General features: G+C 68.3%; 52 protein-coding genes and 1 tRNA gene (2 of these 53 running past the window's edge). 20 read left to right on the top strand and 33 right to left on the bottom strand.

The features are described 5' to 3' along the window. The 4 genes in view from AB0J16_RS03595 to AB0J16_RS03610 are tightly spaced (at most 11 nt apart) and all read right to left on the bottom strand, a layout consistent with a single transcriptional unit that may run on beyond the window. Nucleotides 1-1,041, bottom strand: partial view of an AAA family ATPase gene (locus tag AB0J16_RS03595; RefSeq protein ID WP_358534283.1) — the 5' portion only. Its footprint begins 72 nt before the window's first position; the window shows 1,041 of its 1,113 coding nt (coding positions 1-1,041); the start codon lies at nucleotides 1,039-1,041; the stop codon falls past the left edge of the window. Between the two features lie 11 nt (nucleotides 1,042-1,052). Next, a complete protein-coding gene (locus AB0J16_RS03600; RefSeq protein WP_358534285.1) occupies nucleotides 1,053-2,405 on the bottom strand; it encodes a VWA domain-containing protein in 1,353 nt (450 codons plus the stop codon). After that, the gene (locus AB0J16_RS03605) at nucleotides 2,402-3,796 is read right to left on the bottom strand and encodes a hypothetical protein (RefSeq protein ID WP_358534287.1); all 1,395 of its coding nucleotides are present in this window, start codon (nucleotides 3,794-3,796) and stop codon (nucleotides 2,402-2,404) included. Before AB0J16_RS03605 ends, AB0J16_RS03600 begins: the two co-directional genes overlap by 4 nt. After that, a complete protein-coding gene (locus AB0J16_RS03610) occupies nucleotides 3,796-4,317 on the bottom strand; it encodes a hypothetical protein (RefSeq protein WP_358534289.1) in 522 nt (173 codons plus the stop codon). Before AB0J16_RS03610 ends, AB0J16_RS03605 begins: the two co-directional genes overlap by 1 nt. Before the next feature lie 253 nt (nucleotides 4,318-4,570). Between AB0J16_RS03610 and AB0J16_RS03615 the strand changes: the two genes are divergently transcribed. Beyond that, complete coding sequence (locus AB0J16_RS03615) at nucleotides 4,571-5,884, top strand: MATE family efflux transporter (protein WP_358534291.1); 1,314 nt, start codon at nucleotides 4,571-4,573, stop codon at nucleotides 5,882-5,884. 64 nt (nucleotides 5,885-5,948) lie between these two features. On the opposite strand, the gene AB0J16_RS03620 is transcribed toward AB0J16_RS03615, so the two are convergent. Beyond that, on the bottom strand, nucleotides 5,949-8,342 hold the full coding sequence (locus AB0J16_RS03620) for an excinuclease ABC subunit UvrA (RefSeq protein WP_358534293.1): 2,394 nt from the start codon (nucleotides 8,340-8,342) through the stop codon (nucleotides 5,949-5,951). A gap of 252 nt (nucleotides 8,343-8,594) precedes the next feature. Here AB0J16_RS03620 and AB0J16_RS03625 point away from each other — a divergent pair, with 252 nt between their 5' ends. The 6 genes from AB0J16_RS03625 to AB0J16_RS03650 all read left to right on the top strand — a co-directional run bounded on the left by AB0J16_RS03625 (nucleotide 8,595) and on the right by AB0J16_RS03650 (nucleotide 14,456). Next, complete coding sequence (locus AB0J16_RS03625) at nucleotides 8,595-9,593, top strand: sporulation protein (protein ID WP_358534295.1); 999 nt, start codon at nucleotides 8,595-8,597, stop codon at nucleotides 9,591-9,593. A gap of 151 nt (nucleotides 9,594-9,744) precedes the next feature. Beyond that, a complete protein-coding gene (locus AB0J16_RS03630; protein WP_358534297.1) occupies nucleotides 9,745-10,884 on the top strand; it encodes a serine hydrolase domain-containing protein in 1,140 nt (379 codons plus the stop codon). A gap of 961 nt (nucleotides 10,885-11,845) precedes the next feature. Further along, a complete protein-coding gene (locus AB0J16_RS03635) occupies nucleotides 11,846-12,229 on the top strand; it encodes a group 1 truncated hemoglobin (protein WP_358534299.1) in 384 nt (127 codons plus the stop codon). Nucleotides 12,230-12,286: 57 nt separating this feature from the next. After that, a complete protein-coding gene (locus tag AB0J16_RS03640) occupies nucleotides 12,287-13,351 on the top strand; it encodes a globin domain-containing protein (protein ID WP_358534301.1) in 1,065 nt (354 codons plus the stop codon). Beyond that, a complete protein-coding gene (locus AB0J16_RS03645; protein WP_358534303.1) occupies nucleotides 13,348-14,037 on the top strand; it encodes a DivIVA domain-containing protein in 690 nt (229 codons plus the stop codon). Before AB0J16_RS03640 ends, AB0J16_RS03645 begins: the two co-directional genes overlap by 4 nt. A 272-nt stretch (nucleotides 14,038-14,309) precedes the next feature. Beyond that, the gene (locus AB0J16_RS03650; protein ID WP_357938195.1) at nucleotides 14,310-14,456 is read left to right on the top strand and encodes a hypothetical protein; all 147 of its coding nucleotides are present in this window, start codon (nucleotides 14,310-14,312) and stop codon (nucleotides 14,454-14,456) included. Nucleotides 14,457-14,515: 59 nt separating this feature from the next. On the opposite strand, the gene AB0J16_RS03655 is transcribed toward AB0J16_RS03650, so the two are convergent. Then, nucleotides 14,516-15,394, bottom strand: a complete 879-nt coding sequence (locus tag AB0J16_RS03655; RefSeq protein ID WP_358534305.1) for an NAD(P)-binding domain-containing protein — start codon at nucleotides 15,392-15,394, stop codon at nucleotides 14,516-14,518. Nucleotides 15,395-15,444: 50 nt separating this feature from the next. On the opposite strand from AB0J16_RS03655, the gene AB0J16_RS03660 reads away from it, so the two are divergent. Beyond that, a complete protein-coding gene (locus AB0J16_RS03660) occupies nucleotides 15,445-15,852 on the top strand; it encodes a MerR family transcriptional regulator (RefSeq protein ID WP_358534307.1) in 408 nt (135 codons plus the stop codon). On the opposite strand, the gene AB0J16_RS03665 is transcribed toward AB0J16_RS03660, so the two are convergent. Next, on the bottom strand, nucleotides 15,800-16,036 hold the full coding sequence (locus AB0J16_RS03665; protein WP_358534309.1) for a hypothetical protein: 237 nt from the start codon (nucleotides 16,034-16,036) through the stop codon (nucleotides 15,800-15,802). The two genes, AB0J16_RS03660 and AB0J16_RS03665, sit on opposite strands and share 53 nt — an antisense overlap. A gap of 151 nt (nucleotides 16,037-16,187) precedes the next feature. On the opposite strand from AB0J16_RS03665, the gene AB0J16_RS03670 reads away from it, so the two are divergent. Further along, entirely contained in the window at nucleotides 16,188-17,318 is a 1,131-nt protein-coding gene (locus AB0J16_RS03670; protein WP_358534312.1) for a M20 family metallopeptidase, read from the top strand. A gap of 5 nt (nucleotides 17,319-17,323) precedes the next feature. Here the strand turns inward: AB0J16_RS03670 and AB0J16_RS03675 are convergent, their stop codons facing one another. From AB0J16_RS03675 to AB0J16_RS03690, 4 genes are all read right to left on the bottom strand, one after another. Next, a complete protein-coding gene (locus AB0J16_RS03675) occupies nucleotides 17,324-18,487 on the bottom strand; it encodes an ATP-binding protein (RefSeq protein ID WP_358534314.1) in 1,164 nt (387 codons plus the stop codon). 9 nt (nucleotides 18,488-18,496) lie between these two features. Then, nucleotides 18,497-19,147: a response regulator transcription factor gene (locus AB0J16_RS03680; RefSeq protein ID WP_358534316.1), complete on the bottom strand. Its 651-nt coding sequence runs from the start codon at nucleotides 19,145-19,147 to the stop codon at nucleotides 18,497-18,499. Nucleotides 19,148-19,198: 51 nt separating this feature from the next. After that, nucleotides 19,199-20,794 carry a carboxylesterase family protein gene (locus AB0J16_RS03685; RefSeq protein ID WP_358534318.1) on the bottom strand — a complete coding sequence of 532 codons (1,596 nt, stop codon included), beginning with the start codon at nucleotides 20,792-20,794 and terminating at the stop codon, nucleotides 19,199-19,201. A gap of 115 nt (nucleotides 20,795-20,909) precedes the next feature. After that, complete coding sequence (locus AB0J16_RS03690) at nucleotides 20,910-21,095, bottom strand: alpha/beta hydrolase (protein ID WP_358534320.1); 186 nt, start codon at nucleotides 21,093-21,095, stop codon at nucleotides 20,910-20,912. A gap of 152 nt (nucleotides 21,096-21,247) precedes the next feature. Here AB0J16_RS03690 and AB0J16_RS03695 point away from each other — a divergent pair, with 152 nt between their 5' ends. Beyond that, a complete protein-coding gene (locus AB0J16_RS03695) occupies nucleotides 21,248-22,150 on the top strand; it encodes a hypothetical protein (protein WP_358534322.1) in 903 nt (300 codons plus the stop codon). 23 nt (nucleotides 22,151-22,173) lie between these two features. Here the strand turns inward: AB0J16_RS03695 and AB0J16_RS03700 are convergent, their stop codons facing one another. Further along, nucleotides 22,174-23,556, bottom strand: a complete 1,383-nt coding sequence (locus tag AB0J16_RS03700) for a pyridoxal-dependent decarboxylase (RefSeq protein ID WP_358534324.1) — start codon at nucleotides 23,554-23,556, stop codon at nucleotides 22,174-22,176. A gap of 90 nt (nucleotides 23,557-23,646) precedes the next feature. Here AB0J16_RS03700 and AB0J16_RS03705 point away from each other — a divergent pair, with 90 nt between their 5' ends. After that, complete coding sequence (locus AB0J16_RS03705) at nucleotides 23,647-25,026, top strand: PLP-dependent aminotransferase family protein (protein ID WP_358534326.1); 1,380 nt, start codon at nucleotides 23,647-23,649, stop codon at nucleotides 25,024-25,026. A 121-nt stretch (nucleotides 25,027-25,147) separates the two neighbouring features. Here AB0J16_RS03705 and AB0J16_RS03710 read toward each other — a convergent pair. From AB0J16_RS03710 to dnaA, 9 genes are all read right to left on the bottom strand, one after another. After that, nucleotides 25,148-25,221, bottom strand: a tRNA-Ile gene (locus AB0J16_RS03710). 167 nt (nucleotides 25,222-25,388) lie between these two features. Further along, entirely contained in the window at nucleotides 25,389-26,045 is a 657-nt protein-coding gene (locus AB0J16_RS03715; RefSeq protein ID WP_358534328.1) for a DUF3566 domain-containing protein, read from the bottom strand. Between the two features lie 3 nt (nucleotides 26,046-26,048). Then, on the bottom strand, nucleotides 26,049-28,556 hold the full coding sequence (gene gyrA / locus AB0J16_RS03720; RefSeq protein WP_358534330.1) for a DNA gyrase subunit A: 2,508 nt from the start codon (nucleotides 28,554-28,556) through the stop codon (nucleotides 26,049-26,051). Nucleotides 28,557-28,590: 34 nt separating this feature from the next. Further along, nucleotides 28,591-30,534: a DNA topoisomerase (ATP-hydrolyzing) subunit B gene (gene gyrB / locus AB0J16_RS03725; RefSeq protein ID WP_358534332.1), complete on the bottom strand. Its 1,944-nt coding sequence runs from the start codon at nucleotides 30,532-30,534 to the stop codon at nucleotides 28,591-28,593. 341 nt (nucleotides 30,535-30,875) lie between these two features. Next, entirely contained in the window at nucleotides 30,876-31,424 is a 549-nt protein-coding gene (locus AB0J16_RS03730; RefSeq protein ID WP_358534334.1) for a DUF721 domain-containing protein, read from the bottom strand. Next, nucleotides 31,414-32,646, bottom strand: coding sequence for a DNA replication/repair protein RecF (recF, locus tag AB0J16_RS03735; protein ID WP_358534336.1), 1,233 nt, complete (start codon nucleotides 32,644-32,646; stop codon nucleotides 31,414-31,416). The genes AB0J16_RS03730 and recF overlap by 11 nt, the downstream gene beginning before the upstream one ends. Before the next feature lie 86 nt (nucleotides 32,647-32,732). Continuing rightward, the gene (gene gnd, locus AB0J16_RS03740) at nucleotides 32,733-33,671 is read right to left on the bottom strand and encodes a phosphogluconate dehydrogenase (NAD(+)-dependent, decarboxylating) (protein ID WP_358534338.1); all 939 of its coding nucleotides are present in this window, start codon (nucleotides 33,669-33,671) and stop codon (nucleotides 32,733-32,735) included. A gap of 48 nt (nucleotides 33,672-33,719) precedes the next feature. Continuing rightward, the gene (dnaN, locus tag AB0J16_RS03745) at nucleotides 33,720-34,859 is read right to left on the bottom strand and encodes a DNA polymerase III subunit beta (RefSeq protein ID WP_358534824.1); all 1,140 of its coding nucleotides are present in this window, start codon (nucleotides 34,857-34,859) and stop codon (nucleotides 33,720-33,722) included. A gap of 522 nt (nucleotides 34,860-35,381) precedes the next feature. Then, nucleotides 35,382-36,953 (bottom strand): chromosomal replication initiator protein DnaA, encoded by a 1,572-nt coding sequence (dnaA, locus tag AB0J16_RS03750; protein WP_358534340.1) that lies wholly within the window; start codon nucleotides 36,951-36,953, stop codon nucleotides 35,382-35,384. Between the two features lie 573 nt (nucleotides 36,954-37,526). On the opposite strand from dnaA, the gene rpmH reads away from it, so the two are divergent. The 8 genes from rpmH to AB0J16_RS03790 all read left to right on the top strand — a co-directional run bounded on the left by rpmH (nucleotide 37,527) and on the right by AB0J16_RS03790 (nucleotide 43,586). Beyond that, a complete protein-coding gene (gene rpmH, locus AB0J16_RS03755; protein WP_093172456.1) occupies nucleotides 37,527-37,664 on the top strand; it encodes a 50S ribosomal protein L34 in 138 nt (45 codons plus the stop codon). Nucleotides 37,665-37,723: 59 nt separating this feature from the next. After that, complete coding sequence (gene rnpA / locus AB0J16_RS03760) at nucleotides 37,724-38,089, top strand: ribonuclease P protein component (RefSeq protein ID WP_358534342.1); 366 nt, start codon at nucleotides 37,724-37,726, stop codon at nucleotides 38,087-38,089. Nucleotides 38,090-38,106: 17 nt separating this feature from the next. Continuing rightward, on the top strand, nucleotides 38,107-38,364 hold the full coding sequence (yidD, locus tag AB0J16_RS03765; RefSeq protein ID WP_357655404.1) for a membrane protein insertion efficiency factor YidD: 258 nt from the start codon (nucleotides 38,107-38,109) through the stop codon (nucleotides 38,362-38,364). Nucleotides 38,365-38,368: 4 nt separating this feature from the next. Beyond that, entirely contained in the window at nucleotides 38,369-39,325 is a 957-nt protein-coding gene (gene yidC / locus AB0J16_RS03770) for a membrane protein insertase YidC (protein WP_358534344.1), read from the top strand. 20 nt (nucleotides 39,326-39,345) lie between these two features. Next, nucleotides 39,346-39,834, top strand: a complete 489-nt coding sequence (locus AB0J16_RS03775; protein WP_357939728.1) for a R3H domain-containing nucleic acid-binding protein — start codon at nucleotides 39,346-39,348, stop codon at nucleotides 39,832-39,834. Between the two features lie 325 nt (nucleotides 39,835-40,159). Beyond that, complete coding sequence (rsmG, locus tag AB0J16_RS03780; protein ID WP_358534826.1) at nucleotides 40,160-40,819, top strand: 16S rRNA (guanine(527)-N(7))-methyltransferase RsmG; 660 nt, start codon at nucleotides 40,160-40,162, stop codon at nucleotides 40,817-40,819. Between the two features lie 137 nt (nucleotides 40,820-40,956). Continuing rightward, nucleotides 40,957-41,892: a ParA family protein gene (locus AB0J16_RS03785; RefSeq protein ID WP_357938162.1), complete on the top strand. Its 936-nt coding sequence runs from the start codon at nucleotides 40,957-40,959 to the stop codon at nucleotides 41,890-41,892. Between the two features lie 731 nt (nucleotides 41,893-42,623). Next, nucleotides 42,624-43,586 (top strand): ParB/RepB/Spo0J family partition protein, encoded by a 963-nt coding sequence (locus AB0J16_RS03790; protein ID WP_358534346.1) that lies wholly within the window; start codon nucleotides 42,624-42,626, stop codon nucleotides 43,584-43,586. 1,401 nt (nucleotides 43,587-44,987) lie between these two features. Here AB0J16_RS03790 and AB0J16_RS03795 read toward each other — a convergent pair. From AB0J16_RS03795 to AB0J16_RS03820, 6 genes are all read right to left on the bottom strand, one after another. Beyond that, the gene (locus tag AB0J16_RS03795; protein ID WP_358534348.1) at nucleotides 44,988-45,326 is read right to left on the bottom strand and encodes a hypothetical protein; all 339 of its coding nucleotides are present in this window, start codon (nucleotides 45,324-45,326) and stop codon (nucleotides 44,988-44,990) included. 307 nt (nucleotides 45,327-45,633) lie between these two features. Next, nucleotides 45,634-45,867 (bottom strand): sigma factor-like helix-turn-helix DNA-binding protein, encoded by a 234-nt coding sequence (locus AB0J16_RS03800; RefSeq protein ID WP_358534350.1) that lies wholly within the window; start codon nucleotides 45,865-45,867, stop codon nucleotides 45,634-45,636. Nucleotides 45,868-45,901: 34 nt separating this feature from the next. After that, complete coding sequence (locus AB0J16_RS03805) at nucleotides 45,902-46,183, bottom strand: sigma factor (protein WP_358534352.1); 282 nt, start codon at nucleotides 46,181-46,183, stop codon at nucleotides 45,902-45,904. Nucleotides 46,184-47,541: 1,358 nt separating this feature from the next. Beyond that, nucleotides 47,542-48,597 carry an aminotransferase class V-fold PLP-dependent enzyme gene (locus AB0J16_RS03810; RefSeq protein WP_358534354.1) on the bottom strand — a complete coding sequence of 352 codons (1,056 nt, stop codon included), beginning with the start codon at nucleotides 48,595-48,597 and terminating at the stop codon, nucleotides 47,542-47,544. Nucleotides 48,598-49,296: 699 nt separating this feature from the next. Next, entirely contained in the window at nucleotides 49,297-50,253 is a 957-nt protein-coding gene (locus AB0J16_RS03815; protein ID WP_358534356.1) for a D-alanine--D-alanine ligase, read from the bottom strand. A gap of 184 nt (nucleotides 50,254-50,437) precedes the next feature. After that, entirely contained in the window at nucleotides 50,438-51,670 is a 1,233-nt protein-coding gene (locus tag AB0J16_RS03820; protein ID WP_357939724.1) for a PLP-dependent aminotransferase family protein, read from the bottom strand. A gap of 268 nt (nucleotides 51,671-51,938) precedes the next feature. On the opposite strand from AB0J16_RS03820, the gene AB0J16_RS03825 reads away from it, so the two are divergent. Beyond that, a complete protein-coding gene (locus tag AB0J16_RS03825) occupies nucleotides 51,939-52,556 on the top strand; it encodes a GNAT family N-acetyltransferase (protein ID WP_358534358.1) in 618 nt (205 codons plus the stop codon). A 91-nt stretch (nucleotides 52,557-52,647) separates the two neighbouring features. Here AB0J16_RS03825 and trxA read toward each other — a convergent pair whose 3' ends face one another. The 6 genes from trxA to murJ all read right to left on the bottom strand — a co-directional run. Beyond that, the gene (trxA, locus tag AB0J16_RS03830; protein ID WP_225300927.1) at nucleotides 52,648-52,962 is read right to left on the bottom strand and encodes a thioredoxin; all 315 of its coding nucleotides are present in this window, start codon (nucleotides 52,960-52,962) and stop codon (nucleotides 52,648-52,650) included. A 10-nt stretch (nucleotides 52,963-52,972) separates the two neighbouring features. Continuing rightward, nucleotides 52,973-53,905, bottom strand: coding sequence for a thioredoxin-disulfide reductase (trxB, locus tag AB0J16_RS03835; RefSeq protein ID WP_358534828.1), 933 nt, complete (start codon nucleotides 53,903-53,905; stop codon nucleotides 52,973-52,975). Nucleotides 53,906-54,052: 147 nt separating this feature from the next. Then, nucleotides 54,053-54,937 carry a zf-HC2 domain-containing protein gene (locus tag AB0J16_RS03840; RefSeq protein ID WP_358534360.1) on the bottom strand — a complete coding sequence of 295 codons (885 nt, stop codon included), beginning with the start codon at nucleotides 54,935-54,937 and terminating at the stop codon, nucleotides 54,053-54,055. Further along, nucleotides 54,927-55,562 (bottom strand): RNA polymerase sigma factor SigM, encoded by a 636-nt coding sequence (gene sigM / locus AB0J16_RS03845; protein WP_358534362.1) that lies wholly within the window; start codon nucleotides 55,560-55,562, stop codon nucleotides 54,927-54,929. The genes AB0J16_RS03840 and sigM overlap by 11 nt, the downstream gene beginning before the upstream one ends. Nucleotides 55,563-55,578: 16 nt before the next feature. Continuing rightward, a complete protein-coding gene (locus tag AB0J16_RS03850) occupies nucleotides 55,579-57,093 on the bottom strand; it encodes a protein kinase family protein (protein WP_358534364.1) in 1,515 nt (504 codons plus the stop codon). A 166-nt stretch (nucleotides 57,094-57,259) separates the two neighbouring features. After that, on the bottom strand, nucleotides 57,260-57,671 hold the 3' portion of the coding sequence (gene murJ, locus AB0J16_RS03855; RefSeq protein WP_358534366.1) for a murein biosynthesis integral membrane protein MurJ. It continues 1,202 nt past the right edge of the window; 412 of the gene's 1,614 nt are visible here — the last part of the coding sequence; its start codon lies off the right edge, out of view — the gene reads right to left on this strand; its stop codon occupies nucleotides 57,260-57,262.

Consider the following 57,671-nt stretch of genomic DNA (forward strand, 5'->3'; position numbering starts at 1 on the left):
GCGGGGTTCGACGATGCCGTGCCAGTACTTGTTCAGGATGGCCAGGTCCTCCGGTTGACGGCGGGCCAGCGAGCCCACCAGCGAGCCACCGAGCGTCTCTGCCCGCAACTGGCGGTCCCCGAAGAACTGGCTGTGCAGGATGGCGTCCTCGAGCACGCCGATCTGCTCGGCCGTGGACAGGGCCGACTCGAGCTTGTCGTCGTCGCTCTTGGCCGAGGCCGCCGCGCTCCGCAGGTCGGCGAAGCTCTGCAGCAGGATGTCGAGCAGCGTGGGCGGCACGTCCAGCTCGATGCGGTGCCGGCGCAGCAGCTCCGTGGTACGGAACCGGACGATCTCCGCCTCGCTGGTCTTGCTGGTCACCACGGGGATGCGGACGAAGTTGAAGCGCCGCTTCAGCGCCGACGACAGGTCGTTGACGCCCCGGTCCCGGCTGTTGGCCGTGGCGATGATCGAGAATCCGGGCTGGGCGAAGACGATGTTGTCGTCGTCGAGCTCGGGGATGGAGACGTACTTCTCGGACAGGATGGAGATCAGGGCGTCCTGGACGTCGCTGGTCGACCTGGTCAGCTCCTCGAAGCGGCCGATCACGCCCCGCTCCATCGCCGTCATGATGGGCGAGGGGATCATCGACTGGCGGGACTGCCCCTTGGCGATCACCATGGAGACGTTCCAGGAGTACTTGATGTGGTCTTCCGTGGTACCGGCCGTGCCCTGGACGACCAGGGTGGAGTTGCGGCTGATCGCCGCCGAGAGCAGCTCGGCGAGCCAGCTCTTGCCGGTGCCCGGGTCGCCGATGAGCAGCAGGCCGCGGTCGGAGGCCAGCGTCACGATGCTGCGCTCGACGAAGCTGCGGTCACCGAACCACTTCTGCGGGATCTCGCGGTCGAGCCCGTCCGAGCGCTCGGAGCCGAGCACGAACAGGCGGACCATCCGGGGGCTGAGCCGCCACGAGAACGGCTTGGGGCCGTCGTCAATGGACTCCAGCCAGTCGAGCTCTTCGGCGTACTTGACCTCGGCGGGGGCACGCAGTGTCTCAGTCATTCGCGGGTCTCCTAGGTGAGGAAGTTCTTGAGCTCGAGCACGAGTTTGCGGATGTGGCCGGAGATCACGGGGGTGCCCAGGTCCTTCAGCTTTTCGCGGAACCACTGGTCCACGCTGGCGTACCCCGAGCTGTTCACGGAGCCGACCGGGATGAACTTGACCCCCGAACGATGCAGGGACGTGAAGTCGTCGATCAGCGACCGGTTGTCGTAGAAGTCGGAGATCCAGACCATCACGGTGTTGCGCGGGTCGACGATCTTCGGCCGGGCCAGGGCCATCGCGACCGTACCGTCCGTGCCGCCGCCGAGAGTCGTCCGCAGCAGCACCTCGAACGGGTCCTTCACCCACGGCGTCAGGTCGAGCGCGCGGGTGTCGTAGGCGACCAGGTGCACGTCCACCTTGGGCAGCCCGGCGAAGATCGACGCCAGGATGGTGCAGTTGACCATCGAGTCGACCATCGACCCCGACTGGTCCACCACCACGATCAGCCGGGCCGGAGTCGTCCGCCTGGCCGTGTGCCGGTAGAACAACCGGTCCACGTACAGCCGCTCGTCCTCCGGGCTCCAGTTGGTGAGGTTCTTCCAGATCGTCCGCTCGATGTCGAGGTTGCGGAACACCCGCTTCGGCGGCACCGACTTGTCGATCTTGCCGACGCTGGTCTTCTCGACCTGCGTACGGAGCACCTCGGCGACCTCGTCGACGAACCTGCGGATCAGCGCCTTGGCGTTGGCCAGGGCGACTCCGGAGAGGTTGTCCTTGTCGCGCAGCAGCTGCTCGATGAGCGACATGCTGGGATTGAGCTGGGCGGCCAGGGAGGAGTTGGACAGCACCTCGCGCAGGCGCATGCGGCGGACCAGGTCGCCTTCCAGGTTGGCCAGGGCCTTGTTCAGCTCGGCGTCGTCGATTCCGCGACCGCCGCCGGTGCCCAGCCCCCGGCCTTGGCCGGATCCCTCGCCCTGCTCTCCTTGGCCTTGCCCGGCGCCGCCTCCCCGGCACGCTTTCTTGAACCACCCGGCGTCCTTCTGCCAGGCGGCGAGTTGGGAGGCCGAGACGTCGCCCGTCCCAGTGGCGAAGACGTTGAGCAGGAGCTTGGAGATCAGTGCGGCCCTGCGCACCTGCTCACCGGAGTCCTCGGCGTCCTCGGCGTGGTCGAGCAGGCCGTCGAACTCGGCGGCCAGGTCGGGGAAGCGCTGCACGAGGTTGTCCACCGACACCGAAGGGTCGAGCAGGGCGGCCGGCAGGCCGAGGTCGTCCACGACGGCCACGCTGGCCGACTCCAGGGCCGCCTGCTCCTCGGTGTTGAACACCCGGGCCAGCAGGCGCCAGTAGAGCACCTGCCGCCTGTTCTCGTTGTTGGCAGTCATTTGCGCAGCAGCCGTCCCGCCCGCTCGCGCAGCACGGCCACCGCGTCGCCGTTCCTGGCCTCGGCCTTGGCGATCTTGGGGTCGGTCGCGCCCTGCGCCCAGTCGCCGTTGTGCGCGGTGACCGGCAGCTTCTTGACCGTCCCCTGGACGGCGAGCGGCTGGAGCAGCCATCGGCCGGCGTCCCAGCGGAGCAGCCCGATGCACGACTCGGAGCCGCGCACGATCGCGGGCGTGAGCGGGCCGCATGACGGCAGCCGGTCGATGTCCACGGTGATCGTCTTGCCGTCGAAGTCGAACACCATCGGATCACCCTTGGGCACGGAGTAGCCCTCGACCAGCACCGGCTCGGCGAGGCGCACCGGGTGGCGCTCCAGCGGCGGCACGGCCGGGGCGAGCGCGCTCCCGAGCTGGAGCCTCGCCGTGGTGAACGGGTCCGCCGGCTTCCCCACCGTGGCCCGGTCGTCGTGCCACACCAGGTCGCCGCCGCCGAGCAGCGGCATGTCCTTGATGTCCAGGCTGCGGTGCTTCGCCAGCGCGTTGAGCAGCACCGGGGCCCCGGACAGCAGCCGCCACACGGCCGTGCCGACGATCGTGTCCACCTTCGTGGCGGCGACGCTCGTACGCACCAGACGGCACTGACCGCCGTCGGCGGGCTCCAGGATCGCGTGGACCTGCGCCTGCACGGCGGTGGCGTGCTCGTGCACGTCCACGCCGAGCACCAGCAGCCGCCCGGACACCGGCTCGCCGGCGCCCGCGGGCAGGCCGCCCGCCTGCGTGAGCATCAGCGCCCGCGCCCACAGGTCGGCCCAGCGCCGGGCGGGTACGACCTCCATCGTCGCGACCGGGCACGACGCGCGCAGCTCGGCGGCCAGGCCGTCGATCAGCACGGCCGGCCGGCGCAGTCGCGGCTCGGCCAGCAGCGCCTCCATCGTCTGGCTCACGGCCGAGACGAGGTCGTGGTCGACGCCTCGCCAGCCGGTGATTGCCAGCTCGTTGAGCCAGGACCGGCACCCGCTGAGCAGGTTGTCGGTCGTACCGGCCGCCGGCGGCTCCGCCCAGGAGTCCCGCTCCCGGCCCAGTGCCGCGTCGAGGCGGCCCAGCAGGGCGTCGTGCACCGCGCCCAGCAGCGCGGTACGCCCACCGGCCAGCGCCGTGACGTTCTCCTCCGAGACCGAGCCCGCGGCGACCTTGGCCGCCGCCTCCCCCACCCTATCGCCGAGCGGCGTGGCCGCCACCGCGCCGGCCAGGTCGGTCAGTGCCGAGGCGCGCTCCTCGCCGAGCCGGGCCAAGCCGTTCGTCAGGGCCTCGTCGAAGCCCGTCACCAGGTCGAGCGCCTCGCCGACACCGGGCAGGGGCTGGTCGACCATTTCCGCCAGCTGCACACTCAGCATCAGCCCACCGCCCCGGTGGACGGGAACCAGTGCAGCTCGGCGATGGGCTCGGTGGTCATGGGCAACTCCAGGTAGGCCAGGTGGCGCAGGAACCGGCTGAACACCTCGGCCCCCTGCGTACGCTCGACACCGCCGTTCAGGTGGTAAGACAGCCTCTCCCCCTCGGCGAGCTCCACCCGCAGGTAGCCGGCGACCCGGTCCTGGCCGTACTGCAGCACCGCCTCGTCGACCAGTGATCGCAGGTGCTTGCACATGTCGCCGTACAAACCGCCGCACGGCCGGTTGTTGTTGGTGCTGCAGTTGTAGCTATGGGTCCCGGCGGTGACCGACGAGACGTACACCCGGCTGATGTCCGAGCCGCTCGACACGACTCCCTGCAACCGCCCGTCGGCCATCTCGACGAAGGGCACCTTCGCCAGCTTGCGCGGTCTGACGGGCGAGACCACCCGTGCCACGCTGTGTTGCTCCCACGCCTGTTGCTCCGACGCCTGTTGCTCCCACGCGGTTCTGTCCGCGGTCACGCCTTTCGACCTCCAGCCCAGCGGCTCGCGGACGCCTGCCGGTGCGGCGGCACCTGTGCGAACGGCCGATCAGTGATCGCGTAATTTACCCCATTCGCGGGGAAGCGCGGGCGCGTTTCGATCACCTCCGAGAGCACGCCCGACCTTGGCTTCGACTACCGAAGTAAGAGGCATTGCCGCTAGGTGCTCCTTACAGTTAAAGTCGGCCGTCAGGAGCGAAAGCTGGCTGAGCGCCTTACCAGAGGAGCGCATAGTGGAGCATGTCGACCGGGCCGGGTCTCCCCTGCGCCAGCTGCTCAAGCTCGCGGTGCCCGCGCTCGGCGTCCTGGCCGCCGAGCCGCTCTACCTGCTCGTCGACACCGCCGTGGTCGGCCATCTCGGCGCGGTGCCGCTCGCCGGGCTCTCGATCGGCGCGATCGTGCTGGCGCAGATCGCCACCCAGATGCGGTTCCTGTCCTTCGGTACGACCGCCCGCGCGGCCCGGCTGCACGGCGCCGGCCGCCGTACCGATGCCGTGATCGAGGGCGTGGAGGCGACCTGGCTCGGCGCGATCGTGGGGCTGGTGCTGATCGTGGCCGGGCAACTCCTCGCCGCGCCGATCGCCGGCCTGCTCGCCGGTGACGACCGGGTCGCCGCCGCCGCGGTGAGCTGGCTGCGGATCGCCCTGCTCGGCGCCCCGATGATCCTGATCACCCTGGCCGGCAACGGCTGGATGCGCGGCGTGCAGGACATGCGGCGCCCGCTCCGCTACGTGCTCGTGGGCAACGGGATCTCGGCGGTGCTGTGCCCGGTGCTCGTGCACGGGTTCGGCTGGGGGCTCAACGGCTCGGCGGTCGCCAACGTGGTCGCGCAGGTGATCTCGGCGAGCCTGTTCGTGCGGGCGCTGCTGGCGGAGGGCGTGCCGCTCGCGCCGGTCCCGGCCGCGATGCGCGCCCAGCTCGGCCTCGCGCGCGACATGATGGTGCTCGGTCTGGTCTTCCAGGCGTGCTGGGTGTCGGCGACCGTGGTCGCCGCGCACACCTCCACGGCGGCGGTCGGGGCCCACCAGGTGGTGTTCCAGCTGTGGATGTTCCTGGCCTTCGTGCTCGACGCGCTGGCCATCGCCGCCCAGTCGCTGGTCGGGGCCGCGCTCGGCGCGCGCGACGGGGAACGGGCGCGCCGGCTGGCCTGGCAGGTGACCGGTTGCGGGTTGGTCTTCGGGGCGCTGCTCGGGGTGGTGTTCGCGGCGCTGGCCGGCATCCTGCCCCACGCGTTCACCACCGATGCGACGGTGCTGGCCGAGATGCCCCACGCGTGGTGGTTCTTCGTCGCGCTGCAGCCGATCGGCGGCGTCGTGTTCGCTTTGGACGGAGTGCTGCTCGGGGCCGGGGACGCGGCGTACATGCGGACCGCGACGTTGGGTGCGGCGGTGCTGGGGTTCCTGCCGCTGGTATGGGGGTCGCTGAGCTTCGGCTGGGGGCTGGTGGGGATCTGGTCGGGCTTGTCGGCCTTCCTGGTGATTCGGATGACCACCCAGCTGGCCAGACTGCGGTCCGGCCGCTGGGCGGTGCTCGGCGCCGTACGGTGATCCGGCAGTTGGGCGGTGCTCGGCGCCGGACGGTGATCCGGCGCCGAGTCCGCGAAGGCCTCGGTCAGGCGCCGACGTAGGCCGCGAGGTGCTCGCCGGTGAGGGTGGAGCGGGCGGCGACGAGGTCGGCCGGTGTGCCCTCGAAGACGATCCGGCCGCCGTCGTGGCCGGCGCCCGGACCGAGGTCGATGATCCAGTCGGCGTGCGCCATGACCGCCTGGTGATGCTCGACGACGATGACCGACTTGCCCGCGTCGACGAGCCGGTCGAGCAGGCCGAGCAACTGCTCGACGTCGGCGAGGTGCAGGCCGGTGGTCGGCTCGTCCAGGACGTAGACGCCGCCCTTGTCACCCATGTTGGTGGCCAGCTTGAGCCGCTGCCGCTCGCCGCCGGACAGCGTGGTGAGCGGCTGCCCGAGGCTGAGGTAGCCGAGCCCGACGTCGGCGAGCCGGTCGAGGATGGCGTGCGCGGCCGGCGTACGCGCCTCACCGGCGCCGAAGAACTTCTCGGCCTCGGTCACCGACATCGCGAGCACCTCGCTGATGTCGCGGCCGGCGAGGTGGTACTCCAGCACCGAGGCCTCGAACCGCTTCCCCTCGCACTCCTCGCAGGTGGTGGCGACCCCGGCCATCATCGCCAGGTCGGTGTAGATGACGCCGGCGCCCTTGCAGGTGGGGCAGGCGCCCTCGGAGTTGGCGCTGAACAGCGCCGGCTTCACGCCGTTGGCCTTCGCGAACGCCTTGCGGATCGGCTCGAGCAGTCCTGTGTAGGTCGCCGGGTTGCTCCGTCGCGAGCCGCGGATCGCGCCCTGGTCGATCGAGACCACTCCGTCCCGCCCCGACACCGAGCCGTGGATCAGCGAGCTCTTTCCCGAGCCCGCCACGCCGGTGAGGACGACCAGCATGCCGAGCGGGATGTCGACGTCGACCTCGCGCAGGTTGTTCGCCGTCGCGCCGCGGATCTCCAGCGTGCCGGTGGGCTTGCGCACCGTCTCCTTGAGGGCGGCCCGGTCGTCGAAATGGCGTCCGGTGATGGTGCCGCTGGCCCGCAGCCCCTCGACGGTGCCCTCGAAGCAGACGGTGCCGCCCGCCGTACCGGCGCCGGGACCGAGGTCGACGACGTGGTCGGCGATCGCGATCGCCTCCGGCTTGTGCTCCACGACGAGCACCGTGTTGCCCTTGTCGCGCAGCCGCAGCAGCAGGCCGTTCATCCGCTGGATGTCGTGCGGGTGCAGCCCGATCGTCGGCTCGTCGAAGACGTAGGTGACGTCGGTGAGCGACGACCCGAGGTGGCGGATCATCTTGACCCGCTGCGCCTCGCCGCCCGACAGCGTGCCCGACGACCGATCGAGCGAGAGGTAGCCCAGCCCGATCTCCACGAACGAGTCGAAGGTGTGCCGCAGCTTGGCGAGCAGCGGCGCCACCGACGGCTCGTCGAGGTCGCGGACCCACTCGGCCAGGTCGCTGATCTGCATCGCGCAGGCGTCGCCGATATTGATCCCCTTGATCTTCGAGGACCGGACCGCCGCGCTGAGCCGGGTACCACCGCACTCGGGGCAGGCGGTGAAGGTGACCGCCCGGTCCACGAACGCCCGGATGTGCGGCTGCATCGCCTCCCGGTCCTTGGACAGGAACGACTTCTGGATCTTCGGGATCAGCCCCTCGTAGGTGAGGTTGACGCCGTTGACGTTCACCTTGGTCGGCTCGCGGTGGAGGAAGTCGTACCGCTCGGTCTCGGTGTAGTCGCGGATCGGCTTGTCGGGGTCGATGAAGCCCGACTGGGTGAAGATCCCCACTGTCCACCAGCTGTCCGTCTTGTAGCCGGGGATGGTGATCGCGCCCTCGGCGATCGACTTGGAGTCGTCGAAGAGCTGGGTCAGGTCGATGTCGTTCACCTTGCCCATGCCCTCGCAGCGCGGGCACATGCCACCGGTGATGCTGAACTCGCGCCGCTCCTTCACCGCCTTCCCGCCGCGTTCGAGCGTGACCGCACCCGCTCCGCTGATCGAGGCGACGTTGAAGGAGTAGGCCTGGGGCGAGCCGATGTGCGGCTGCCCGAGCCGGCTGAACAGGATGCGCAGCATCGCGTTGGCGTCGGTGACGGTGCCCACGGTGGAGCGGACGTTGGCGCCCATCCGCTCCTGGTCGACGATGATCGCCGTGGTCAGCCCGTCGAGCACATCGACCTCGGGCCGCGCCAGCGTCGGCATGAAACCCTGGACAAAGGCGCTGTAGGTTTCGTTGATCAGCCGCTGCGACTCGGCGGCGATCGTGTCGAACACCAGCGAGCTCTTGCCCGAGCCGGAGACGCCGGTGAACACCGTCAGCCTGCGCTTCGGGAGCTCGACGCTGACGTCCTTGAGGTTGTTCTCGCGAGCGCCGTGCACGCGGATCAGGTCGTGACTGTCGGCGACGTTCGGCTCAGGCGACTGCGTGTCCGTCCTCGTGGCCATGCTCATCGTGTCTCCATCTGTTGGGCGGGGCCGCCGTCGCGCTCCCCATCAGGTCGCCCCCTTCGGCAACGGCCCCCTGTCTACCTGATCGGCGGGGCGGGCCGGAACCGGCGGACCGCCCTCCCGACATCGCTCAGGCTAGGTGCGGCTCGGTGACACGCGCTTCTCGAATCCTGACCGCTTCGGAACCCGGCCCTGGCGTTGATCGTTGTGACGGGCGGCTGACACAACCGATCCCGAAGACAGGGAGACAACAGCGTGGTCTTCAAACGGATGCTGGGCGCTTTCGGCGTGGGCGCGCCCTCGGTGGACACCGTCCTTTCCACCCCGCGCATCCAGCCGGGCGGGCTGCTGACCGGGCAGGTACGTCTCAAGGGCGGCGACTTCGACGCCGAGATCGAGCACATCACCCTCGGCCTCGTGGCGCGAGTGGAGATCGAGCACGGCGACGGCGAGCACGGCGGGCTCGGCGAGTTCTCCCGCACCCAGGTCTCGGGCCCGTTCACGCTGCGCGAGGGCGAGAACCGCACCCTCGACTTCCAGATCCCGGTGCCGTGGGAGACGCCGATCAGCGAGATCGACGGCCAGCACCTGAACGGCATGGCCCTGGGCGTACGCACCGAGCTGGCCATCGCCAAGGCCGTGGACAAGAGCGACCTGGACATGATCGCGGTCGAGCCCCTGCCCTCCCAGCTCCGCATCCTCCAGGCGTTGCTGCGGCTCGGCTTCCACTTCAAGTCCGCCGATCTGGAAGCCGGCCACCTGTACGGAGTGCACCAGGACCTGCCGTTCTACCAGGAGATCGAGTTCTACCCGCCCGCCCAGCACGCCGGGGTCGTGGGCGAGGTCGAGCTGACCTTCGTGGCGAGCCCGGCCGGGCTGGAGGTCATCTTGGAGGCCGACAAGCGGGCCGGCCGCTACTCCGGCGACGCCATCGGCCGCTTCCACGTCAGCCACGACGACGCGCTGCACACCGACTGGTCCAGCGAGCTCGACCGCTGGCTGACCGGCCTGGCCCAGCACGGCGGTTACGGCTCGCACGGCGGTTACGGGTCCCACGGCGGTTATGGGTCCCACGGCCACATGGAGCATCACGAGGGCTACGGGCACCACGACGACCACCACCGCAGTGGCGGTCCCGGTTGGGGAACGGTGGCCGCGGCCGGAGCAGCGGGCCTGGTGGGCGGGTTCGTCGCGGCCGAGGTGGCCGAAGAGATCTTCGAGGGCGACGAGGAAGAGGAAGGCGGCGACTGGTAGCGCGATGCCGGGTGGCGGGCCGTGACGGCCCGCCCGAACGCCGGTAGCGCTGGCTATACCTGTGAACTCCAGCGAGTGGGATCGATCACGAGGTGGTCCGGCCGACAGGCTTGTGGCATCGCAAACGAGCCACCAAGCAGGGAGCCCCCCGATGTCGTACCCCTCCACCAAGCGTCGTAGCCGGTTGGCCCTGGCGGCGGTGGCCGTCGCCGCGCTGAGCGGCCTGGGCCTGTCCGCCACACCGGCGAGCGCCGACACCGACGTCGTCCAGAAGAGCCTGGACGCCCTGGTCAAGGTCGACAAGTACCCCGCCGCGCTGGCGGCCGTACGAGGCCGTGACGGGCGGACCCGCAACTACACCGCCGGAGTGGGCGACCTGGAGACCAAGGCGAAGGTCCCCGTCGACGGGCAGGTACGCATCGCCAGCAACACCAAGATGTTCACCGCCACGGTCGTGCTGCAGCTGGTCGGCGAGGGAAAGATCGAGCTGGACGCGAAGGTCGAGAAGTACCTGCCCAAGGTGGTGCGCGGCAAGGGCGTCGACGGCCGCAAGATCACGGTCCGGCAGTTGCTGCAGCACACCAGCGGCCTGGCCGACTACGACGACGTCCTGATCAAGGATTATCTGACCATCCAGCACACCCACTACGAGCCGCGTGAGCTGGTGGACGCTGGGCTGACCAGCAAGAACTCCCCCACCCACGGCTGGAGCTACAGCAACACCAACTACATCTTGGCCGGGCTCATCGCGCAAAAGGTCACCGGCCGGCCGATCGGCGAGCAGATCACCCAGCGGATCATCGAGCCGCTCGGGCTGCGCAGAACGTACTGGCCGGCTCTCGGCGACCAGTCCATCCGCGGCCCGCACCCCAAGGGCTACTACGCCGCCAAGTCCGGCGACCCGTACACCGACGTCACCACGATGGACCCCTCCATGGCCTGGGCGGCCGGGCAGCTGATCTCCACCCCCACCGACCTCAACCGGTTCATGATCGCGCTACTAGGCGGCAAGCTACTCAAGCCCGAGCAGCTCAAGCAGATGAAGACCACCGTCGACGCCCCCGACTTCGACACCGTCGGCGGCTCCCGCTACGGGCTCGGCCTGGCCACCTTCAAACTCAGCTGCGGCGGCTACGCCTGGTCCCACGGCGGCTCCGCTCCCGGCTACGCCACCGCCAACGCCATCACCGACGACGGCCGGGCCGCCACCATCGCCGTCACCGCGCTGCCCACCGAACTGTCCGCCTTCAAACACTTCGAAGCCGCCCTCGACACCGCCCTGTGTGAATAACCGCAGGCAGCGACGTTCAGGAGAGCGACGGCCCCGCCGCAAGCGGACCGTCGCTCTGTTTATGCCGCATCGCATTCAGTGATGAATGCGCGCGTCTCAATGCCGCGAATAAGCCGCGTTTCCCCAGGTCAGCAGGAAATCATGAACAGCGGGTTCGCGTTTTCTGGACGAGGTTGAGGTAACTCAGTGCGACTTGACTCAGCCATTCCTGAAAGGACGGACACAATGGAACGGTCCGCATCTCATCAGCCGCCGCAGCCGACTGCGTGCTATCGACCAGGGCGTCCGCTTCGAGGTCGCGCCCCAGGCCCAGCCCCTGACCCGCACCTGTGTGACGCCCCCGCCAGCGCGCGAAGGAACCGGTCGATCCCGCGCCACGAAGAGGCGCTCTCCTTTGACATTGTCAGCTAGATCGCCATGAACCGATAGAGTCAGCCCCGGTCGTGCCACAGGTAGTCATGGAGAAGTCAGGGCAACGACCGGAATTGACCGCGGAGTGGCTGTGTGTAAAAGGCGACACGCTCTGTGAGCGACGAGTTGCCAGCATCTTGGTCACCCCCTAGTGTGCCTGAGGCATATTCACGTGTTCGGACACCTGAAGGGTTAAGGGCCGGTACAGGCATTCGGCCTGCACAGGATCCGCTCTATGGGGGCATGAATGGCGCTCAAACCGCACACGGCTTCGGCCGTGGTGGTACCAGCGGCAATGGAGTGCGGCGTGATCCCACCGCCGCAGCCCGAGGCCGCCGCCTTCGACATGCCCGCCGACCCTTGCCGTGCACTGAACGCGCGGAGCCGGTCGTGGCCCGCAGGAAGAAGACAGACGTGACCTCCACCGAGTGGGAGGCCCAGACCGCCGACTGACGACCGTCCAGCCGGACGGGCGCCCGCGACAGCGGAGAACCAAGGAAATTGACCCCATGTACCCGCACGTGCATGTGTGTCCGATTTGGGAGGTTTTGTGGTAGCTGTGGTTTCGGACTATGACAAGATCGGTGGCGCTCCCACCGTTCGTGAAGCGGTGGACCGCTTCTACACGGTCGTGCTGGACACTCCCGACCTCAAGCCGTACTTCGACGGCATCGACATGGCGCGGCTCAAGCGGCACATGGTCATGCTGCTCTGCTCCGTCCTCGGCGGCCCCGAGGTGTACGAGGGCCACGACCTGGCCGACGCGCACCGTGGCATGGGCATCACCGATGAGCACTACGACCAGGTCGGCGACATCCTCGTCACCGTGCTCCGCGACCTCGGCGCTCCTGAGGAGGTCGTGGCGAACGTCGTGGCGGTCCTGGGCCAGGTGCGCGGCTCCATCGTGGAGAAGCCCGCAGAGGCAGCCGGGTAAGTGGACACGCAAGCCTTAAAGGACAGCTGGCACCAGGTCGCCCGGTCGGGTGATCAGGTGCCGCTGTTCTTTTACTCAGCCCTGTTCCTGATGTACCCCGAGACGCGGGCCCTGTTCCCGGTGTCCATGGCCACTCAGCGGGATCGGCTCGTCAGCGCGCTGGGGCGCGTCGTCAGCAACGTCGACCACGTGGAAGACGTGGTGCCGTTCCTCCAGCAGCTCGGCCGCGACCACCGCAAGTTCGCCGTGGTCACGCAGCACTATCCCGCTGTCGGCCAGGCACTGCTGGCCACGCTGCAGCACTTCCTCGGCGATCGCTGGACACCCGCTCTGGCCAACGACTGGACGCAGGCGTACGGACTGGTCGCGAAGGTGATGACCGAAGCGGCCGAAGAGGCGTCGGCCACGACCCCGCCCTGGTGGGATGGCGAGATCATCCTGCACGAGTCGCGCGCCCCCGGCATCGCGGTGATCCGGGCTCGCCTGAACTACCCGTACCCCTTCCGCGCGGGCCAGTTCGCGTCGATCTCGGTCGGGCTGCGACCGAGAATGTGGCGGTTCTACTCCTTCGCCAACGCGCCGCGTCGCGACAACACGATTGACCTGCACGTACGGGTGGTCGACGGTGGCGCGGTCAGCACGGCCCTGGTGCACGGCGCGCAACGCGGCGACGCACTGAAGATCGGCGCACCGCTGGGCGACCGGTTGACGCTCGACACGAGCCTGCCCAAGGATCTCCTCCTGATCGCCGGCGGCACGGGCCTGGCTCCCCTCAAGGCGCTCGTGGAGCAGGTGGCCTACGAAGGGGCGCGCTGCAACATCCGCCTCTTCGTGGGTGCCCGGACCGCCCGCGAGCTGTACGACATGGAGGCACTGTCCAAGCTGGACGCCGAGCACCCATGGTTGAGTGTCGTGCCCGTCGTGTCCCATGACGGGCTCTACCGCGGTGAGCGCGGCTATGTGGTGGACGTCGCCCTGAAGGCCTGGCGTGGCCAGGAGGTCTTCGTATGCGGCTCTGAAGAGATGGTTCAGAGCACGATCGCCCGGCTGCTGGACGCCGGCGTGCCGGCCGAGCAAATCCGCTTCGACGAATTCACCAGTGCTGGAGGTAGAGAGCAGTGACGGGAGAGACGCCATGGGCACATAACCCATCGAACGACCGCCAGCCACTGACGCCGGATCGGGTACGGAACAAGGACTTCTCACGCGCCAAGCTCGGGAGCCGCGGCTACAACGCGGATGAGGTACGTACGTTCCTCCTCCGCATGGCCGACGACATAGCGGCCAGCGACACGGAGAAGGCCGACCTGCGCGCGGAGGTCGACCGGCTGCGCAACTGGTTCAAGGACCACGGCCACGACACCTCCCCGGGCGCCTCGGCCAGGCTCAACGTCGACGCGGTCAACCTCCTCTCCCGCGCTCAGCAGACGGCGGACGCCCAGATAGCCGAGGCGGAGGACTACTCCCGCAGGCTGGTGGGCCAAGCTCGCCAGCAGTACGAGCAGATCCTCCAGGAGGCGCAGCAGCAGGCGGAGGAGGCCGCCAGCCAGGCGGTCAACGTCTATCGGGCGAGTGGAGAGGTCCAGTCGGTCGAAGCCGAGGAACTGGAACGCCGCATCGCCTACCTGCGTACCTTCGCGGAGGTCACCCAGGTCCAGTTGCGCGCGGTCCTCGAAGGGCTGACCAACGAGGTCAACAAGCTGGGCACCCTGCCGGAGACGAGCCGGCAGGCCGTCGCGTACTCCTCCTTGGGCTCCTCCTCCTCAGGCTTCTCCACGAACCCGGGCTTCTCCACGGGCCCAGGCTAGTTCCGGCCGAGCCGGCCGCCGGAGAGGTCACCGACGACTCGAACCGCAGACTTCCGATCCCCGCACGCCCATGGCGTGCCGCCACGGTCCTGGACACCCGTCGGCCGGGATCTTTCGTTCGCATGCCTGATGAGAGATCCGCGTCACCGCGAGTCGCGGTAGGCGGCCGGGTCACAGTTCGGGGCATGTGATCAATCGCCACGCCTGAACCAGGCGATCATGGGTAGCGCTGAGCAACCACACCCGTAACACCGAACGGACGGACGCCCAGCATGCTCACCCTCATTCTGCTCATCTTCGCCTTGGCCTGCTTCGTGCTCGCCGCCTTCAACGTCGGCGGCGGCCGCGTCAACCTCATCGCCCTCGGTCTGGCCCTCTGGGTATTGACCGAGATCATCCCCCACATCAGCGACTTATAGCGGCCGGCCGGACTCCGCTGCCGTCCTGTGCCGTCCTGGGCAAGGACGGCAGCGGTGTGTCATGCAGGACGAAACTGCTCGATCATCGCCGCGTACCCGCTGCCGCCATGCCCATCCGCCACGGCCCGATCGGTCAAGACCTTGATGAACCTCGGAAGTTCGGCATTCACCCCGAGGGACTCACTCTCGTGGATGAGATGCTCCATCGCGGCCAGGTGCGTGTCGATGGTGGAATCAACGGCCGGGTACGCGCCGTCGTCGATCTGCCGCGCATAGGTGGACACCCAGCCGTTCACGGTTTCGATCCCCTGGCTCGCGATCGGGGCGAAGGCCGTGGCGTCCACGCCCGCCGCGCCGAGCAGGGCGGCACCCTGGAGGAAGCCGTTCAGGATGTTCCACATCAGACTCAGTACGGCCACGTCGTACAGCGCCGACAGGCCGTGGTCGTCGCCGAGGTAAGTCGTACCCTCGCCAAGACTCCTCAGGGCCGACTCGTGCGGGTCGAAGGCCGACCGCGGCCCGCTGTAGAGGAGGACGGCCTCCGCCCCGACGGCCGCGGGGGTGGCCATGATCGCTCCGTCGAGGTAGTTGCCACCCCGCCGCGTCACCCACTCCGCGGTCTCGCGGGCGCCCAGCGACGTACCGGAGGTCAGATTCACCAGGACGCGACCGTCGAGCTCCTCGCCCAGCGGATCGAGGAGGGCGCGCACGGCCTCGTAGTCCGACACGCAGACGACCACGAGCGGGCTGGCCAGGACGGCGTCGCGGACCGAGTCGGCGACCTTCGCCCCCTGGGCGGCAAGATGTTCGGCCTTCGCCGCCGTACGGTTCCACACGGTCGTGGGGTAGCCGGCGCGCAGGAACGCTCCGGCCAGCGCCTGGCCCATCAGACCGAGACCAATGACCGTCACGTCGCGATTCCGCTTCATAGTGCTCATGGCAGAATCATCAACGTTCACACCGATATGAAGGTCAAGGAGCAGCGCGCGTGCTGATCGGAGAGCTGAGCCGTCGGACCGGAGTCCGCACGCATCAACTGCGTTACTACGAGGCCCAGGGCCTGCTCGAGCCCCGCCGCGCCGCCAGCGGCTACCGCGAGTACACCAGCGATGCCGTCCTGACCGTGACTCAGATCCGGAGGCTGCTCGAAGCCGGACTGTCGACCCAGGAAATCGGGTACTTGCTGCCCTGCGCCACCGGCGCGGCCCCCGACCTCGAGCCCTGCCCCGAACTCCTGGACACCCTGAAAGCCCGCATGCACGGCCTGGACGAGCACATCGACCTGCTCACCCGCTCCCGCCAGGTCCTCCACGACTTCATCGACGCCACCGAACAGCGCGGCGTCACTGCGAACGTCGCTGTATCGCCGCCTCGACGCGCATCACCAGGCCGCTGATCGCCACAAGCGCGAAGACACCGAGCACCTGCCAAGGCGGGTGGCCGTTCTCAACGATGAGCGCACCCACGCAGAGCGCGAGTCCCAGCCCGAGAAGCACCGCGCCGTACGTATGCGTGCTCTCGATACCGTCGCGGTCATACGGGGGGTCGATGCGCCGAGCGGGCTTATCGGGCTCGTTCACAGCCCGGAGCATCCCACGTCGCCGGTAAATGGGGAAGTGTCGGTTGGTACGAGGATACGAACGCGGAAAGTTCTGCTGGCCGAACGGACGATGAGAAACGTCCCCACCAGCGGCAGCCTTGAGAAATCCCCGCTTTGGAAGGACTCCCGGCTTGATCACCGATTGGACCCGCCAGGCCCTCCCGGCCATGCTCGACGACCTCAAAGCAGTGGTCGAGCTGGAAACCCACAGCTCCGACAAGGCCATGCTGGTCAAGGGACTGCACGCGATCCGCGCCCGGGCCGTCGACCTCCTCGGCCCGCCCGACGCGGAGGTCCGGCACGACGGCGGACCGTATGGTGACATCCTGGAGCTGGCCTACCAGGGCACCGCGCCCGGCACCGTGCTGATGCTCAGCCACTACGACACTGTCTGGCCCACGGGGACCCTGGCCGAATGGCCGTTCACGGTGGTCGACGGCAAGGCCACCGGGCCGGGCGTGTTCGACATGAAGTCGGGCCTGGTGCAGTCGATCTGGGCACTGCGCGGGCTGCGCGAGCTGGGGCTGCCGCATCCGAGCGTGCGCTTCCTGTTCAACGGGGACGAGGAGATCGGCAGCCCGGCCTCACGCGAGCACATCGAGGCCGCGAGCGCGGACGCGCTGGCGAGCCTGGTCTTCGAGGCGTCACTCGACGGCGCGCTCAAGACCGCCCGTAAGGGCGTGGGGCTGTTCGACCTGAGCGTGACCGGGGTGGAAGCGCACGCGGGGCTCGACCCGTACGCGGGGGCGAACGCGATCCACGCCCTGGCCGAGATCGTCACCACCCTGGCCGGCTCCGCCTCGCGCGAGCGCGGAACCACGGTGAACATCGGCGTGATCACCGGCGGCACCGGCCGCAACGTCACGGCCGGTCACGCGAGCTGCGGGATCGACGTGCGAGTGACCGAACCGTCCGAGATGGGACGGATCGACGACGTGTTCGCCGGCCTGCGGGCCGCCGATCCACGGGTGACGATCTCCGTGACCGGCGAGTGGAACCGGCCGCCCATGACCCCGAACCCCACCTCTCAGCGGCTGTTCAAGGAGGCCCGGGAGGTGGCGGCCGGGCTCGGCTGGCCGCTGGACGAGGTGTCGGTCGGGGGCGCCAGCGACGGCAACTTCATCTCGGCGCTCGGGCGGCCCGTGCTGGACGGCATGGGCGCGGTGGGCGACGGGGCACACGCTCGGCACGAGCACCTGCTGGTCGAGCACATCCCGAAGCGCCTGGCTCTGACGATCGGCCTGCTCACGGCTCTCGCCTGAAGTTCTCATGTGACGGCGGCGGGGATGCTGGCGGTGACCGTGAAGCCTCCCTCACCGTCGTCCCCCGCGCTGAAGGTGCCGCCGAGCAGGGTCACCCGGCGATTGAGCCCGGTCAGGCCCATCCCGGAGCCGGCACCGGTCAACGTGGGATCGACGCTCCGCCGAGGCGGCACGTTACGCACCTCGACGTCGGCCCGGTCGCCGGGATAGGCGATGGTGACGGTGACCGGCGCCCCGGGGGCATGCTTGCGGGCGTTGGTCAGCGACTCCTGTACCACCCGGTAGACGGCGCGGGCCACCACCGCGGGCACCGTACCGGGATCGCCCTCGACGCGCAGCGCCGCGCGGTCGGCTGCCGCCAGCGCGGCCAGGTCGCCGCCGGTGTCGTCGTCGGGACGCTCGGCGGGCGACATCCGGACCCCTGTGCTCATCACCCGCATGAGGTCGCGCAGCTCGGTGAGGGTGCGCGTGCCGGCGAGCCGGATCTGCTCGGCCGCGGCGCGGGCGTCGTCGTCGCGGGTGGTGACGCGCAGGGCGTCGGCGTGCAGGACGATCTCGGTGACGTGGTGGGTGACGATGTCGTGCAGCTCGGCGGCCAGGCGCCGGCGTTCGCCGGTCTCGGCTCGCTCGGCGAGCAGGTGGCGTTCGGAGTCGGCCAGCTCGGCTCGCTTGCGCAGCGACCGTACGAGTTCGCTCCTGGCCTTCAGGTAGAGGGCGATCAGGGCGGGAAGCGCGGTGGCCGACAGCGCCACGTACAGCGCCCCCCATGAGGGGGACCAGATCGGGATCGCCGGCACCGCCAGGACCGCGGCGCAGGCGAACGCCTGCCGCCAGGGCAGCAGGACGACCAGGAACGACACCACGATCGGGGCCGCCACGGGCGGGGCGACCCGCGACGCCTCCGCACCCGGCGCCAGCGCGAACACCGTCGTGACCGCGACGGCCAGCGCTCCCACCGTCCATGGGAAGCGGATCACCAGCGGCAGGGACGCGTCGAGCAGGAGGTTCAGGGCCAGCTCGGTGAGCGAGGAGGCGCCGCGAGCGTACGCGACATACAGGACGATCTGGATGACAGCGCACAGCACGGCCGCTCCGAAGGCGGCCCAGAGCATGATCCTCCGGTCGCTGACAATGAGCTCCGGTCTGGAGAAACGTGGCAATGCGCGCACGGCGGACACCTAGTCGAGGAGACCGGCCTGGTGGGCGAGCAGGGCGGCCTGCGTACGGTGGGTGAGGTCGAGCTTGACCAGGAGGCGGGAGACGTAGCTGCGGACGGTGGTCTCCGACAGGAACAGTCGCCCCGCGATCTCCGGATTGGTCAGCCCATCGCCGAGGCAGGCCAGCACCTCGCGTTCGCGCTCGGCGAGCGCGGCCACCCGCGACCGGGCGGTGTCGCGCCGCTCGTCCCCTCTGGACGACCGCGCGAGCAGTCTGCGCGCCGCGCTCGGTGACATCACCACGTTCCCGTCGGCCGCCACCTTGACCAGGTTGATCAGGTCTTCTGCCGGAGTGGCCTTCACCAGGAAGCCCCCGGCGCCGGCCTCCAGGGCACCGAGCACGTGCTCGTCGGAGTCGAACGTCGTGAGCGCGATGACAGCGGGTGGCGAGGCGAGCGCCGCGATCTCCTTCGTCGCGGTGATCCCGTCCACGCCCGGCATCCGGAGATCCATCAGAACCACGTCCGGCTGGTTACGCAGAACCTCCTCGACCGCTTCCGCCCCGTCACGGGCCTCGCCGACCACCTCGATCTCCGCGCTGGAGCCGAGAATCGCCGTGAGATGCCGGCGGACCATCGGGTCGTCGTCGGCGAGCAGAACCCTGATCGACATCCGCACAGTCTGCCATTCCGCGCGATGGTGCCCGCAGGCACCATCGCCTGCTCAATCGGCGATTCCGCTCCAGAAGCCGCATCGGTGCTCGGCGCTGAGGTCGACCGGGCCGATGCCGCCCTGCCCTGCGGGCTTCAGGCTGAGGACGGTCTGGCCGGACGGTGCGAAGGCGGGCCATATGGGTGCGCCCGCGACCTTGGGCCGCCCGGTGTGGGCGAAGGACGTCCAGTAGCCGATCATCTGCTCGGCCAGCCGCCACTGCTCCGGCGTCATGCCGTCTTCTGGCCGGCCGTCCAGGTCGAACAGGTAGGGCAGGTCGCTGGCATGCTGGGCACCGAGCGGGAATTCGGACGGGGTGCCGATGATGTTGGGCGCCTTGGCGTCGGCGAACTCATAGGCGTACACCGTGGTGCGGGTGGTCATCGCCTTTCCCGTCTCCAAGGTCGGGCAGGCCCAGGCCCGGTCGCTGCTCACCGTCGCCCAGGCCAGGCCGGGAGAGATGAAGTCCGTCAGCGGATATTCCCGCAGCACCGCGTTCGCGTGCTCGCCGAACGCGCCCTTCATCAACTGCGGGTAGTTCTCGGCGGTCACCGGGAACCCGGCCTGTGCGGCGCCGGCCACGAAGCCGTTGCTCTCGCTCTTGGTAGCGCCGGAGATCATCGGCACCCGCGGGAACCTGCCCTCGCGCAGCGCCCGCACCGGGTCGAGCGGCAGCAGCGGCGTGCCGTACGCGACATTGTTGCCGAAGCTCCCTGTGACCTTCATCAGCTCGGAGACCGGCTTGGCCCGCAGACAGTCCAGCTCCTTGCCCGCTACGCAGCCCAGCTGTTCGGCCGCGGCCAGGCCGGCGTCCCAGCTCTTCTTCAGTGAACGGTACGGCTGTATCGCGCCCACACTCGGGATCGGAAGATAGGTACCGTTCGGCCAATCGAGCATGCACGTCCCCGACTGCATGGCGGCCTTGTCGATCAGGCCGCGCGTGGCCGGCGAGGTCAGCAGCGCGCAGGTGCTTATCCCGCCGGCGGACTGACCGAACAGCGTCACGTTGTCCGGGTCGCCGCCGAAGGCCGCGGCGTTGCGCTGCACCCATCTCAGGGCTTCGACCTGGTCGGCCAGCCCGAAGTTCCCCGAGCCGGGCAGTCCCGGCAGCGAGAGGTAGCCGAAGGCCCCCAGCCGATAGTTGGGCGTCACCACCACCACGTCGCCCTGGTCGGCCAGCCGCCGCGCGTTGTAGATGCTGCCGGAGCCGGTGAGGAAACCGCCCCCGTGCAGCCACACCATCACGGGCCGCGGCCCGCGCGACGGCTTGGCGGGTGCGGTGACGTCGAGGAACAGACAGTCCTCCCTGCCGAGCTGCTTACCCGCCTCCACCTGCAGGCACGGCCGGCCGGGCTTGGTGGCGTCGGCCACCCCCCGCCAAGGCGCGACCCGCACCGGCTCCTTCCACCGCAGCCGCTCCACCGGCGGCTGCGCGAAGCGGATCCCCGAGTACGTCCTTACCCTGCCGTCGTCCACCCCCCGGATCCGGCCCGAGTCCAGCTGCACGATCGGCGGCAGCGTCGGCGCCGCCTGGGCGGCGGCTTGCGTGACGCCCGCGGTCATGGCCAGACAGCCGCCGGCGACCACAGCGAGCAGCCGCCTCGCCATTGACATGGATCTTGTTGCGCTCATGCGGCCAGCCTCGCGTCCGCCCCGGGCTCGCCGTCACGTGCGGACGTTGCGGCCTCGCGATCGGTTGTTGCGAATGGGTGCGACCAAGGATTTATTTCTCGGGTACGGGAGTGCCGTCGCAGCCGCGGTCGATGCGCCCGGTGTCGAAGTACGACACGAGTTCGGCGGCGCAGTCCGGCACCCTCAGGACGGATCCGTGCACGTCGTCGTCAACGGTGAAGACGGTGCCGATGGCCGCGTGCATCTGCCGGGTCCATTCGTACAGGCCCAGCGACAATCCTGCTCCCTCGTGCGGGGGAGCAGGATCACCACGTGGGGGGAGGCCGCCCGACCGACGGCTCCGGAAGGCTCGGTAATGCAGAGACCAGCCGGTTGAGAGGGGTTCGGGGGCAGATGGACGTTCCGAGCGTAGGTGCGCGATGGAGCCGGGTGCGCAGGCTCGCCGGCTATGGCGCGGCGCTCAGCATGTCGTTGTACTTGGCCGTCAAGGTCGTCTGGATCGCGGCGGGCCTGTTCGGGCACGCTCCGGACGGTTACGGCACCGCGGACTGGGTGCTGCTGAACGTCGTCACCGTGGTGATGGCGGCGACCGGAATCGCGCTCGGACTGGCGCTGGCCCAGCCGTGGGGCCGTCGGCTGGCGGCCGTACCGGTGATCTTCTTTTCCTGGGTGGGCGCGGGCTTTCTGGTCCCGATGCTTCCGTACGTGATGATCAGCAGTTTGTTCGGGGGCGACGGTTCCGGCTCGGGTGCGCAGGGGGAGGAGGTCTTCATCGCCATCGGCTTCGCCGGGATGGCGGTGGGGCTGGCCGTGGCCCTGCCGATCTACCTGAGGGAGCGATGGCCGCGGCCCTTCCTGGGCCGGGTCGGTGACGGCCCGGCACACTCATCGGCGCTGGTGACGGTGGCGATGACGGTAGCCGTCGGGCTGGGCCTGCTCTGGTCGTCCTGGGCACTGGGCGGGACGCTGGGCCTCGACCCGGCGTCACGCGCCCAATTGGAGCTCAACGATCGGCTGTTGAGCGGGAGCTCCGGGCTGTGGGCGCTGCTCGGAGCCTGGAGCGTGTGGACGCTCACGCGTGGCCGCCCCGCCCGGCTCCGGCGGTGGGTTCCGATGACGCTGGCCTTCGGGGCGTCCGGCTCGTTGTTCGCGTGGAGCGGCTGGAAGCTGCCGATGGTGATTCTGCGGCCTGGCGGGTTCGTGACCGGCGAATACACGGCGGTCGCGATCGTCGAACACACCTTGGGCATCGGCGTGGGCCTGACTCTCCTGGCCGCCATCCTGAGCTCCGCACATGATCGGACACCGACTACTGGGATGCCGACTCCTTAGGGCGGATGACGCCTGGTTCTCTCTCAGACCTCGCGTACGGCGGCGCGCAGGCATTCGGCCAGGTGATGAACGTCGGATTCCGTTGTCAGCCAGTTGGAGAAGGCGGCGCGCAGCGCGGGCACGCCGTCCAGGACGGTGGGCGTGAAAAACGCCTCGCCGGCGAGGCGTTCGCCGAGCGCGGCCAGTCGCTCGGCGGTGGGATCGGCGGCCAGGGTGAAGCACACGACGTTGAGCCGGACGGGCGCCAGCAGCCGCAGACCGGGGATGTTCTCGATGGCCTCGCCCAGTAGCCGGGCGCAGGCGACGCACCGTTCGGTGATCTCGCGGTGGCCGTCCCGTCCGTAGGAGCGCAGGGTGAACCAGGCGGCCAGCGCCCGCAGACGCCGGGAGTTCTCCGGTGTGAGGTGGCCGCTGTCGGGCGTGTCACCGAGCGGGCCGAGGTAGGCGGCGGCGTTCTGGAACACGGCCGTCTGCAGATCCGGGCGGCGCGTGAACTGAAGGGCGCTGTCGTACGGCACGTTCAGCCATTTATGCAGGTCGACGCAGATGGAGTCGGCCAGGTCAAGGCCGTCGCACAGGTGGGCGTGGGCGGGGGAGACGGCGGCGAAGGCGCCGAAAGCGGCGTCCACGTGCAGCCAGAAGTCGTGACGCTCGCGCAGCGCCGCGATGGCGCGCAGGTCGTCGAAGTCGGCGGTGTTGACGGTCCCGGCGTTGGCCACCACGACGCACGGGCCGTCCACCTGGCGCAGCGCGAGCTCCAGCGCCGCCGGGTCGACGCACTCCCGCCCCGGGCTGGTGGGTACGGTCACCAGGGCCCGGCGCCCGAGCCCGAGCATCGACAGGCCCTTGGCCACGCTGGAGTGCGCGGTGCCCGACAGCACCGTCACCGGCCCGAGCGCGCCGACCCCGTCCTCGGCCGGCGAGACGCCGGTCCGTTCGCCGATCCATTCGCGGGCAATGGCGAGCCCGACGGTGTTGGACATGGTCGCGCCGCTGACGAACGTTCCGTGGTGGTCGCCGGAGAGCCCGAACAGGGTGCGCAGCCAGGCGATCGTCTCGCGTTCCAGGTGCTGCCCCGCCGCGTCGAGCGAGGTGAAGGAGTTCTGGTCCCAGGTCGCGGTCAACCAGTCACCCGCCAACGCGGCCGGTGTGACACCTCCGGTGACGAAACCCCAGTAGCGCGGCCCGGCGCTGGCCGACAGCGTCGGCTCCCAGCGCGCGGTGAACTCCTCAAGCGCCGCTCTCAACCCCTCGCCCCGCACGGGCATCGCAGCCGGCTCGGGGATCGGGGCCGTGGAGACGACCTCCCGTTCCGCCAGGCGTCCCAGGAGGTCGGCACTGTGCTCCGAAACCACCCGCAACAGCTCGGGCAGCTGGTCACGGTCGGCGCCGAGTGTGGGGTGCATGGTGGTGGTTCTCCCTTCGTCTGGAACGATTTACGACGGTATGCGGGCCACCTACCCAGCCGCCTGGTCCAATCGTGGAAAACTGGACTAGTGAGGATCGGAGAGCAGCAGCTGGCCAGGGCTCTGCGGTCTTGGCGCGACACGGGGGAACCACTCAGCACGGCACTGGCCCGCGCTGTGCGGGAAGCGTTGCTGGACGGCCGCATCCGCGCCGGAAGCGAACTGCCCGCCGAGCGCCGCCTGGCCGCGACGCTCGGGGTCAGCCGGGGCACGGTAACGGCCGCCCTGGCGGGGCTGCGCGAGACCGGATGGGTCCATACGCGGCATGGCAGCGGCAGCATCGTGCGGCTGCCCCCAGCGGCGGCCGAGCGTGTCGCCCCGCTCTCGGCGTCCGGGGAAACCGGGTCGACGATCGACCTTCGCCGGGCCGTCCCGGCCGCGCCGCAGCAGCCGTACCTGGAGGCCATGCGACGGGCGGCCGATCGGGCCGGGCCCGTTCTGGCCGAACACGGGGAGCCGGGACCGGGGCTGCCCGAACTGCGCGCGATGATCGCCACGCGCTACAGCCGTGAGGGGACGGCCACCCGGCCCGAGCAAATCCTGGTCACCAATGGGACGCGGGCCGCGCTGACCCTGCTGGCGGCCCATTTCCGGCCCCGCCTCACGGCGGTGGAGATACCCACGTACTTCGACGCGCTCCACGTGCTGCGCGCCGCCGGTACGAGGCTGGTCGGCTTCCGGGTCACCGGCGACGGATGGGACCTCGACCAGCTGGAGTCCTCCTTCGCCGCCGCGCGCGGCCACCTCGCCTACCTGGTGCCCGACTTCCATAACCCGACCGGGGCGCTGATGTCCCCACATGTCCGCCGCGCCGTCGCCGAACTGGCCGCCCGCCATCAAGTGACCGTGATCGCCGACGAGACACTGCGCGACCTCGACCTGCGCGAGAAGCCGGCCGGCCTGCCACGGATCGCCGGCGCGCTGCTCATCGGGTCGGCCAGCAAGTCGGTATGGGGCGGGTTGCGTGTCGGCTGGATCCGCGCCCGAGCCTCGCTCGTTCGTGACCTACAGGACCACCCCCTGGCCGGGCCCCTGTCCGCGTCGCCCATGCAACAACTCGTCGCCGCCGAACTCCTGAGCGACCTCCAGCAGGTGCTCGAACTGCGCCGGGAGGAGTTGCGCGCACAGCGCGACCACCTCTGTGCCCTGCTCGACGGCGACGATCGCTGGCGCTTCACCCGCCCGCCCGGCGGGCTGGCCCTGTGGCTGCGGCTGAGCGCGACACCCGCCGACACTGTCGTGCGCCACGCGGACGAGCACGGAATCGCGCTCGTCGCGGGCCCACGCTTCGCGGCCGACGCCACCCTGACCCACTACCTGCGCGTCCCGTTCACCCCGCCGCACCCCGTCCTGGATCGCGTCGCCGCAGTCCTGGACGACGCCTGCTCGGAAGGTCGGGGGCCGTCCTAAGGGCTATGAGCTGGGTCCCCCGACGACGGGTTGAGGTCCGGTCACGGCCTAGTGAGGGCCAAACGATCAAAAGGCCGGATCCACGATCTCGGGATCCAGCCTCTGAACTGCTCGAACTGTGTGGGGCTACCAGGACTTGAACCTGGGACCTCTTCCTTATCAGGGAAGCGCTCTAACCGTCTGAGCTATAGCCCCGCGTACGCCAAACCGTATCGCATCCCCACCAGGGAAGGCGAACCGGTTGTTCGGACGAGGAAAAGCTTACCGCCTCTCCGTAGTTGCTCGCGCCGCCCCCGAAAGATCGACGGCGACGCGAGCCAAAAAGCCGCAAAACGACGAGCCACAGAACCACGTACCGAAAGCTACTCAGCCTCGCTGAAGGTCACCTCGACGCCGCCCACCAGGTCGGAGGCGACGTTGTAGATGACCGCCCCCAGCGTGGACAGTGCCGTGATCAGCACCACGTTCACCGCGCCGATGAGGGCGGTGTAGCCGAGGATGCGGACCGGCTCGAACCAAGAGGCGATGTCGATCGGGATCGAGTTTTGTCCCTGCTCACCCTTGCCGAGCTGGTTGACCAGGTCCACGAGCGAGTCGAACACGCCCAAGGCGGACAGCACGCCGTACAGGACGGCCACTGCCACGAACAGCACCACGAAGCAGACGAGGGAGACCACGAAGCTGAACTTCATGGCCGACCACGGCTCGACGCGACGCAGGACCAGGTGGGCCTTGCGGGGGAGACGGGCCCCCGCGGAGCCGGAGGACTTCTTCTTGGGCATCTCGACAAGCGGAGGGGCCTCGGAAGTCAGCGAGGGACGGAGGCGGACGGTCTCGTTGCCCTCCGTCGTCTGCTCCTCCCCTGGCTGACCCGTGACCGGCGGCACTACTCCTTGCGGAGGCGTCGCCTTCTCCTCGTCGACCGGTCCGTCGAAGATCTCGGTTTCATTGGGCTTCTTCGGCTGCTGGCCGTTGTCCCGGGCCGCCTTAGTCCTGGCGGAGCCACCCTGGGCGCTCATGACCTACTCTCCTCCCCCGTCTTCCTCAATCTCCACCGAAGTCTCCATGGACTCGGCGTTCCGGGCGAGGGCCACCACGCTGTCGCCTTCGGCGAGATTCATCAAACGCACTCCCATGGTCTGGCGGCCGGACTGCTTGATCTCCCCGGCACTCGTCCGGATCACCCCGCCGGCGGACGTGATCGCGAAGACCTCATCCTCTGGGTTGACCATGACTGCTCCGACCAGCTTGCCACGGGAACTGACGATTTTCGCAGTCAGCACGCCCCTACCGCCACGTCCTTGAACTGGATACTGCTCGACGGGTGTCCGCTTTGCGTACCCAGCCTTCGTGGCGATAAGCACATGTTGACCATCGGCAATTCTATTCATGGCGAGAAGTTCGTCACCATCAAGGAATCTCATACCGATGACGCCGCTCGTCGCCCGCCCCATCGGGCGCAGCGCATCGTCGGAGGCGGTGAAGCGGACGGACTGCGCGCCCTTGGAGACGAGCAGCAGGTCGTCCTCCTCGGAGACCAGGCGGGCCCCGATGACCTCGTCGTCGTCCCGCAGGTTGATCGCGATCAGACCACCGGACCTGGGGGAGTCGTACTCCGACAGGCGGGTCTTCTTCACCAGGCCGCTGCGGGTGGCGAGCACGAGGTAAGGGGCGACGTCGTAGTCACGCAGGTCGAGGACCTCCATTACTGTCTCGTCGGGCTGCATGGCCAGCAGGTTCGCCAGGTGCATGCCCCGCGCGTCGCGCGCGGCGTCGGGGAGTTCGTACGCTTTGACGCGGTAAACGCGGCCTTTGTTCGTGAAGAACAGCAACCAATGATGGGTCGTCGTGACGAAGAAGTGGTCGACGATGTCGTCCTGGCGCAGCTGCGCGCCCCTGACACCCTTGCCACCACGCTTCTGCGCCCGGTAAAGGTCGGTACGGGTGCGCTTGGCGTAGCCACCGCGAGTGATGGTGACGACGATCTCTTCCTCGGCGATGAGGTCTTCGATCGACATGTCGCCGTCGTACGCGACGATCTCGGTCTGGCGGTCGTTGCCGAAGCGGGCGACGATCTCGGCCATCTCGTCACCGACGATCTGCCGCTGCCGGGGCTCCGAGCTCAGGATGTCCTGGTAGTCGGCGATCGCCGTCATCAGCGCGTCGTACTCGTCCTGGATCGCCTGGCGCTCCAGGGCGGCGAGCTTGCGCAGCTGCATGTCGAGGATGGCCTGGGCCTGGATCTCGTCGATCTCCAGCAGCGTCATCAGGCCGCCCTGGGCCTCCGCGGCCGACGGCGAGCGCCTGATCAGCGCGATGACCTCGTCCATCCGGTCGAGCGCCTTGAGCAGCGCCCGCAGGATGTGGGCCCGCTCCTCGGCCTTGCGCAGCAGGTAGCGCGTCCGCCGGACGATGACCTCGATCTGGTGCGCCACGTAGTAGGTGATGAACTGGTCGAGCCGCAGCGTACGCGGCACCCCGTCGACCAGGGCCAGCATGTTGGCGCCGAAGGTGTCCTGGAGCTGGGTGTGCTTGTACAGGTTGTTGAGGACGACCTTGGCGACGGCGTCGCGCTTGAGCACGATGACCAGCCGCTGGCCGACCCGCGACGACGACTCCTCGCGGACGTCGGCGATGCCGGTGACCTTGCCCTGCTTGACCAGCTCAGCGATCTTGTAGGAGAGGTTGTCGGGGTTGACCTGGTAGGGGAGTTCGGTGACGACGAGGGCGTGCCGGCCCTTGTTGTCCTCCTCGACCTCGACGACGGCGCGCATGGTGATCGAGCCGCGGCCGGTGCGGTAGGCGTCCTCGATGCCCCGGCGGCCGACGATCAGGCCCTTGGTCGGGAAGTCGGGGCCCTTGACCCGCGCGATGGCCGCCTCGAGCAGCTCCTCTTCGGAGGCCTCGGGGTTGTCCAGCGACCACTTGACGGCCTCGGCCACCTCGCGCAGGTTGTGCGGCGGGATGTTGGTCGCCATGCCGACCGCGATGCCGCCCGAGCCGTTGACCAGCAGGTTGGGGAAGCGCGCCGGGAGTACGACGGGCTCCTGGGAGCGGCCGTCGTAGTTGGGCTGGAAATCGACGGTGTCCTTGTCGATGTCGCGCAGCATCTCCATGGCGATGGGCGCGAGCTTGCACTCGGTGTAGCGCATCGCCGCGGGCGCGTCGTTGCCCGGAGAGCCGAAGTTGCCCTGCCCGTCGACCAGCGGGTGGCGCAGCGACCACGGCTGCGCCAGGCGTACGAGGGCGTCGTAGATCGAGGAGTCGCCGTGGGGGTGGTAGGAACCCATGACGTCACCGACGACGCGCGAGCACTTGAAGTAGCCGCGGTCGGGGCGGTAGCCGCCGTCGTACATCGCGTAGAGCACGCGGCGGTGCACCGGCTTGAGACCGTCACGCACGTCCGGCAGGGCACGCGAGACGATGACCGACATCGCGTAGTCCATGTAGCTGCGCTGCATCTCGGTCTGGATGTCGACCGGTTCGATGCGGTCCGAAGACGGTGGAGGCGGAGTGTTCACTTCCGTCACGTGTGAAGATCCTTTTCTACTGTACGGCCGTGCGCTACACGTCTAGGAAACGGACATCTCGCGCATTGCGGATGATGAAGGCTCTGCGTGCCTCAACGTCCTCACCCATGAGCACGCTGAACATCTCGTCGGCCTGGGCCGCGTCATCGAGCGTGGCCTGGAGCAGGACGCGGCTGTCGGGGTTCATGGTGGTTTCCCACAGCTGGTTGGCGTTCATCTCGCCGAGACCCTTGAACCGCTGGACCCCGTCGTGGGCACGGGGGTCACGCTTGCCGCGGCCGATGCCGTCCTCGATGATCGCGTCGCGTTCGCGGTCGGAGTAGGCGTAGGAGGCGTCGTCGCCCTTGCGGTCCCACTTGATCTTGTAGAGCGGCGGCTGCGACAGGTAGACGTGGCCGCCCTCGATCAGCGGGCGCATGAACCTGAACAGCAGCGTCAGCAGCAGCGTGGTGATGTGCTGGCCGTCGACGTCGGCGTCGGCCATCAGGATCAGCTTGTTGTAGCGCAGCTTGCTGATGTCGAACTCGTCGTGCACGCCGGTGCCCATGGCCGTGATCAGCGACTGGACCTCGGTGTTCTGCAGGACCTTGTCGACCCGGGCCTTCTCGACGTTGAGGATCTTGCCGCGGATCGGCAGGATCGCCTGGAAACGCGAGTCGCGGCCGCCCTTGGCCGAACCGCCGGCCGAGTTGCCCTCGACGATGAACAGCTCGCACTTGTCGGGGTCGTTCCACTGGCAGTCGGCCAGCTTGCCCGGCAGGCCGCTGCCCGACTCCAGCAGCGACTTGCGCCGCGTCAGGTCACGGGCCTGGCGAGCCGCGAGGCGGGCCCTGGCGGCCTGCAGCGACTTGTTGATGATGTCCTTGGCCTCGCCCGGGTTGCGCTCGAACCAGGCGCGCAGGTGGTCGTTGCAGGCCTTCTGGACGAACGACTTGGCCTCGGTGTTGCCGAGCTTCGTCTTGGTCTGCCCCTCGAACTGCGGGTCGGCCAGCTTGATCGAGACGATCGCGGTCAGGCCCTCGCGGACGTCCTCGCCGGAGAGGTTGTCGTCCTTGCCCTCCTTGAGGAACTTCTGCTCGCGCGCGTAGCGGTTGACGATCGACGTCAGCGCCGCGCGGAAGCCCTCCTCGTGGGTGCCGCCCTCAGCCGTGTTGATGGTGTTGGCGAAGGTGTAGACGGACTCGCTGTAGGAGTTGTTCCACTGCATGGCGATCTCTACGGAGACGCCGTCGCCGTGCTCCTCGAAGTCGATGACCGACGCGTGCGCGGGCTCCTTCTTGGAGTTGAGGTGCGTCACGAAGTCGGACAGACCGCCCTGGTAGCAGTAGGTGACCTCGACGACGTCGCCGTTGACGTGGTCGGGCCGCTCGTCGCGCAGCACGATCGTCAGGCCCTTGTTGAGGAAGGCCATCTCCTGGAAGCGCCGCGAGAGCGTCTCGAAGTTCCAGGTGGTGGTCTCGAAGATCGACTCGTCGGCCCAGAACGTGATCGTGGTGCCGGTCTCGGTGGTCTCCCCATCCGTCGCCAGCGGCGCGGTCGGCTTGGAGTGCTCGTAGCGCTGCCGCCAGATGTGGCCGTTCTGCTTGACCTCCACCTCCATGGCGGTGGACAGCGCGTTGACGACGGCCGAGCCGACGCCGTGCAGACCTCCGGACACGGCGTACGACTTGCCGTCGAACTTGCCGCCCGCGTGCAGCGTGGTCAGCACGACCTCGACGGCGGAACGCTTCTCGACCGGGTGGATGCCGGTCGGGATGCCGCGGCCGTTGTCGATGACCCGCACACCGTTGTCGGCGAGCAGGGTGACGTCGATGCGGTCGGCGTGGCCGGCGAGGGCCTCGTCCACCGAGTTGTCGACGATTTCGTAGACCAGGTGATGCAGACCGCGCTCACCGGTCGAGCCGATATACATACCCGGGCGCTTGCGAACCGCCTCAAGCCCTTCGAGTACGGTGATTGAGCTAGCGTCGTAGGACAAGTGCCAAATCCTCCTGCCGCGGACACGCGGCTGGGGAGGCGACACATGTCAAGCTGCCCCTGCCGTGCCCGTCACCGTCGTGAGTGCCCCGTTGCGTTGATCACCCGGGGGAATCGGCGCTGTATGCGTGCCGGGGGTGACACGCAAACGGACGTGTCCGGAATCCAGTTTCATTCTACCGGCTCTGAGGGCCCAAGGTGGCATTGAACGCGCCTGTAACGGCCTGTCGCTTGATTTCCCCCTCTTCGAGCATCCCCCCACAGGAAGGGGGGTCATCGCGTCTGCGGCTCTCTGATGGGTTTTCTCGCGGATCCGGCCCATGGGTTTGTCGCCGATCCGGCTCAGCCGTAGGTGTCTCCCGGGCCCTTGCTGCCGGTCACCCTCAGGCCCCCGGCCGCGCGCGGTGCGTTCTGCGGGCCTCTGACCTTCACCTTCGTCACCGTGCCGTGTCCGAGCTCCTCGTTGAGCCGGCGTACGAGAGTGCGCGCGAGCAGGCGTACCTGGGTCGCCCACGCGGTGGAATCGGCCAGGATGAGCACCTCGCCGTCGTCGAACGAATCGGGCTTGGTGTGCGCGGCGAGCTCGGGACCGACGATGTCGGACCAGCGGCCGAACACTCCGCCGACGGCCGCCGACCGCTCCCAGCCGCGGTCGGCCAGCAGGTCGGAGATCGCGCGTCCGAAAAGCTGTGGATCGCCGGCGTCCCTGCGCGCCGCCCCCGCCCTGCGCCTGGGCTCGCGGCGGGGGAGTTGGCCGCGCTTGGCCGCGTCGGCCTTGGCCTGGGCCAGCTTCTCCCTGGCCATCGCCGCGCCCCTGGCCGTGGGGTTGTCATCGGCGGGCACCCGGGATGTGCCGTCGGCGGATCCTTGGCGGTTGCTGTCAGCGGACACGCGTCACGCTCCCTTCTGCGACGTCGAACCTGGCCCCGATCAACTCCCCGGGCACGTCGTCGGCCACCGCCGCGGTGATGAGCACCTGCTCGGCGGGGGCGACGATCTCGGACAGGCGGCGCCTGCGCTGACTGTCGAGCTCGGCGAAGACGTCGTCCAGGATCAGCACCGGGTCGCCGCCCTCGGCCCGGAGCAGGTCGTAGGCGGCCAGCCGGAGCGCCAGCGCGAACGACCACGACTCGCCATGGCTGGCGTAGCCGCGCGCGGGCAGCTCGCCGAGGCCCAGGATCAGGTCGTCGCGGTGCGGGCCGACGAGCGTGACACCTCGCTCCAGCTCGGCCGCGCGGACTTCCAATAGCCGCTCGCGGAGTCGTTCTTCAAGGGTTTTCCCCAAGTCTGTGGATAACGTCTGTGTATCGGAAGATCCCGTCTCACCGGGGACTTCGTCCTCAGCCGCGTCGCCGCCTGTGGACAAACTGCTGCGATAGGCCAGTGTCGCGGGGGCACTCGTGGGGGCCAGCGCGGCATAGGCTCCGGCGACCAGCGGGCGCAACGCGTCGATGAGATCGAGCCGCGCTTGGAGGAGCTCCGCGCCGTGTCTCGCCAGATGCGCGTCCCAGACCTCCAGAGTGCTCAGGACGTCTCCGGCGCCCGCCGCTGAGAATCCTGTGTCACTGTCGGCCCTTCGGGCGCTCCTGGCCCCTCTGCGGGCCTGGGAGGCGGCACGCAGGAGCGCTCCTCGCTGCTTCAGCACGCGGTCGTAGTCGGCGCGTACGCCGGCGAAGCGCGGAGTGCGGCTCACCAGCAGCTCATCGAGGAAGCGCCGCCGCTCAGAGGGGTCGCCCTTGACCATCGACAGGTCCTCGGGGGCGAACAGCACCGTGCGCAGCAGGCCGATGACGTCGCGCGGCCTGGACACGGGGGAGCGGTTGAGCCGGGCGCGGTTGGCGCGCCCCGGGTTGATCTCCAGCTCGACCAGCGCCCGCCGGTCGTCCCTGTGGATGGCGCAGCGCACGATGGCCCGGCTCGCGCCCCGTCGTACGAGAGGCGCGTCGCTCGCCACCCGGTGGCTGGAGTGCGTCGCGACGTAGCCGAGGGCTTCGACCAGGTTGGTCTTGCCCTGGCCGTTGGGCCCCACGAACGCCGTGACGCCCGGCTCCAGGCCAAGCTCCACGGAGGCGTAGGACCGGAAGTCGGTCAGCGACAGATGGGCGACGTGCACCCCAAGAAGGTTAGTGGGCCACGCAGCTCACTGGGGTCACCGGCGTGCGCCTGTGGAAAACCGGCATCGGATAAATCGATATCGGCTCAGCGCACGTTCGGCGGGGTCACGTCGGCGCCGGGGGAGTCGGCGCCCATGCCCGTCGAGCCCTCCGCCGAGGCGATCGGGTGGCCGCCGAACTGGTTGCGCAGCGCGGCCACCACCTTCATCGCGGGCGGGTCCTCCTGACGCGAGGCGAACCTGGCGTACAGCGCGGCGGTGATCACCGGCAGCGGCACGGCGTGGTCCACCGCGGCCTGCACGGTCCACCGGCCCTCGCCGGAGTCCTGTGCGTAACCGCGCAGCTCCTCGAGGTGCTCGTCGCTGTCGAGCGACCGCACCAGCAGGTCGAGCAGCCAGGAGCGGATGACGGTGCCGGTGCGCCAGCTGCTGAAGCAGCCCTTGACGTCCTTGACGATGTCGGAGGCTTCCAGGAGCTCCCAGCCCTCGGCGAAGGACTGCATCATGCCGTACTCGATGCCGTTGTGGACCATCTTGGCGAAGTGTCCCGCGCCGACCTCGCCCGCGTGGACGAAGCCGTCCTCGCCTTCGGGCTTGAGCGTCTCGAAGATCGGCATCATGTGCTGGACGACCGGCTCGTCGCCCCCGCACATCAGCGCGTAGCCGTTCTGCAGACCCCAGACGCCGCCGCTCACGCCGCAGTCGACGAAGCGGATGCCGCGCTCGGCGAGCTCGGCGGCGTGCTTCTGGTCATCCACATAGTGTGAATTACCGCCGTCGATGACGATGTCGCCCTCGGAGAGGAGTTTGCCGAGCTCGTCGACCGTCTGCTGGGTGGGTTTGCCGGCCGGGACCATCACCCAGACCGCGCGCGGCGTCTCCAGCCTGTCGACCAGCTCTTTCAAGCTGCCGACGTCGCTGGCCTCCCGGTTGTGGTCATAGCCCACGACCTCGTGACCTCCGCGGCGCAGCCTTTCGGCCATGTTGCCGCCCATCCTGCCAAGTCCGACCATGCCGATCTGCATGATGTACCAACTCCCCTAGTCAGGCCTCCATAATCCCCGATGGGATTTTCAGCTCGACAAGCGGATCGGCATGATCAGGTATCGGTAGTCGGGCACTCCGCCGTCATCCACAGGCTTTCCACCGGTGAGGATGGCGGGTTTGGTGGACGTGGTCATCTGCAGCCGGGCGACGTCCGAGTCGATCGCGCCCAGCCCTTCCAGCAGGAACTGGTGGTTGAAGGCGATGTTCATCTCCTCGCCCTCGTAGTCGACCGGCAGCACCTCGACGGCCTGGGCCTCGTCGCCGCTGCCGGCCTCCAGCACGACCTCGCCGCTCTTGAACGCCAGGCGTACCGGAGTGTTGCGCTCGGCGACCAGGGCCACGCGCTTGACCGCTTCGACGAACGAGCCTGTGGACAGGTCGGCGCGCGCCGAGAACTCCGTCGGCAGCAGCGAGCGGTATTTGGGGAACTCGGGGTCGAGCAGCCGCGTCGTGGTCCGCCGCCCGGCGCTGGAGAAGCCGATCATGCCCTCGCCGGTGCCGCCCGCCGAGCTGAGCGCGATCTCCACCTCGGCGCCGGTCGCGCCGAGCGCCTTGGCCGAGTCGGCGAGCGTCTTGCCGGGGATCATCGCGATCGCCGCGAAGTCGGGCTGGTCGGGCTGCCATTTCAGCTCGCGTACGGCCAGGCGGTAGCGGTCGGTCGCGGCGAGGGTCACGGTGTCGCCCTCGATCTCCATCCGTACGCCGGTGAGCATGGGCAGCGTGTCGTCCCTGCCCGCGGCGACGGCGACCTGGCCGACTGCGGCGGCGAAGACGTCGCTGCCCACCCGGCCGGCGGCCGGCGGCATGGCCGGCAGCGACGGGTAGTCCTCCACAGGCATGGTCAGCAGGGTGAACCGGGCGCTGCCACAAGTGACGACCGCCTTGGCTCCCTCCACGACGAAGTCCACAGGCTGTGCGGGAAGCGCGCGGGTGATCTCGGCGAGCAGCTTGCCGGAGACCAGGACGACGCCGGCCTCACCGGTGTGGAGTTCGAGCGTCACCTCGGCGGAGACCTCGTAGTCGAAGCCCGACAGCTTCAGCTGCTGGTCCTCGGTGACCTCCATCCGCATTCCGGCGAGAACGGGGACCGACGGTCGCGCGGGCAGGCTGCGTGCCGTCCATGCCACCGCCTCAGCGAGGACGTCTCGCTCGATTCGGAACATCACGGTCATCAGCCTCCTGAGTTCGTCGTTGATTCAAGTGTTGCCTCTCCCGCACCCGAGTTCCGGGAGAACCCCTCTATGGGTCTTGAGTTTCTTAGTAAGAGAGATAGGTGGTCTTCACACTAGGGGCTGTGGATAGTGTGGACAACGGGCGTTTCCCCTGGTCAGCTTGCGTGGCGTCGCCCACATGCTCGGTGGATTACGCCTGGGGGAAACTTCGCCGCCTGGGGATGAAGGTTCGTTGCCCACAGCTCGTCCCCAGATCATGGTGCGTTCATCCACTGGTCATCCACCGGCTTTCCACAGGTTATCCACGGGATAAACGGCCTCGCGGGAGACCCTTTTTCGACTGTGCACAGGCCGTCCACAAGTCATCCACCGGATGTCCCCAGGTTGTCCTCAGGATGTCCCCAACTTTATCCCCAGGCATCGCGCAGGATTTTTCAGGCGAAGATGGGGCGTACGGCCGTCGCGATCTGACGTTTCCCCTGATCCACAGTGTTATCCACAGGCTGTGCATAACGGTCAGGATCCGCGCGACGTCTGTTTGATGCGCATTGTTAGCTCGTTGACCTGGTTGTACATCGACCTGCGCTCCGCGATGAGCGAGCGGATCTTGCGCTCGGCATGCATGACGGTCGTGTGATCGCGGCCGCCGAACTGCTGCCCGATCTTCGGCAGCGAGAGGTCGGTCAGCTCGCGTACCAGATACATCGCGATCTGCCTGGCGTTGACCAGAGCCCGGCTGCGCGAGCTGCCGCAGAGGTCGTCGATGCTGATGCCGAAGTATTCGGCGGTCTTGGCCATGATCGTGGCGATGGTGATCTCGCCGCCGCCGTCGGAGGTGATCAGGTCCTTCAACACCACCTCGGCCAGCTGGAGGTCGACGCCCTGCCGGTTGAGGCTGGCGAAGGCGGTGACCCTGATCAGGGCACCCTCCAACTCGCGGATGTTGGTGGAGATGCGGCTGGCGATGTACTCCAGGACCTCGGGCGGGGCGGCCAGGCCCTCCTGGATGGCCTTCTTCCTGAGGATCGCGATGCGGGTCTCCAGCTCGGGCGGCTGGACATCGGTGATCAGGCCCCACTCGAACCGGTTGCGCAGCCGGTCCTCCAGCGTGATCAGCTGCTTCGGCGCCCGGTCGCTGGAGATCACGATCTGCTTGTTGGCGTTGTGCAGGGTGTTGAAGGTGTGGAAGAACTCCTCCTGCGTCTGCTCCTTGCCCTCCAGGAACTGGATGTCGTCCACGAGCAGGATGTCGATCGCCCGGTAGCGGCCGCGGAAGCCGTCGGCCTTGTGGTCGCGGATGCTGTTGATGAAGTCGTTGGTGAACTCCTCCGAGCTCACGTATCTCACCCGCGCGCCGTCGTACAGGCTCTGGGCGTAATGCCCGATCGCGTGCAGGAGGTGGGTCTTCCCCAGGCCCGAGTCGCCATAAATAAAGAGGGGGTTGTACGCCTTTGCGGGGGATTCGGCTACGGCCACGGCGGCCGCGTGGGCGAATCGGTTGCTGGCCCCGATGACGAATGTCTCGAAGGTGTACTTCTGGTTGAGCCGGGCGGGTTCGCTGGGCTTGTTGCTCTTCGCTTCCCAGCGGTTGTGCGTCGGCTCCGGCAGTTTCTCCACAGGCGACTGCCCCTGTTCAAAAGTGAACGTGGGCTGTGGATATTCGGTGGATATCTGAGCCGGGTCCGGCTGTGGAGAATAGAACTGCGGAGGCTCGGAAGCCTGGTAGTGCTGGGCCGATGGGGGCTGTGCGTAACGTGGCTGGGGGTCCAGGCCCTGGGGATAATTTTGAGCCACAGGCTGTGGATGAAGGTCCGGCATCTGCTGCTCGGGAGCCGTCGTGTCGATCATCACGGCCAGGCGCATCGCCCGGCCGAGCTCCTGGGAGAGCGCGTGGGCCACGAGGGGGCGCAGCTTCCCCTCGATGAGGTCCTTCAGGAAGTCGTTGGGGACGCCCAGCACGATCGTGTCGTCGGCCTGGGCGATCGGGCGCACCATGGAGAGCCAGGTGCGCTGCTGTATCGGGACGTTCTCGTTGAGGAAGTTGCTCAGGGCCCTCGCCCATACCTTGCCGAGGTCGACATGGTTCATGTGCGGTGCCCCTCCTTCCTCTCGCGGCCCCCCGCGATAGATCGTTTACCGCCTGCCCAGTGCGGGCATTGGCCTGTTGCGGCCTGATTATTGGCGCTTCGCACACGTACGTCACAAGTCGTCGGTGCACCGTCACTGGCTGTCCACCGGGGCGAGTTATCCACATGGAGCTCCCACCCGCAGGGGCGGCCGGCGCCTTGGTCCACAGCGTGTCGGCCGAGCTGGACGCCCACACCATCCACAGGCCATCCACAAGTTATGCACAGGCTTTGAGCGGCTCTGGGAGGGCTGACAGTAGCTCTGTGCACAGCTGTGTTCAAGCGTTGTCCACAGCCTAGTGGTACCTGAGTGCACATACTGTGGACGCGGCCGAGGATGTGGAAAACCCGCATGTGGATTAGTGGATAACCCGTTCGTCCGGGCCGCCAGTTTGACCTGGGGCATGCTTGCCCCGTAACGTGCCATGGTCGGCTTGTCACGCGACGGCTATTTCGCGTGCCCTCGCTCTCTTGGCAAGCCAGCCATGTGTGTATCAGCGCCCCTGCGGCGCACCTTCAAGCCTGGAGCCCACCCGTGAGCAAGCGTACTTTCCAGCCGAACAACCGTCGCCGCGCGAAGACCCACGGCTTCCGGCTGCGGATGCGCACCCGGGCCGGTCGCGCCATCCTGGCCGCTCGCCGCCGTAAGGGCCGCGAAACGCTGTCGGCCTGATCGACTCGCGTCCGATAGTCCGCCCGCCGGTGAAGTCCGCCGGCGGGCGATAGGCGTATATGGTGCTTTCCCGTCAATCCCGCATGCGACGCGGGGAGGAGTTCGAGGCGGCCGTCAAGCGTGGGAAGCGCGCGGGCCGTCCTACCCTGGTAGTGCATCTAGGCATTTCTGGGGATTCGACGCCTCTGGTTGGTTTCGTGGTGAGCCGAGCTGTGGGTGGCGCCGCCGTCCGTAACAAGGTCAAGCGGCGGCTCCGACACCTGATGCGGGACCGTCTCGACCGGCTCCCGCGAGGTAGCCTGCTGGTGGTACGCGCCAATCCACCGGCCGCGTCAGCGCGATACGAGCACCTTGCCGCCGAGCTCGACCTCGCGTTGGATCGTTTGTTCAGGCGGCGCGAGTCCGCGATGGATGGACACAGATGACGGAGCAGCCGCAAGGGATGCCGAGCCTCCCCGCTCGGGCATTGATCATCCCGATCCGGTTCTATCGGGCCTTCATCAGCCCGATGCTCGGTCCACGTTGCCGTTTCTATCCGTCGTGCAGTGCCTACGGGCTCGAAGCGATAGCCGTACATGGTGCATTGCGCGGCACATGGCTGACTGTCCGGCGCATCGGGCGGTGCCACCCATTCCATCCCGGAGGTATAGACCCGGTGCCCCCACGCCCGGTTCGGTCCCACGAAACGCAAGGGAGATAGCTCGGTGGAGCTGTCCTGGCTGAGCTGGCTCTATGAAGCCGTAGCCCATGTCATCATCTGGATCCATCAGGGATACAGCACATTCCTCAACCCGGACAGCGGGCTGACATGGGCCCTGACCATCATCACGCTGACCGTTTTCATGCGGGTTCTGATCTTCCCGCTCTTCCTGAAGCAGATGCGCTCGTCGCGCAAGATGCAGGAACTCGCCCCCAAGGTGGCGGAGCTCCGCAAGCGCTACAAGAACGACAAGCAGCGCATGAACCAGGAAGTCATGGCGGTCTACCAGGGAGCGGGCGCCAACCCGCTCGGTGGCTGTCTGCCCGTGGTCGCGCAGTTCCCCATCTTCATCTCGATGTTCACCGTGCTGCGGGCCATGGCCGACGGCCGCCCGGTCTACGGCATGACGCAGCAGCTCGTCGACAGCGCCCGATCCGCGCACATCTTCGGTGCGCCGCTTCCGGCCAGCTTCTGGATGTCGCAGGCCCAGGTCGAGGGGTTCGGCGCCACCGTCGTCACGACGAAGATCGTGCTGGGCGTCTTCGTGGCGATCAGCTCGCTGACCACGTTCCTCACCGTCCGGCAGAGCGTCACCCGCTCCATGGCCCAAATGCCGGACAACCCCATGGCGCAGCAGCAGAAGATCCTGATGTACATCTCTCCGCTGTTCGCCTTCTTCAGCCTCAACTTCCCGCTCGGCCTGATCATGTACTGGGTCACCACGAACCTGTGGACGCTCGGTCAGCAGCACTGGTTCTACAGCCGCCACCCGATGCCGCAGTTCGACGCCAAGGGCAACGTGGTCCCGGTCGAGCCGAAGACCGGCCTGCTCTCGAAGCTCCGCAAGGGCGGCGCCACTCCGGAAGAGGAAGTGCCTTCCGCGCCGCCGGAGCCTAAGATCATTCGGCAGCAGCCCAGTCGTCAGCCCCGCAGCAAGCGCACCGGCAGCAAGAAGTCGTGAACACGAAGGAGAGGCCGGCCATGACCGAGGCCGAGCAGGAGAAGACTCCTGATCTCAACGCGCTCGAGCAGGAAGGCGAGATCGCGGCAGACTACGTCGAGGGTCTCCTGGATATCGCCGACATCGACGGCGACATCGACATGGACGTCGAAGGTGACCGCGCGCTGGTCTCGGTCGTGGGCCTCAAGGGCACCGGCCTCGTCGGGCCCGAGGGGGAGGTCCTGGAGGCGCTCCAGGAGCTGACCCGCCTGGCCGTGCACCGGCAGACGGGGGAGCGGTCCCGGCTGATGCTCGACGTCGCCGGCTACCGCGAGCGGCGCCGCGCCGAGCTCACCAAGCTCGGCACCGAGATCGCCAACGAGGTGAAGGAGAAGGGCGAGCCCAAGGCGCTGCACGCGATGACGCCCTTCGAGCGCAAGATCGTCCATGACGCGGTGGCGGCCGCCGGGCTCCGTAGCGAGTCCGAGGGGGAGGAACCGCACCGCTACGTGGTCGTACTCCCGGTCTGACCACACGTACGCACACTCGCTCGCCGACCGGCCGCCGTCCCGCACTCGGGGACGGCGGCCGGTTCGCGTGAGGGCATTCTTCATGTACGGACGGCTTGTCCGCTCGATAGCTGATTGCCACCTTTCGTGAAGCTTGGAGCATTCCGGGTCCGTGCGGAGTGCAGAGAGTGTGGCGCGCGGCGTTCATTCAGGGCGGCCCGCTAGCCTTGCCAAGTGATCGCTCACCTAGCCTTAAGTAGATAGAGACCATCGCCCATGACCCCCGAGGAAGGGCCACCCACCAGTGACCGACGAGCTGCCGCCTCCGCCCGACGAAGCGCGTGAGCTGCCGCCTCCGCCCGATGTGGCGCGAGAGGTCTTCACCGGCGAGGCTTGGGGCCGCGCACAGGCGTTTGCCGAGCTCCTCGCCGGCCCTGGGGTGGTACGCGGGCTGCTGGGCCCCCGCGAGGTCCCCCGGATCTGGGATCGTCATCTGCTCAACTGCGCCGTCGTCGCCGAGGCCGTGCCGCCGGAGGTGCGGCTGGTCGACATCGGCTCGGGCGCCGGGTTGCCGGGCCTCGTGTTGGCGATCGTACGGCAGGACATCACGGTGACCCTGTTGGAGCCGCTGCTTCGCCGTACCGTCTTCCTGGAGGAGTGCGTCGAAGCGCTCAAACTGGACAACGTCGAGGTGTTGCGCGGCCGCGCGGAAGAGCTGGCGGGCAAGCGCGAATTCGACGTCGCCAGCGCCCGCGCGGTCGCGCCGCTTGACCGGCTGCTGAAGTGGGCCATGCCACTTCTTCGCGAAGGCGGCGAGTTGATCGCCATGAAGGGGGAGCGGGCCGCGGAGGAACTTGCCGAGGCGGAGCCCCAATTGCGGGCCAGTGGGGCGAGGACAGCCGAGCTTGTGACCGTCGGGCGCGGTAAGGTCGAGCCGCCTGCAACATTGGTTCGGGTGGTAGCAGGTCGCGCGCCGGAGCCCGGTAGGCGGCGACGAAGGAGGTGACGGTCGTGCCAATCGCGTCAAGCGGTCTTGGCTGGCCGGACAGTCCTCTGTCCGAGAGTCCCAGCGGGGTTGGCTGGCCCGAAATGGGCGTGTCGCGACAGCGAATTCCTGGCACCGGCCTGCCACTGGTTGAAAGGATGGCCAACGTGACCCAGACCCCCCTAAACCCCGGTGATTCGCCGTTGGTACGAGAGGCGCTCAGCTCAGTGGTTTCACGTGAAACATCTGCCACCCAAACAGCCGCCGCCAAGGCGGGCGAAGCGCCCGGGGGAGGCGACGGCGCCTGGCCCAGGCCGCCCAAGTGCCGAGTGATCGCGGTGGCGAACCAGAAGGGTGGCGTCGGAAAGACCACGACCTCGGTCAACATCGCCGCCGCGCTCTCGATGCACGGCCAGCGCGTACTCGTTGTCGACCTCGACCCCCAGGGCAACGCCTCCACGGCCCTGGCCACCGAGCACCGGGGCGATGTCCCGGACGTCTATCAGGTGCTCGTTGACGACTTGCCGATGGCCGACATCGTCAAGGAGGTGCCGGACATGCCAGGCCTCTACTGCGCCCCCGCCACCATCGACCTCGCCGGCGCCGAGATCGAACTCGTCTCACTCGTCGCCCGCGAAGCCCGCCTCCGCCGCGCACTGGGGGCCTTCGAGGCGATCGAGCTCGACTACATCATCATCGACTGCCCGCCGTCGCTCGGCCTCCTGACCGTCAACGCCCTGGTCGCCGCCGAAGAGGTCATGATCCCCATCCAGTGCGAGTACTACGCGCTGGAGGGCCTGGGCCAGCTCCTCCGCAACGTCGACCTCATCAAGGCGCACCTGAACCCCACGCTCAGCCTGTCGACGATCGTCCTCACTATGTACGACGGCCGCACCCGGCTTGCGTCCCAGGTCGCCGACGAGGTCCGCGCCCACTTTGGGGAGACGGTCCTCAGCACGGTCATCCCGCGCAGCGTCCGCCTTTCTGAGGCGCCCAGCTATGGGCAGTCGGTGATGACGTACGACCCTGGCTCGAGTGGCGCCATGGCCTACATGGACGCCGCCCGAGAAATCGCCCACCGCGCCGCCGTCTGACCTGTTGCCGTGTCGTAGGGCTGAGCTTTGTGTGGCCGTAGGTATCTCGTACGGCCTGAATGCGGCGGCCGCCCTGCGAACCGCCCTTCTAGGGCATACAAGAGCGTAGGACCTGGCGGCGCCCCGACGGCCCCGTGGAGGCCGTGCACGCGGGGCGGGTTCGTAGGCACAACCCCATGGACCATGGGCCGCTCACCATGCCCTCCAAGTCCGGGGGCGCCCACGGGGTGCGTGATGCCGGGCGTCGACAAGACGACGTGCGATGGTAGCGCGGCGAAGACGGCATACGAGCGAAGCGCGGCACGCCGTGATACCCCCTACCTCGACCAAACTCCCCACACCCCCACTCACCTCCATCTCCCACGCCACTCACGCCTCCGGTAACCCCCGCGCCACCCCGCACATCCCACCTCCCGCGCCACCCCGCACCCTGCATCCGCAACCCCCGCGCCGCACTCCGCACCCCTGCATCCCGCACCTCCCACCTCCTCACACACCCACACCCCCAAACTGCCGCTCCAAGATTCGAATCTTTCTGAACGGTCTGTCTTGGCGGCCAAAGCCATGGGGTACAGGGTCTGCAGAGTGCATGCCTGGTCGGATGTGTACGCGTGAGGTTGTGGCGGTGTAAATCCGGAGGAACCGCGTGTGGCGAGCGGGCACCCTGTCGCGTTGACGACGGTAACCTCTCCTGGAGTGACCGGAATCGGCCCGGTGGATGAGGAGAAGCAGTGAGTCAGCATCGGCGGGGGTTGGGCAAGGGACTCGGGGCACTCATCCCGACCGGTCCCATCGTTGACGGCACGGGGACAGTAGCCCCCGCGAATGGCGCAACGGGGGAGACCGCCGGCCCCAAGCCGATTGCCGGAGCGTACTTCAGGGAGATCGCCCTCAGCGCGATCGTTCCCAACCCACGCCAGCCCCGTGATGTCTTCGACGACGAGCGCCTCCATGAGTTGTCCGCGTCCATTCGCGAGGTCGGTCTGCTGCAACCGATCGTCGTACGCTCGGTGGGCGGCGGTAAGTACGAGCTGATCATGGGGGAGCGCCGCTGGCGCGCTTGCAAACTGGCTGAGCTCGACCCGATCCCCGCGATCGTCCGCAACACCCAGGACGACGAGCTCCTCAGAGACGCGCTGATCGAGAACCTCCAGCGCGAGCAGCTCAACCCCTTGGAAGAAGCCGCCGCGTACCAGCAACTGCTCGACGACTTCCGGGCGACACATGAAGAGCTCGCCCAGAAGGTCGGCCGATCCCGTCCTCACATCACCAACACCCTTCGCTTGCTCAACCTCCCGCCGGAGGTCCAGCTCCGCGTCGCCGCCGGCACCGTCAGCGCCGGCCATGCCCGCGCCCTCCTCAGCCTCGACAGCCCGGAAGAGCAAATCCAACTCGCCAAGCGGATCGTCGCCGAACTTCTTTCCGTCAGAGCCGTCGAAGAGATCGTCTCCCTCGGCAGCTCAAAGGCGGCGCCCAAGGCCACCCGCGACCGCCAGCCCAACAAGCCCTCCGCGCCCGGCCTCGTCCACCTCGCAGACCGTCTCTCAGACCACTTCGAGACCAAGGTCAAAGTCGACCTCGGTCGCCGAAAGGGGCGCATCGTGGTGGAGTTCGCGACGATCGATGACCTTGAGCGCATCATCGGCACCATGGCTCCCGAGGCCGTCCGCGCCATGAAGGACGCCGAAGACTAACCCCTGTTTCACGTGAAACCATTGGCCGTTTCACGTGAAACATGACCCCTAAGGCGCCGTATCGCCTGAGGAACGACGGGGAGCATCTGCAGGAAGCCCGGCCGCGACATCAGCGGGGTGCTCGCGATCGATGTCGGTGGCCGAGGTCGAGAAGTCCTTCGGCGCCGGCGAGGCGGGTACGCCGGGCCCGCTGAACCCGATTTTCGATCCGTGGCTGTCCGTCGGAATAGCTCGTGTTTCACGTGAAACACCACCAGCTCCGACTCCACCAACCGCCGCCACTCGTACTGGCGAGCCCCCGAGCCTCGAGAGACGACCTCGGCGGGCACCCCGAGCGAACACCCGAGCGAACACCCGAGCGGCCGTCCCGAGCCGAACTCCCCGAGCGGGCGCCCCGAGCTGACGTCCCGAGCGGGCGCTCCGAGCGGGCGCCCCGAGCTGACGTCCCGAGCCGAACCCCCGGACTGGGGTCCCGAGCGGACGCTCCGAGTGGACGCGCCGAGTGGACGCGCCGAGCTGACGTCCCGAGCTGAACCCCCCGAGCCAATCCCCGAGCGAAGGTCCCGACGGGCGTCCCGAGCCAAACCCCTCGAGCGGGCGTCCCCACGGGCGCCCCGAGGCGAACATCCCGAGCGCGGGTCCCGAGCGGGCGCCCTCAGAGGGGGCGTAGAGGTCAAGGGTGGGGGTGAAAGGCGGGTCATGGACGATCTGCAGGCGACCGTAAGCGAGTCGCGGGCTGGCCGGGGATGGCCTCACGCAGAGCGGTGTGCGTTTTCGGCCACGCAGCCCTGCTCGTCACGGATGGAAGCCTCACGGCGAGATTGTGGATCCCACCACTCAGTGGGATACGGCCGAGCCGTGGGATGGGCGGTTGGGCGGCCTGCATGCGCCCACGCCCCGACAAGGCCGTTCTTTGGGTCTCCCACAAGCACAGCAGCGCCGCACCCCGGCTGCGCCGCGCCGGGTGCTGCCCGTGGGCGCGCCGAGTGGGCTGCTCGCTCGCGCCTCGCGGTGGCAGCCACTCCGCGGTGCGGGCCGCCTTCGCCTGGCCGCACCACCGACGCCCCTGTTTCACGTGAAACCCTCCACCTGCTCTGGCGCCCCTGGCGTGCGCGGACGGCTCCGCCTCGGTCAGGTGATCCTGTGGATGGCGTCACGCAGAGCGGTGTGGTTTCTCGGCCACTCAGTCAGGTCGTCCGCAGCCCGCCCTTCACCCCCACCCTTGTCAGGCGATTTGTAGGCGAGTCGCGGGCGGGCCGGTCCGGTCCGGTCGTCATCCGCGAGTGGCGCATCCCGGTGGAACGCTTCACCGGCGCGATCTGGCAAAGCCAACGCACAACACACCGATTCACCGGCCGCGAAAAGTCGGCGGTACCTGTGCGCGAGCATCCCTAACCCCGGTTACCTGACCTTGCAGGACTTCGGCGGTATTGGCCGAGAGGCGATCCACCCCGTCTCAGGCGCCTGCGCGGCGTAGTAAGTCAGGATGTCGCCTCTGGAGCCGCCCGGCACATAACTGGTCCGGGCCAGCGTGGCGCCGGTCTCCATGTCCAAGAGAGTGCGCGTGTACGCGGGGAGCGACTTCGATCCCCGCGACTGATGCTGCTCACTGTCACGGGTGAACGTGATCGACAACGCCTGCCTGCCTAGCGGATCGGTTGCCGTGCCGTACACCTTGGTGTCGAGAAGCTCCGCCAACAGACGCAGGATCGTGGCACGAAGTTGCGGGCGGATCGGCATGGACAGAAGATTGCCCGCGAGAGGGAGGAACTCATCAAACGGCTGCTCGAACCCCCGACTCTGCCATATGCGGTGATAGTCACGGAGCTTGGCGAGCAGGCCGTTCCGGTCGGCGGGGATGGCAGCCAGATCGGCGAGCGTGAAGGCCGCGAGGGAGTAGTCCCCGGCCCGAGCGTCGTCCCCGTCACGCCGTTCGCAGCCTTGGGGCTGGGCAGCGATCCGAATCGGTCGGCACTCGTCGGCCGGGTTGTCCTTGGGACAGCGCGGCTTGATCCGGGCAGGTGCTCCCGCCGCACGCCATGCGCGCTCATCGGCTGCGGAGGCAGGGAGCGCGCTCGGTACGGAGGTCTGCAGTATGGACCTCTCCGAGGAGTTCAGCGGAGCCGTTCACTCGATGCGCTGCCGAGTCGGAAGCGACCTCGGCGTGACTCAGGCCGCCCAACGCGATCAGCAGCACCACGTCGCGATCGCGCTGCTTCAGTGTGGCCAGCGCCCCCGCGAGCGGGGCGGTGAAGCGCGCGGCGTCCACCCGATCGAGCACTCGATTCAGTGCGGGGTCCTCGTGGCCGTCCCAGTCACGCTCCGCCGCGCGGCTGAGCGCCTTCCGCCGCGTGGTCTCGGTACGGCGGTGCCCGCGCGACCAGGTTGGTAGCAATGCCGTACAGCCAGGGCCTGATCTCTCCCACGGCTGGGTCGTATCCGCCGCGCAACGCCGCGAGGAACACCTCGGCGGCTAGGTCGTCAGCGTCGTCCGCGGGCAGGCGACGGGCGATGTACCGGTGGATCACGGCGAAGTAGCGGTCGAAGAGATTGGTCGGCGCCACCGGTTGATCTCTCCCGCTACGCGTTTTGTACACGATCACACCTATTTCTTGCCGCGACGGTGAGAATGCTTTCACTCGCGCTGATCCACACGACCTGGAGAAGCCAGCCCGGCCCATCCTCCGAGCGCTCGACCCGGCCCATCCTCTGAGCGCCCGACCCGGCCACCCTCCGGTCGACGCCGGGCCAACCAACCTCCGCGCGGTCCGGACCGGCCAACCTCCGGCCGACGCCGGGCCAACCAACCTCCGGACGCCCGGGCCAACCAACCTCCGGACGCCCGGGCCAACCAACCTCCGGACGCCCGGGCCAACCAACCTCCGGACGCCCGGACCGGCCAATCTCCGAGCGCCCGGACCAGCCAAGCTCACCAGTGCTCATGGCGATCTACTCCCGGACGTTCGCGTCCCTCTCGCCGGCAGGAGGGCTGCAGCAACCCGCGCGAAACCGACCAGGCCAAGGTGTCGTACCGCCGGTCATAACCTGTCCCGGCCGCCAACTTCATCCAGAAGGGGCACTCCCCATCGCCCACCGCCTCCCTCGCTCTCGGGACATCACCGCCGTTGGGTGGTGTCCCATCCAACGGCGGATCAACGATCTCGTTGTGCGTTTCCGATGCGGGCGAGCAGGGTTGAGCGGGGGAGAACTACACCGCTCTGCGGGACATCCATGGACGTCCGTCGGGGGAGGGGTGTGATGGGTTGCAGCTGTGCTGGCGCGTGGATGGTTTCACGTGAAACGGGGGCGTCGGTGGTGCCTGTTAACGGACACGAGGCACTCCGGGTGGATGGACACGGACATCCTGTTCCGAAGACGTCGGTTCTCCAGCCACACCGCCATGTGGCCTTCGGTTCTGCGGAAGCGGGGGAGGCCGGACTGGTGGCAAGGTCGGAGCGGCCGGGGCCTCACGATCGTCTGGGAGTGGTGGGTGTAGGGCAGCGGCCGAGGGTGATCGGTGCCGCAGGATCGCCTTCGTCGGCCCTGCGGCGATGATCGCCTGGGGGTGGCGGGCTTAGGTAGGGCAATGGCCGAAGGCGGTAGATGCCGCAGGACCTCCTCCGTCGGCCCCACGGCATCGGAGTACCCCTGCGACTCACCGAGACCCGAACGGCGTCGACGAGCTCGGCCCAGAAGCACCCTCAACGAGGCCCAGTGCAGACCCCGGTGAGCGAGTCCATGGTCCGTCCACCGGGAATTCTCGTGGTCGCCTACCTGGCTGGAGTCGTCTGGCCATCCGCTTGGCACGTGGTGTCCGGCTACCCAGGAGTTCCTGTAGCCGCTTACAGTGCATCCGACTGGCGACCCGGGGAGGGTTGTTTCACGTGAAACCGTGGGCCGGAGGCTTGTGGAGTGCGTGGGCGGGGGAGGTCACGCGAATGTCAGGGCCGGAGGATCAGGGGAGGACGAGGGACTTGTGGATGTCATCGAGGAAGTCGTCTACATGATTCGGGGTGGTGTCGAAGGCGGTCATCCAGCGGACTGTCCCGGCGGTCTCGTCCCAGTAGTGGAACTGGTAGCGGGTGAGGAGGGCGGCCGCGGCCGGTTTGGGGAGCGTGGCGAAGACGGCGTTCGATTGGACGGGGTAGGCGAGGGTGATGCCGGGGAGGTCGGCTATGCCGTTGGCGAGGCGGGTGGCCATTTCGTTGGCATGGGTTGCGTTGTGGCGCCAGAGGTCGTTCGTGAGGAGGGCCGAGAGTTGGGCTGAGACGAAGCGCATCTTGGAGGCCAACTGGAGGGACTGGCGGCGGAGGAAGGGGATGGCGCGGGCGAGGGAAGAAGAGGAGGAGAGGACTATTACTGCCTCAGCTGCCAGCGCGCCGTTCTTGGTGCCGCCGAAGCTGAAGATGTCTACGCCGACTTCCGTGGTGATGGCACTGAGGGTGGTGTTCAGGTGGGCGGCCGCGTTTGCCAGTCTGGCGCCGTCCATGTGGAGGAGCAAGCCGGCCGCGTGGGCGGTATCAGCGAGGGCGGCGAGTTCTTCGGGGGAGTAGCAGGTGCCGAGTTCGGTTACCTGGGAGATGGAGACCACGCGGGGTTGGGAGTTGTGGTGGCTGCCCAAGGTGTCGAGTCGTGTGGTGATGTCCTGGGGGCGTAGCTTGCCATCGGCTGTGGGGGCCGTCAGGAGCTTCGCGCCCAGCAGTCGTTCTGTCGCGCCTGTTTCGTGGGTGGCGATGTGGGCGGTGTCGGCGCAGATGATGGCGTCGTAGCGGCCGAGCATGGGCGCGAGGCCGACCATGTTCGCGCCGGCTCCGTTCAGGACGGGGAAGCCTTCCGCCCCTGGGCCGAAGACGTCCTTGATGTGGTCCTCGAAGGTTGATGTCCAGCGGTCACCGCCATAGGCGGGTGCGTCCCCGTGGTTCGCCGCAGCCATGGCTTCGAGGATGGTGGGGTGGACGCCTGCGTGATTGTCGCTGGCGAAGCTCTTGGGATAGGTCGAATCGATCGGCACATGCCCAGGCTACTTTCACGACTCACAAGATTCAGAGAGGCGAGAGACGATCGGCAGGGTGGGCCCGGTGATTGGGAGGTGTCCGCTGGCTCGGGTGCTGCGTTGCTAGTTCGCGGTGATCCCCTGCTGGTGTGGTGATGCCTCCTGACGGCGGTGATGCCTCCTGTTGTGGGTGGGAGTCGGGGATGTGGATCGGCAGCGTGAGCTGACGGTGTGGGGTCCAAGCTGTGGATCGGACATCGAGGGCCCACCGGGCGTCGGCCTCACCGCGCGTGGACCCGCTCAAAAGGTGTGGGTCCCGACGAGTGAGGGGCCAAGGGGGTGAGGGGCCAAGGGGGTGAGGGGCCAAGGGGGTGAAGGGCCAAGGGGGTGAAGGGCCAAGGGGGCGAAGGGCCAAGGGGGTGAAGGGCCAAGGGGGCGAAGGGCCAAGGGGGTGAAGGGGTGAAGGGGCCGGGCGTGCGAAGCGGAGCTACGCCCGGTGTTGGGTGTGCGAAGTCGAGGTAGCTCCGACGCGGGGCATGCGACGCCGAGGTGAGTCCGGCACCGGGCCTGCGGGAAGGCCAGATGGGACAGAGGCCGGCCCGGCAAAACACCAGACGGGGCAGAGGCCGGCCCTGCAAAACGGAGGGGGGTCATACCCCAGGGTGGAAGGTGGCGTGAGGTCAGCGCCAGGGGAGAGCGGGAGACGACGCGTAGACGTCAAGCGTGTACGCGGGAGGCGGCGTTCTGGAGGAGGATGCGGCAGAGGTCGCCCAGGTCTTGGCCCGCGGCCTCCGCCGCCATCGGCAGCAGCGACGTCTCCGTCATCCCAGGGGCCACGTTGACCTCCAGGAAGTGGGGCTGGTCTGAGGCGTCGACGATGAGGTCGGTGCGGGAGATGTCCCGCAGGCCCAGGGCGGTGTGGGCCGTCACGGCGGTTTCGGCGCAGGCCGCGGCTGCTTCGGGGGAGAGGCGGGCGGGCGCGAAGAACTCGGTGTGGCCGGCGGTGTAGCGGGCCGCGTAGTCGTAGACGCCCTCGTCCGGGACGATCTCGACGGCGGGCAGAGCGATGGGGCCGTTGCCCAGGTCGACGACGGAGACCGCTACTTCGACGCCCGCCACGTAACGCTCGATCAGCGCCGTGTCGCCGTACGCGAAACAGCCGACCATCGCGGCCGGGAGCTCTTCGGCGGTGCGGACGATCGAGGCGCCCAGGGCGGAGCCGCCACGGGCGGGCTTGACGAACAGGGGGAGGCCGAGATGTGCCACGATGCGGCCCAGGACGACCGTGGCGCCGAGGTCGTGGAAGGTCTCCTTGGGCAGGGTGACCGACTCGGGGGTGCGCAGGCCGACCGAGCGTACGACGCCCTTGGCGGTGGGCTTGTCGAAGGCGACGCGGCAGGCGTCGGGGTCGGCGCCGACATAGGGGACGTTCAGCAGTTCGAGGATGGAACGGATGGCGCCGTCCTCACCCGCGCCGCCGTGCAGCGTGACGAAGACCGCGTCCGGTGGGTCGGCCAGGATGGACGGCACAAGGGACGCGTCAGTGTCGCGGGCCTCCACGTCGATGCCCGCCGCCCGCAGCACCTCACTTACCCGGCGACCGGAGCGCAGGGACACCTCTCGTTCATAGGAGAGGCCCCCGGCCAGCACGAGCACGTGGCCCAGATCGCTCATTTGTTCTCCTCCGCTGATCGCACGCTGTCCAACCGTACCGGGGCTGGGGTGGAATGGTGTACGGCAGGCGCTTTCTACCGTGCGGGCCATGACCAACGGAATGCATAGATATGCACTGCGAGGGAAGAGCCGGCGTCTCAAGCGAGACGCCGGCAGGCGAGAAGAGGATCAGGCGAAAAGAGGGTCAGGCTAGGTCAGGCCCGGGCGTGTCCACGCCCGCATGCCCCCGGGCCGACCCCGTCCCGAACGTGTCCCGCAGCTGGATCTCCTGCTCGATCACCCCAGCCAACCGCCGAACCCCTTCCCGAATCCGGTCCGGCTCAGGGAAGCAGTAGGACAGCCGCATCTGCCGAGCCCCGCTCCCATCGGAGAAGAACCCGGTCCCCGGCACGAACGCCACCCGCTCCGCCACCGCTCGCGGCAGGATGGCCTTCGAGTCCAGGCCCTCCGGCAGCGTCGCCCACACGAAGAAGCCCCCGGCCGGTCGTGTCCAGGTGACCTCGGGGGGCATGAGCGCCGAGAGCGCGTCGAGCAGCGTGTCACGTCGCTCGCGATAGAGCTCCCTGAACGTTTTGATCTGCTCCTGCCACGGCTGCGTGGCGAGGTACTGGCCCACGGCCAGCTGGGTGAAGGACGAGTGCGACAGTACGGCCGACTCCATGGCCAGCACGAGCTTGTCGCGGACGGCGTGCGGCGCCAGCGCCCAGCCGACCCGGAATCCAGGGGCGAGCGTCTTGGAGAACGACCCGAGATAGACCACGCCGTCGGGATTGTCCGCCCGCAGCGCGCGCATGGGCTCGCCGTCGAAGCCGAGCAGCCCGTACGGGTTGTCCTCGATGATCAGGACACCGGCCCGCTGGCAGATGTCGAGCACCTGCTGCCGCCGCGCCAGGTTCAGGGTGACACCGGCGGGGTTGTGGAAGGTCGGGATCGTGTAGAGGAACTTGATCGGGGCGCCCGCGGTCTCCAGCGCGTAGATGGTCTGCGCGAGAGACTCGGGAATGATGCCCTGATCGTCCATGGCGATATGCACCACTTTGGCCTGGTATGCGGCGAAAGTGCCGAGGGCGCCCACGTACGACGGACCTTCGGCCAGCACCACGTCACCCGGGTCGATGAAGATCCGGGTGACCAGGTCAAGCGCTTGCTGCGAACCTACGGTGACGACCACGTCGTTCGCCCCGGCCTGAATCCCCTCCAGCCGCATCACGTCGCAGATCTGCTCGCGCAGGTGCGGATCGCCCTGGCCGGAGCCGTACTGCAGCGCGACGGGACCGCGCCTGGTGACCAGATCGGACACCAGCTCGCCGACCATGTCGAGGGGGAGGGCCGTGACGTACGGCATGCCGCCGGCGAGCGAGACCACCTCGGGCCTCGACGCGACGGCGAAAAGAGCTCGGATCTCGGAGGCGACCATCCCGGTAGCTCGCGCGGCGTACCGATCGACGTAGGCATCGATGCGCGACCCTTGGGTCGCGGGCGTCTGACCGTGATCCAGCTCTCCTGTCACGGTCCACCTCCTTGGTGTCATTTGTCGCTGAACTACCAGATTACGGCAGTCGGACATGTCGGCTGTGACCGGGCTCGACCGTCGTGGTACCCGATGGCGGGACGTCACTGGGCTACGATGCCAGCTGGGGACGCGTTTTTCGCGCGCTTTTCCGGGTCAACGATTGGGGCCGTAGTTGTCGCGTCGGCTGGTCAACATAACCCTGGACAATCTGGATGATCTGCCGCGCCGCTGTCGGCGGTGCGTCTTTTGGGAGCTCGACCCGGTCAGCGGGGAGCGCGCGATCGACTCCGGTGGTCCAGAGCTGGAGAAAGAGGCATGGATCTCCGGCACGCTGCTCGAATGGGGCAGCTGCGGCAAGATCGTGTACGTCGACGGGGTGCCCGCCGGATTCGTCATCTACAGCCCGCCGCTCTACAGCCCCCGCTCGGTGGCCTTCCCCACCTCGCCGGTCAGCGCCGACGCGGTGCTGCTGATGACCGCGCACATCATTCCGGAGTTCTCGGGCGGCGGCCTGGGCCGGATGCTGATCCAGGGCGTGGCCAAGGACCTGACGCGACGGGGCGTGAAAGCCATCGAGGCGTTCGGCGACCTCAAGTGGGAGGAGCCGAGCTGCGTGGTCCCGGCCGACTATCTGCTTTCCGTGGGCTTCAAGACGGTACGCCCGCATCTGCGCTTCCCCCGGCTCCGGCTGGAGCTGAAGACGGCCGTCTCGTGGCGCGAGGACGTCGAGGTGGCCCTGGAGCGCCTACTTGGCTCCATGAGCCCGGAACGCGCCCTTCGTCCCGTCTGACGCCGTCTCAAGGACGCCAAAGGCGAACAGGCAGAAGCCCCCTGAGCGAACCATCGCCAGGGGGCTTCCAACTGAAACGCTGCGGGCGTCGTCAGATGATGCCCTCGAGCTCGCGCAGCAGCATGGCCTTCGGCTTGGCGCCGATGATCTGCTTCACGACCTCTCCACCCTTATAGACGTTCAGGGTGGGGATCTGGAGCACACCGTAGTCGCGCGGGACATCCGGGTTCTCGTCGATGTTGAGCTTGACGATCTCCAGCTTGTCGCCGTGCTCCTTGGCGATCTCCTCGAGGATGGGCGATACCTGACGGCATGGGCCGCACCACTCGGCCCAGAAGTCAACGAGCACGGGCTTGTCGCTCTTGAGGACCTCAGCCTCGAAGGTGGCGTCGGTTACTGCCTTCACGGTGCGCTCCTTAGTTTTCGTTCGAGGCCAGCCAGCGCTCGGAGTCGAGTGACGCCGAGCAGCCGGTGCCGGCCGCGGTGATGGCCTGCCGGTAGATGTGGTCGACGACGTCGCCCGCGGCGAAGACGCCGTCGATGTTGGTCGCCGTGCTGGGCGCCTCGACCTTGACGTAGCCGTCGTCGTCGAGGTCGATCTGGCCCTTGACCAGGTCGCTGCGCGGGTCGTGGCCGATCGCCAGGAACAGCGCGTCGGTGGCCAGCTCGCATTCCTCACCGGTCTTGAGGTTGCGCAGCTTGACGGCCTCGACCTTGTCGGTGCCGAGGACGTCGACGACCTCGCTGTCCCAGATGAAGCGGATCTTGTCGTTCGCGAACGCCCGCTCCTGCATGATCTTGCTGGCGCGCAGTTCGTCACGGCGGTGCACGACAGTGACCATGCGGCCGAAGCGGGTCAGGAACGTGGCCTCCTCCATCGCGGTGTCACCACCGCCGACGACCACGATGTCCTTGTTGCGGAAGAAGAAGCCGTCACAGGTGGCACACCAGGAGACGCCCCGCCCGGACAGGCGCTTCTCGTTGGGCAGGCCCAGCTCGCGGTAGCCGGAGCCCATCGCCAGGATGACCGACTTGGCGTAGTAGGTCTCGCTGTGGGTCTTGATCACCTTGGGGTTGGCCTCAAGGTCCACTTCGAGTACGTCGTCCGCGACCAGCTCGGCGCCGAACCGCTCGGCCTGCTTACGCAGGTTGTCCATCAGATCGGGGCCCATGATGCCGTCGGGGAAACCGGGGAAGTTCTCGACATCGGTGGTGTTCATCAGCGCGCCGCCCGCCGTCACCGAGCCCTCGAAGACCAGCGGCTTGAGCTCGGCGCGCGCGGAGTAGACGGCCGCCGTGTATCCAGCGGGGCCGGATCCAATGATGATCACGTTACGCACGTCGCTCAACGCTCTCACGCCTTCCTAGTCTGCTCTTGCCTGTCGCCTCAACAGATCCTAGGCCGCCGTGATTCCCGGCCCCGTCCTCAACGCACGCCCAAAGCGAAAGAGCCCGCCGAAGCGGGCTCTGACGTGGGCAATTAAGGGATCACCGAACTACCAGCGCCCCACCATGGGCTTACGCAGGCTCTTGCAGTTGAACGGATCGACGATGTCGACGCGGAGCGTCTTGGCCGCCTTGTTCTTCCAGGAGGTCATGATGATGGCCTCCGACCCGTTGAACTGGCCCTGGTCGACCGCGAACACCTTGAGCTTCGTACGGTTGGACACCCGGCTGACGCACTTGTCGACCACGTCGATATCCGAGGAACCGCCAACCGCTATGGGCGCGGGCCCGAAGATGCCTTCGAGCGGCTGCCGCAGCTCCTGTTCGCTGTAGTTGTGCCCGCTGTCGGTCAGCGCGTACGCCCTGGCCCGCACATCGGCCTTGGGCGGCGGCGACGACGCCTGACCGGTCTGCAGCTGATGCCCACTGGCGATGGTGCCTCCACCACCACCACCCGCGAGCAGGTTGGTGGAGAGCACCGCGGTGCCCACCACAGCCGCCGCGGCAGCAGCGGCGACCGCGGGCATCGCCCATCGGCGCCGTCGTGCGGCCGTGTGCTTGGCAGGGACGATGGTGCCGTCGTCGGAGACCACCCCGAGGCGTACCGGCTCCGGCTCCCGCGGGGATTGCTCCCACGGGGAGTCCCGCATGAGCTCATCCCAGTTGGGGGGTTCCGCCAGTCCGACACCACCCCCGCGCGCGGATCCCGCCTCGGCGGCCAGCGCCTTGTCGATGCGCAGTGCGACTCCCATCGGCATGGCCGGTGTCGGAGTCGCCGCGAGCACCTCGCGAACCGCTGCCAGGTCGGCCAGTAGCTCCCCACAGGGGTCGCATACCGCGAGATGCTCGCGGACCTGGCGGGCCGTGCCAGCGTCTAGGAGACCCTCGGCCAACTCGGCCAGGATTTCCAGATCGTAGTGCGTATCACCCGTCACGAAGTTCTGCTCCCTTCGCGGATGAGACGCGACTGAGGTCCGATCGGTTCCGCAGATGCGAAAGAATTGGGGCAAGTTTCGCGCGCCCCCGCGCGCACCGGCTCTTCACCGTCCCGCTGGGCACTTGAAGCACCTGAGCTGCGTCTTCGACCGAATAGCCCATCATGTCGACGAGCACCAGCGCGGCGCGCTGGTCGGTCGGAAGCAGTTTCAGCGCGGCCGAAACCTCCATCGAAACCTCACGCTCACCCGTCTGGTCGGGCATCGGCGTGTCACGCTCGGCGGCCTCGATGAGCTCGTCATCGGCCACCGGTCTGACGGACTTGCGGCGCATCCGGTCGAGGCAGGCGTTCACCACGATCCGGTGCAGCCAGGTCGTGACCGCGGCCTCGCCGCGGAACGTGCTCGCCTTCCGGTAGGCGGAGACGAAGGCGTCCTGCACCGCGTCGGCCGCTTCGTCGGGATCGCCCAGCGTGCGCAGGGCCACGGCCCACATGCGGTCACGGTGTCTCTTGACGATCTCGCTGAAGGCGTGAGGATCCCCGTTGATGTGCGCGGTCAGCAGCTCGGCGTCGGTGACGGCGGGCCGCTCCGCGGAGGAGGGTGGCTCGGGTGGGGAGTTCACAAGAGGGATTCCTGGGTTATGCCGATCCGGGAGAATGCACCACTACTTCATAGATGGTGCCATGAAACTTGCCCGCATCTGCCGGAAGACGGGTAAACCAGATCAAAACGTACCTGCCGCTTGCGGCTTGATCAGGCTTCAAGGTGATCTTTCCGGACCCGTTCTTCTCCTTGGCGACGGTCTTCAGCGAGCCCAGCTCGGGCGAATCGCCGACCTTCAGCTCGACGCTCGCGCCCGATGCATCGGCCAGCGTAGCCACCACGTCGCCGATGGGCATGCTCTTGCCCATATCGAGCAGCAATCCCACCCCGGCCTTGAGGTTGCCCAGGTCGGCGCTGTTGTAGTTCTCCGTTTTCCAGAGCGTGCTGGGCTTGCCGTCGATGGCGAGCGGCGCCATCTCGTTCTTCTCATCCCGGTCGGCGAGCGGATCGAAGCCGGTCGCCTTCTCCGGCTTCACGACGACCATCGGCTGCGCCGACGCGGAGGCCGAGGTGCTCGGGGAGGTCTCCGCCTGCGGGGAGTTCGGACTGCCCAGGCTGCGGCCGATCGTCCAGGCCCCGACGCCGACCGCGGCGATGACGAGCAGCACCACGACGGTCATCAGCACCCGGTTGAGCATGCTGCCGCCGCTGGGAGCGCGGGGCGGCATGGGCCTGGGCTGCGTCGGTAGCGGCGGGCGCGGCGGGCGCCGCTCGGTCTCGATGCCCTCGGAGTGCGAGAGCGACTGCACCGCCGGCGTCTGGGGATAGGCGATCGGGATCGGCATGGGCCGGGCCACGTTGGCGAGCGCGTCGGCGATCTCGGACGGGCTGGACAGGGCGGCCTGCCCCTTGCGGGACTCGGGCAGGCAGGACCTGATGGTGACCGCGTCGAGATATCCGGGCACTCCGGCGGTCACCTGGCGGGGTGTGCAGAAGTGCCCGTCGATCATCGGCGCCGTGGGCAGGCCGCCCTCTTCCTCGTCGCCCGGCCAGTGGCCGGACAGCCCCGCGTACAGCAGGCGGCCCAGCCCTTCGGCGTCGTCGAGGGCGGGCTGGTCGGTGGTGAGGCCGGACAGGGCGGCGTCGACCGCGACGCCGAGCACCTTGACCGTGTTGCCGGTCGTCCACACCAGGTGCGCGGGGCGCAGGCACAAATGGTAGAGGTCGGCCTCATGCGCGTGGGTCAGCGCCTCGGCCGCCTCGGCGACCAGGCCGGCGGCTCGCTCCGGCTCCAGCGGGCCGGCCGCGAGCAGGTCGGACAGGGTGTCGCCGGTGACCCACTCGCTGACCACGTACGAATGATCGTCGTGCTCGGCGGCGTCGAACACCTGCGTCAGGCGCGGATCGGTGAGTCTGCTGGCGGCGCGGGCGGCCGTGACCACCTCGTGGACGCGGGGAAAGTCAGGGGAGAAGGTGTGGACCGCGACGGGGCGGGCGAGGATCTCGTCGATGGCCTTCCACAGGGTGGCTCCATCGGACTCGGTCACCCGGTCCTCCAGCCGGAAGCGTTCGGCGAGACGGGTGCCGGGTTCGACCGACGACGTGCTCACTGACTGACTCCGCTCGGCCGCTCGGGGGTGCTCATGACTCGACTCACCTGCGTGGGGGTGTACCACGTAGGCACGCTATGCCGGGTGGATCCGCCCACGCCCCTCCTGCTTCCATTCGCGCCGTGTCGGCACCATGCTAGTGCCGCGCCGGTTCCACCCGCGTTCCTTACCTGCCTACCCGCCCGGCAACCATCCCAACGATCGAGTTGATCTCCGGGATGCGCATGCGATGGGCGACTCCCAGATACAACAGCATGCCCAGACCGCCGCCCACGGCCAAGGCGATCACCGAGTTGAGGAAGGTGAGCCCGCCGAACACATCCTGAACCGCCCAGACGGCCACCAGCGCCAGTGCCGCCGCGGGCAGTGCGGACAGGTACATTCTCGTCAGAGCCATCCCGATCTTCCAGCCGCCCAGTCCCTTGACCCGGCGGGCGGCGAGAATCCAGGCGCCGCCGGCCCCGATGGTGTAGGCGACGGCATAGGCGAAGGCCAACCCCATCACCGCGTACCGAGCCGGTAGCAGGACGTTGAAGACTACCATCAGCAGCGCGTTGACCGCCGTCGTCGCCGCGCCG

Source organism: Nonomuraea sp. NPDC049750 (genome assembly GCF_040659625.1).
GTDB lineage: Bacteria > Actinomycetota > Actinomycetes > Streptosporangiales > Streptosporangiaceae > Nonomuraea.

What these genes read in the sequence shown, in the direction of transcription:
- AB0J16_RS03655 (WP_358534305.1), bottom strand. Translation starts at nt 15,394, where the DNA reads ATGAGCACTATGAAGCGGAATCGCGACGTGACGGTCATTGGTCTCGGT.
- AB0J16_RS03600 (WP_358534285.1), bottom strand. Translation starts at nt 2,405, where the DNA reads ATGACTGCCAACAACGAGAACAGGCGGCAGGTGCTCTACTGGCGCCTG.
- AB0J16_RS03820 (WP_357939724.1), bottom strand. Translation starts at nt 51,670, where the DNA reads ATGGTCGCCTCCGAGATCCGAGCTCTTTTCGCCGTCGCGTCGAGGCCC.
- AB0J16_RS03620 (WP_358534293.1), bottom strand. Translation starts at nt 8,342, where the DNA reads ATGAGCATGGCCACGAGGACGGACACGCAGTCGCCTGAGCCGAACGTC.
- AB0J16_RS03680 (WP_358534316.1), bottom strand. Translation starts at nt 19,147, where the DNA reads ATGTCGATCAGGGTTCTGCTCGCCGACGACGACCCGATGGTCCGCCGG.
- AB0J16_RS03785 (WP_357938162.1), top strand. Translation starts at nt 40,957, where the DNA reads ATGGCCAACGTGACCCAGACCCCCCTAAACCCCGGTGATTCGCCGTTG.
- AB0J16_RS03715 (WP_358534328.1), bottom strand. Translation starts at nt 26,045, where the DNA reads ATGAGCGCCCAGGGTGGCTCCGCCAGGACTAAGGCGGCCCGGGACAAC.
- AB0J16_RS03700 (WP_358534324.1), bottom strand. Translation starts at nt 23,556, where the DNA reads ATGCACCCCACACTCGGCGCCGACCGTGACCAGCTGCCCGAGCTGTTG.
- AB0J16_RS03630 (WP_358534297.1), top strand. Translation starts at nt 9,745, where the DNA reads ATGTCGTACCCCTCCACCAAGCGTCGTAGCCGGTTGGCCCTGGCGGCG.
- gnd (WP_358534338.1), bottom strand. Translation starts at nt 33,671, where the DNA reads ATGCAGATCGGCATGGTCGGACTTGGCAGGATGGGCGGCAACATGGCC.
- rnpA (WP_358534342.1), top strand. Translation starts at nt 37,724, where the DNA reads ATGGTGCTTTCCCGTCAATCCCGCATGCGACGCGGGGAGGAGTTCGAG.
- AB0J16_RS03775 (WP_357939728.1), top strand. Translation starts at nt 39,346, where the DNA reads ATGACCGAGGCCGAGCAGGAGAAGACTCCTGATCTCAACGCGCTCGAG.
- AB0J16_RS03685 (WP_358534318.1), bottom strand. Translation starts at nt 20,794, where the DNA reads ATGGCGAGGCGGCTGCTCGCTGTGGTCGCCGGCGGCTGTCTGGCCATG.
- AB0J16_RS03605 (WP_358534287.1), bottom strand. Translation starts at nt 3,796, where the DNA reads ATGCTGAGTGTGCAGCTGGCGGAAATGGTCGACCAGCCCCTGCCCGGT.
- AB0J16_RS03815 (WP_358534356.1), bottom strand. Translation starts at nt 50,253, where the DNA reads ATGAGCGATCTGGGCCACGTGCTCGTGCTGGCCGGGGGCCTCTCCTAT.
- AB0J16_RS03795 (WP_358534348.1), bottom strand. Translation starts at nt 45,326, where the DNA reads ATGCCGATCCGCCCGCAACTTCGTGCCACGATCCTGCGTCTGTTGGCG.
- dnaA (WP_358534340.1), bottom strand. Translation starts at nt 36,953, where the DNA reads ATGAACCATGTCGACCTCGGCAAGGTATGGGCGAGGGCCCTGAGCAAC.
- AB0J16_RS03650 (WP_357938195.1), top strand. Translation starts at nt 14,310, where the DNA reads ATGCTCACCCTCATTCTGCTCATCTTCGCCTTGGCCTGCTTCGTGCTC.
- yidD (WP_357655404.1), top strand. Translation starts at nt 38,107, where the DNA reads ATGCCGAGCCTCCCCGCTCGGGCATTGATCATCCCGATCCGGTTCTAT.